General features: G+C 69.7%; 55 protein-coding genes and 2 tRNA genes (1 of these 57 cut by a window edge). 25 read left to right on the top strand and 32 right to left on the bottom strand.

The features are described 5' to 3' along the window. The 6 genes from CPZ01_RS13815 to CPZ01_RS13790 all read right to left on the bottom strand — a co-directional run. Positions 1 to 159, bottom strand: the beginning of a protein-coding gene (locus tag CPZ01_RS13815) for a hypothetical protein (protein ID WP_096396041.1). 225 nt of this gene lie to the left of the window's left edge; the window shows 159 of its 384 coding nt (coding positions 1-159); it begins with the start codon at positions 157 to 159; the stop codon falls past the left edge of the window. Between the two features lie 88 nt (positions 160 to 247). Then, positions 248 to 1,246 (bottom strand): phosphate signaling complex PhoU family protein, encoded by a 999-nt coding sequence (locus CPZ01_RS13810; RefSeq protein ID WP_096396039.1) that lies wholly within the window; start codon positions 1,244 to 1,246, stop codon positions 248 to 250. 191 nt (positions 1,247 to 1,437) lie between these two features. After that, positions 1,438 to 2,385 carry a D-2-hydroxyacid dehydrogenase gene (locus CPZ01_RS13805; protein ID WP_096396037.1) on the bottom strand — a complete coding sequence of 316 codons (948 nt, stop codon included), beginning with the start codon at positions 2,383 to 2,385 and terminating at the stop codon, positions 1,438 to 1,440. 76 nt (positions 2,386 to 2,461) lie between these two features. Then, positions 2,462 to 3,670, bottom strand: a complete 1,209-nt coding sequence (locus tag CPZ01_RS13800) for a cystathionine gamma-synthase (protein WP_096396035.1) — start codon at positions 3,668 to 3,670, stop codon at positions 2,462 to 2,464. 107 nt (positions 3,671 to 3,777) lie between these two features. After that, a tRNA-Glu gene (locus CPZ01_RS13795) sits at positions 3,778 to 3,886 on the bottom strand. A 127-nt stretch (positions 3,887 to 4,013) separates the two neighbouring features. Continuing rightward, positions 4,014 to 4,580 (bottom strand): peptidylprolyl isomerase, encoded by a 567-nt coding sequence (locus CPZ01_RS13790; RefSeq protein WP_096396033.1) that lies wholly within the window; start codon positions 4,578 to 4,580, stop codon positions 4,014 to 4,016. Positions 4,581 to 4,793: 213 nt separating this feature from the next. Here CPZ01_RS13790 and CPZ01_RS13785 point away from each other — a divergent pair, with 213 nt between their 5' ends. Further along, positions 4,794 to 5,309 (top strand): universal stress protein, encoded by a 516-nt coding sequence (locus tag CPZ01_RS13785; protein ID WP_096396031.1) that lies wholly within the window; start codon positions 4,794 to 4,796, stop codon positions 5,307 to 5,309. Next, positions 5,306 to 6,232, top strand: coding sequence for a tRNA pseudouridine(38-40) synthase TruA (gene truA / locus CPZ01_RS13780; protein WP_096396029.1), 927 nt, complete (start codon positions 5,306 to 5,308; stop codon positions 6,230 to 6,232). Before CPZ01_RS13785 ends, truA begins: the two co-directional genes overlap by 4 nt. 36 nt (positions 6,233 to 6,268) lie before the next feature. Here truA and CPZ01_RS13775 read toward each other — a convergent pair whose 3' ends face one another. Next, positions 6,269 to 6,802, bottom strand: a complete 534-nt coding sequence (locus tag CPZ01_RS13775) for an HTH domain-containing protein (RefSeq protein ID WP_096396027.1) — start codon at positions 6,800 to 6,802, stop codon at positions 6,269 to 6,271. A 421-nt stretch (positions 6,803 to 7,223) separates the two neighbouring features. On the opposite strand from CPZ01_RS13775, the gene nadE reads away from it, so the two are divergent. After that, entirely contained in the window at positions 7,224 to 8,147 is a 924-nt protein-coding gene (gene nadE, locus CPZ01_RS13770; RefSeq protein ID WP_096396025.1) for an NAD(+) synthase, read from the top strand. Between the two features lie 33 nt (positions 8,148 to 8,180). On the opposite strand, the gene CPZ01_RS13765 is transcribed toward nadE, so the two are convergent. After that, positions 8,181 to 9,662: a M28 family metallopeptidase gene (locus CPZ01_RS13765; protein ID WP_096396023.1), complete on the bottom strand. Its 1,482-nt coding sequence runs from the start codon at positions 9,660 to 9,662 to the stop codon at positions 8,181 to 8,183. 116 nt (positions 9,663 to 9,778) lie between these two features. On the opposite strand from CPZ01_RS13765, the gene CPZ01_RS13760 reads away from it, so the two are divergent. Next, positions 9,779 to 9,849, top strand: a tRNA-Gly gene (locus CPZ01_RS13760). Positions 9,850 to 10,084: 235 nt separating this feature from the next. Here CPZ01_RS13760 and CPZ01_RS15130 read toward each other — a convergent pair. Further along, the gene (locus tag CPZ01_RS15130; protein WP_157746005.1) at positions 10,085 to 10,255 is read right to left on the bottom strand and encodes a hypothetical protein; all 171 of its coding nucleotides are present in this window, start codon (positions 10,253 to 10,255) and stop codon (positions 10,085 to 10,087) included. Between the two features lie 113 nt (positions 10,256 to 10,368). Next, a complete protein-coding gene (locus tag CPZ01_RS13755; protein WP_096396021.1) occupies positions 10,369 to 11,817 on the bottom strand; it encodes a KaiC domain-containing protein in 1,449 nt (482 codons plus the stop codon). Between the two features lie 148 nt (positions 11,818 to 11,965). Between CPZ01_RS13755 and CPZ01_RS13750 the strand changes: the two genes are divergently transcribed. Both CPZ01_RS13750 and CPZ01_RS13745 read left to right on the top strand, forming a co-directional pair. After that, entirely contained in the window at positions 11,966 to 12,793 is an 828-nt protein-coding gene (locus CPZ01_RS13750; RefSeq protein ID WP_096396019.1) for an NAD(+)/NADH kinase, read from the top strand. A 121-nt stretch (positions 12,794 to 12,914) separates the two neighbouring features. Next, positions 12,915 to 13,607 carry a VTT domain-containing protein gene (locus CPZ01_RS13745; RefSeq protein WP_096396017.1) on the top strand — a complete coding sequence of 231 codons (693 nt, stop codon included), beginning with the start codon at positions 12,915 to 12,917 and terminating at the stop codon, positions 13,605 to 13,607. 302 nt (positions 13,608 to 13,909) lie between these two features. Here CPZ01_RS13745 and CPZ01_RS13740 read toward each other — a convergent pair whose 3' ends face one another. The 3 genes from CPZ01_RS13740 to aspS form a co-directional block, all read right to left on the bottom strand. Further along, positions 13,910 to 14,656, bottom strand: a complete 747-nt coding sequence (locus CPZ01_RS13740) for a DUF4382 domain-containing protein (RefSeq protein WP_096396015.1) — start codon at positions 14,654 to 14,656, stop codon at positions 13,910 to 13,912. Position 14,657: 1 nt separating this feature from the next. Beyond that, entirely contained in the window at positions 14,658 to 14,960 is a 303-nt protein-coding gene (locus CPZ01_RS13735) for a hypothetical protein (RefSeq protein WP_096396013.1), read from the bottom strand. Between the two features lie 215 nt (positions 14,961 to 15,175). Beyond that, complete coding sequence (gene aspS / locus CPZ01_RS13730) at positions 15,176 to 16,480, bottom strand: aspartate--tRNA(Asn) ligase (protein WP_096396011.1); 1,305 nt, start codon at positions 16,478 to 16,480, stop codon at positions 15,176 to 15,178. Between the two features lie 574 nt (positions 16,481 to 17,054). Here aspS and CPZ01_RS13725 point away from each other — a divergent pair. Further along, entirely contained in the window at positions 17,055 to 17,402 is a 348-nt protein-coding gene (locus tag CPZ01_RS13725) for a hypothetical protein (protein ID WP_096396009.1), read from the top strand. A gap of 27 nt (positions 17,403 to 17,429) precedes the next feature. Here the strand turns inward: CPZ01_RS13725 and larC are convergent, their stop codons facing one another. After that, entirely contained in the window at positions 17,430 to 18,872 is a 1,443-nt protein-coding gene (gene larC, locus CPZ01_RS13720) for a nickel pincer cofactor biosynthesis protein LarC (protein ID WP_096396007.1), read from the bottom strand. A gap of 293 nt (positions 18,873 to 19,165) precedes the next feature. Continuing rightward, a complete protein-coding gene (locus CPZ01_RS13715; protein WP_096396005.1) occupies positions 19,166 to 19,357 on the bottom strand; it encodes a hypothetical protein in 192 nt (63 codons plus the stop codon). 229 nt (positions 19,358 to 19,586) lie between these two features. Here CPZ01_RS13715 and CPZ01_RS13710 point away from each other — a divergent pair, with 229 nt between their 5' ends. The 5 genes from CPZ01_RS13710 (at position 19,587) to carB (ending at position 26,565) form a co-directional block, all read left to right on the top strand. Beyond that, positions 19,587 to 21,809 carry a CDC48 family AAA ATPase gene (locus CPZ01_RS13710; RefSeq protein WP_096396003.1) on the top strand — a complete coding sequence of 741 codons (2,223 nt, stop codon included), beginning with the start codon at positions 19,587 to 19,589 and terminating at the stop codon, positions 21,807 to 21,809. Between the two features lie 83 nt (positions 21,810 to 21,892). Next, on the top strand, positions 21,893 to 22,117 hold the full coding sequence (locus CPZ01_RS13705; RefSeq protein ID WP_096396001.1) for a hypothetical protein: 225 nt from the start codon (positions 21,893 to 21,895) through the stop codon (positions 22,115 to 22,117). 81 nt (positions 22,118 to 22,198) lie between these two features. Beyond that, entirely contained in the window at positions 22,199 to 22,732 is a 534-nt protein-coding gene (locus CPZ01_RS13700) for a DUF5815 family protein (RefSeq protein ID WP_096395999.1), read from the top strand. 142 nt (positions 22,733 to 22,874) lie between these two features. After that, positions 22,875 to 23,099 carry a hypothetical protein gene (locus CPZ01_RS13695; RefSeq protein ID WP_096395997.1) on the top strand — a complete coding sequence of 75 codons (225 nt, stop codon included), beginning with the start codon at positions 22,875 to 22,877 and terminating at the stop codon, positions 23,097 to 23,099. Between the two features lie 238 nt (positions 23,100 to 23,337). After that, a complete protein-coding gene (carB, locus tag CPZ01_RS13690) occupies positions 23,338 to 26,565 on the top strand; it encodes a carbamoyl-phosphate synthase large subunit (protein WP_096395995.1) in 3,228 nt (1,075 codons plus the stop codon). 103 nt (positions 26,566 to 26,668) lie between these two features. Here the strand turns inward: carB and CPZ01_RS13685 are convergent, their stop codons facing one another. Continuing rightward, entirely contained in the window at positions 26,669 to 27,262 is a 594-nt protein-coding gene (locus tag CPZ01_RS13685; protein WP_096395993.1) for a nitrous oxide reductase accessory protein NosL, read from the bottom strand. Positions 27,263 to 27,367: 105 nt separating this feature from the next. Between CPZ01_RS13685 and CPZ01_RS13680 the strand changes: the two genes are divergently transcribed. Genes CPZ01_RS13680 through CPZ01_RS13670 form a run of 3 tightly spaced genes read left to right on the top strand, consistent with a single transcriptional unit; the run spans position 27,368 to position 31,133 of the window. Beyond that, the gene (locus tag CPZ01_RS13680; protein WP_096395991.1) at positions 27,368 to 29,446 is read left to right on the top strand and encodes a NosD domain-containing protein; all 2,079 of its coding nucleotides are present in this window, start codon (positions 27,368 to 27,370) and stop codon (positions 29,444 to 29,446) included. After that, positions 29,443 to 30,273 (top strand): ABC transporter ATP-binding protein, encoded by an 831-nt coding sequence (locus CPZ01_RS13675; protein WP_096395989.1) that lies wholly within the window; start codon positions 29,443 to 29,445, stop codon positions 30,271 to 30,273. The genes CPZ01_RS13680 and CPZ01_RS13675 overlap by 4 nt, the downstream gene beginning before the upstream one ends. Continuing rightward, positions 30,270 to 31,133, top strand: coding sequence for an ABC transporter permease subunit (locus tag CPZ01_RS13670; protein ID WP_096395987.1), 864 nt, complete (start codon positions 30,270 to 30,272; stop codon positions 31,131 to 31,133). The genes CPZ01_RS13675 and CPZ01_RS13670 overlap by 4 nt, the downstream gene beginning before the upstream one ends. Positions 31,134 to 31,175: 42 nt before the next feature. Here CPZ01_RS13670 and CPZ01_RS13665 read toward each other — a convergent pair whose 3' ends face one another. Continuing rightward, the gene (locus tag CPZ01_RS13665) at positions 31,176 to 31,529 is read right to left on the bottom strand and encodes a DUF7471 family protein (protein WP_096395985.1); all 354 of its coding nucleotides are present in this window, start codon (positions 31,527 to 31,529) and stop codon (positions 31,176 to 31,178) included. Positions 31,530 to 31,640: 111 nt separating this feature from the next. Between CPZ01_RS13665 and CPZ01_RS13660 the strand changes: the two genes are divergently transcribed. After that, a complete protein-coding gene (locus tag CPZ01_RS13660) occupies positions 31,641 to 32,153 on the top strand; it encodes a winged helix-turn-helix transcriptional regulator (protein ID WP_096395983.1) in 513 nt (170 codons plus the stop codon). A 141-nt stretch (positions 32,154 to 32,294) separates the two neighbouring features. Beyond that, entirely contained in the window at positions 32,295 to 32,951 is a 657-nt protein-coding gene (locus CPZ01_RS13655) for a DJ-1/PfpI family protein (RefSeq protein ID WP_096395981.1), read from the top strand. Between the two features lie 24 nt (positions 32,952 to 32,975). On the opposite strand, the gene CPZ01_RS13650 is transcribed toward CPZ01_RS13655, so the two are convergent. Continuing rightward, a complete protein-coding gene (locus CPZ01_RS13650) occupies positions 32,976 to 33,440 on the bottom strand; it encodes a universal stress protein (RefSeq protein ID WP_096395979.1) in 465 nt (154 codons plus the stop codon). A gap of 86 nt (positions 33,441 to 33,526) precedes the next feature. Between CPZ01_RS13650 and CPZ01_RS13645 the strand changes: the two genes are divergently transcribed. Beyond that, on the top strand, positions 33,527 to 33,880 hold the full coding sequence (locus CPZ01_RS13645; RefSeq protein WP_157746003.1) for a hypothetical protein: 354 nt from the start codon (positions 33,527 to 33,529) through the stop codon (positions 33,878 to 33,880). Positions 33,881 to 34,108: 228 nt separating this feature from the next. On the opposite strand, the gene CPZ01_RS13640 is transcribed toward CPZ01_RS13645, so the two are convergent. From CPZ01_RS13640 to CPZ01_RS13630, 3 genes are all read right to left on the bottom strand, one after another. Further along, positions 34,109 to 34,462: a hypothetical protein gene (locus tag CPZ01_RS13640; RefSeq protein WP_096395976.1), complete on the bottom strand. Its 354-nt coding sequence runs from the start codon at positions 34,460 to 34,462 to the stop codon at positions 34,109 to 34,111. A 57-nt stretch (positions 34,463 to 34,519) separates the two neighbouring features. Beyond that, positions 34,520 to 35,572, bottom strand: a complete 1,053-nt coding sequence (gene trmB / locus CPZ01_RS13635; RefSeq protein WP_096395974.1) for an HTH-type sugar sensing transcriptional regulator TrmB — start codon at positions 35,570 to 35,572, stop codon at positions 34,520 to 34,522. A gap of 97 nt (positions 35,573 to 35,669) precedes the next feature. Continuing rightward, a complete protein-coding gene (locus CPZ01_RS13630; protein WP_096395972.1) occupies positions 35,670 to 36,428 on the bottom strand; it encodes a proteasome assembly chaperone family protein in 759 nt (252 codons plus the stop codon). Between the two features lie 141 nt (positions 36,429 to 36,569). Between CPZ01_RS13630 and CPZ01_RS13625 the strand changes: the two genes are divergently transcribed. From CPZ01_RS13625 to CPZ01_RS15125, 3 genes are all read left to right on the top strand, one after another. After that, positions 36,570 to 37,658 (top strand): mechanosensitive ion channel family protein, encoded by a 1,089-nt coding sequence (locus CPZ01_RS13625; protein ID WP_096395970.1) that lies wholly within the window; start codon positions 36,570 to 36,572, stop codon positions 37,656 to 37,658. 44 nt (positions 37,659 to 37,702) lie between these two features. Further along, a complete protein-coding gene (locus CPZ01_RS13620) occupies positions 37,703 to 39,337 on the top strand; it encodes an MATE family efflux transporter (RefSeq protein ID WP_092924209.1) in 1,635 nt (544 codons plus the stop codon). A 154-nt stretch (positions 39,338 to 39,491) separates the two neighbouring features. Further along, on the top strand, positions 39,492 to 39,953 hold the full coding sequence (locus tag CPZ01_RS15125) for a hypothetical protein (protein ID WP_157746001.1): 462 nt from the start codon (positions 39,492 to 39,494) through the stop codon (positions 39,951 to 39,953). A gap of 632 nt (positions 39,954 to 40,585) precedes the next feature. On the opposite strand, the gene CPZ01_RS13615 is transcribed toward CPZ01_RS15125, so the two are convergent. The 5 genes from CPZ01_RS13615 to CPZ01_RS13595 form a co-directional block, all read right to left on the bottom strand. Next, a complete protein-coding gene (locus CPZ01_RS13615) occupies positions 40,586 to 40,813 on the bottom strand; it encodes a DUF7385 family protein (RefSeq protein ID WP_096395968.1) in 228 nt (75 codons plus the stop codon). Between the two features lie 85 nt (positions 40,814 to 40,898). Next, the gene (locus CPZ01_RS13610) at positions 40,899 to 42,101 is read right to left on the bottom strand and encodes a DUF418 domain-containing protein (protein ID WP_096395966.1); all 1,203 of its coding nucleotides are present in this window, start codon (positions 42,099 to 42,101) and stop codon (positions 40,899 to 40,901) included. Between the two features lie 707 nt (positions 42,102 to 42,808). Continuing rightward, positions 42,809 to 43,873, bottom strand: coding sequence for a Gfo/Idh/MocA family protein (locus CPZ01_RS13605; protein WP_096395964.1), 1,065 nt, complete (start codon positions 43,871 to 43,873; stop codon positions 42,809 to 42,811). Between the two features lie 88 nt (positions 43,874 to 43,961). Continuing rightward, on the bottom strand, positions 43,962 to 44,453 hold the full coding sequence (locus CPZ01_RS13600; protein ID WP_096395962.1) for a hypothetical protein: 492 nt from the start codon (positions 44,451 to 44,453) through the stop codon (positions 43,962 to 43,964). A gap of 72 nt (positions 44,454 to 44,525) precedes the next feature. Continuing rightward, entirely contained in the window at positions 44,526 to 46,247 is a 1,722-nt protein-coding gene (locus tag CPZ01_RS13595; RefSeq protein WP_096395960.1) for a thiamine pyrophosphate-binding protein, read from the bottom strand. Between the two features lie 159 nt (positions 46,248 to 46,406). Here CPZ01_RS13595 and CPZ01_RS13590 point away from each other — a divergent pair, with 159 nt between their 5' ends. Beyond that, on the top strand, positions 46,407 to 46,691 hold the full coding sequence (locus tag CPZ01_RS13590) for a DUF5789 family protein (protein WP_096395958.1): 285 nt from the start codon (positions 46,407 to 46,409) through the stop codon (positions 46,689 to 46,691). Beyond that, positions 46,691 to 47,245, top strand: a complete 555-nt coding sequence (locus CPZ01_RS13585) for an adenylate kinase (protein WP_096395956.1) — start codon at positions 46,691 to 46,693, stop codon at positions 47,243 to 47,245. The genes CPZ01_RS13590 and CPZ01_RS13585 overlap by 1 nt, the downstream gene beginning before the upstream one ends. Before the next feature lie 66 nt (positions 47,246 to 47,311). On the opposite strand, the gene CPZ01_RS13580 is transcribed toward CPZ01_RS13585, so the two are convergent. Beyond that, positions 47,312 to 49,195 carry a DEAD/DEAH box helicase family protein gene (locus CPZ01_RS13580; protein ID WP_096396294.1) on the bottom strand — a complete coding sequence of 628 codons (1,884 nt, stop codon included), beginning with the start codon at positions 49,193 to 49,195 and terminating at the stop codon, positions 47,312 to 47,314. A 163-nt stretch (positions 49,196 to 49,358) separates the two neighbouring features. Between CPZ01_RS13580 and CPZ01_RS15510 the strand changes: the two genes are divergently transcribed. Further along, positions 49,359 to 49,502 (top strand): hypothetical protein, encoded by a 144-nt coding sequence (locus CPZ01_RS15510; RefSeq protein ID WP_004598452.1) that lies wholly within the window; start codon positions 49,359 to 49,361, stop codon positions 49,500 to 49,502. Between the two features lie 607 nt (positions 49,503 to 50,109). On the opposite strand, the gene CPZ01_RS13575 is transcribed toward CPZ01_RS15510, so the two are convergent. From CPZ01_RS13575 to CPZ01_RS13555, 5 genes are all read right to left on the bottom strand, one after another. Then, the gene (locus CPZ01_RS13575) at positions 50,110 to 50,868 is read right to left on the bottom strand and encodes a hypothetical protein (protein ID WP_096395954.1); all 759 of its coding nucleotides are present in this window, start codon (positions 50,866 to 50,868) and stop codon (positions 50,110 to 50,112) included. 86 nt (positions 50,869 to 50,954) lie between these two features. Next, entirely contained in the window at positions 50,955 to 51,923 is a 969-nt protein-coding gene (locus tag CPZ01_RS13570; protein ID WP_096395952.1) for an aldo/keto reductase, read from the bottom strand. Positions 51,924 to 51,963: 40 nt separating this feature from the next. Then, complete coding sequence (locus CPZ01_RS13565; RefSeq protein ID WP_096395950.1) at positions 51,964 to 52,758, bottom strand: thermonuclease family protein; 795 nt, start codon at positions 52,756 to 52,758, stop codon at positions 51,964 to 51,966. 141 nt (positions 52,759 to 52,899) lie between these two features. Further along, on the bottom strand, positions 52,900 to 53,481 hold the full coding sequence (locus CPZ01_RS13560; RefSeq protein WP_096395948.1) for a hypothetical protein: 582 nt from the start codon (positions 53,479 to 53,481) through the stop codon (positions 52,900 to 52,902). A 467-nt stretch (positions 53,482 to 53,948) separates the two neighbouring features. Further along, the gene (locus CPZ01_RS13555; protein ID WP_231899182.1) at positions 53,949 to 54,104 is read right to left on the bottom strand and encodes a hypothetical protein; all 156 of its coding nucleotides are present in this window, start codon (positions 54,102 to 54,104) and stop codon (positions 53,949 to 53,951) included. Positions 54,105 to 54,273: 169 nt separating this feature from the next. Between CPZ01_RS13555 and CPZ01_RS13550 the strand changes: the two genes are divergently transcribed. After that, positions 54,274 to 54,471 (top strand): hypothetical protein, encoded by a 198-nt coding sequence (locus CPZ01_RS13550; protein ID WP_231899181.1) that lies wholly within the window; start codon positions 54,274 to 54,276, stop codon positions 54,469 to 54,471. Positions 54,472 to 54,473 lie beyond the last annotated feature (2 nt).

The following is a 54,473-nucleotide window of genomic DNA, read 5'->3' as shown; positions in this document are numbered from 1 at the left end:
GACCTCGGCCGCCTCGTCCGGCTCCGCCTCGTCGAGCGCGTCGTTCAGCCGCGACTGGATCCCCGCGATTGCGCGTCGCATGTCGCGCTCGGCCGTCCCCTCTTCCTCCGGAAGCGACTCGACGACGCCCTTCGGCACGCCGAGTTCGATCTCTGGCATGCGATCCCCTCGGGGGAGCGCGGTCAAAAAACCCGTTCACGCGGCAACGAGATCGGGGACGAACGTCTCGATTCGAGCCGCGACCCGTTCACGGCGTCGGGGCGGCCTTCTGGAGGGCGGTCTCGGCGATGTTACCGCCGTAGTCGGCCGAGCGGAGCACGGAGTCGACGACGAGCCCCAACAGCTGCGCGCGCGTGGGGTCAAGGTCGCGGAGGAGCTCGTCGATGGAGCGGACGCGCTCGTCGATCGCCCTGACCCCGGCCCGCGCCTCGTTGGCTCGCCGGGTCGCGGCGTCGGTGTCGTCGTCGAACAGCGCGTCCATCGCCGCGTCGATCACGTCGACGGCGTCCCCGTGGAGGTCGCTCACCGCCTCGACGACCTCCTCGGGCAGCGGCTCGTCGATGTTCAGCGTCAGGTGCGCGATCTTCGTCGCGTGGTCGCCGATCCGCTCCAGCTGCCGGGCGCTGGAGTGGTAGTCGAAACACTCCTCGCGGGGGAGGCCGAGCTCCTCGGCGGCCTTCGGCGTCCGCAGCGTGGCACGGAAGATCCGCGAGACGACGAGCCACAGCCGGTCGAGATCGTCGTCGCGGCCGATCACGTCGCGCGCGAGGTCGTGGTCGTGTTCCGCGAGCGCGGTGATCGCGTCCTCGAGCATCGACAGCGAGATCAGCCGCATCCGCGTGACCGCGTTGTGGATCGAAAGCTCCGAGGAGTCGAGGAGGTCCTGAACGACGACCCTGTCGCGCGTCTCCTCTAACACCTCCAGGCCGACGAGGCTCTGAACCGCGTCGCGGATCGTCGACCGCTGCTCGGTGGTGATCTCCGCGGCCGCCAGTTCGATGACGTCGAACCCGCTGACGTACATCGTCGTCACCGCGCGCTGGAGCGCCTGCCCGGTCAGGTCGGCGATGTCCAGCGACCCCCGCGTCCGCTCCTCGTCGGACCGCGGGGTGAGGACCAACGAGTCGCCGTCCGGGTGGAACTCGATCTCCGTCCCGGCCTCGACGTCGTTGTCGGTCGCCCACGTCTTCGGAATCGAGACCGTGTACGTCGAACCGCCGGTGACCTGGACCTTCCGCGTTTCCATACCTCATCCTCGGGGACGGAACACCTTAATTTTGATCAAAAATATATACTCCGACATACATGTGAGGATTCGTCCGATGTCCGCCACCCCGGTCGCTACTTTTGAACCGTATCAGCTCCTCTATTAGGATAATATTAGCGCTATATACTTCTATATATTTTATACCGATTGCGGACCTCCCGGGTCTCGCCTCAGACGACCCGGTTCCGAAGCTCGTCGCCGGCGTCCAGCCGCGCGACGTTGTCTGCGAGGATGTCCGCGACGCGCTCGTAGTACTCGGGCGTGTGGCCGGCGTTGTGCGGCGTGATCGTCGCGTTCGACAGGCCCCACAGCGGGTGATCTTCGGGGAGCGGCTCCGGGTCCGTGACGTCGAGCGCGGCGCCGCGGATGCGGTTGTTCCGGAGCTCCGTCACCAGGGCGTCGGTGTCGACAATCGGCCCGCGCGCGATGTTGACGAGGACGGCGTCGGGCCGCATCGTCCGGAGCGCGTCGGCGTCGACGAGCCCCCGCGTCGTCTCCGTGAGCGGACACGCCAGCACGACGTACTCGGCGTCCGTGACGGCCTCGTGGAACTCGTCGAACCCGTACACCTCGTCGGTCGGCCCGCCCTTCTCGGGGGAGTAACGCACGCCGACCGTGTCGACGTCGAACGACTTCAGCCGGTCGACGACCGCCTGCCCGATGGCGCCGAGCCCCACCACGGCGACGGTCGAGCCGTACACTTCCGTCGTCTCGTAGGTGCGCCACTCGCGGCGGGACTGCTGGCGGTACGCCCGGTGGAACTGTCGCGCGTGCGCGATCATCGACCCGACGACGTGTTCGGCGATGTTCGGGCCGTGGACGCCGGAGGCGTTCGTCACGGCGACCCCGTGGTCGTCGAGCAGGTCGCGCGGCAGGTGACCCGTCCCCGCGAACACGCAGGCGAAAAGCTCCAGCTCCTCGGCGGCCGCGAGCAGCTCCTCGTCGATGGTGAGCCCGACGGCGACCCGAGCCGTCCGGATCAGGTCGCGCTCCTCGGCGGGCGTCCGCGCCCGCGCGACCTCCGCGTCGGGGAGCCGCTCGCGGATCGCCGCCGCCAGTTCGTCGGGGCCCAGTCCGTGGATCGTCTGCCGAAGCACCAGGACGTCTGGATCGCTCATGAGGGCAGTCTCGGCGGAACCGATAAAAATTGTGTCAGTCGTTCGCGGTGCGGGTACCTCTCGTCGGCCGAGCGGGTTACGACAGCGCCGCGTCGAACGCCGCTTGGAGATCGGCTTTCATGTCGTCGACGTGTTCGATCCCCACCGAGACCCGGATGAGGCCGTCGGTGAGCCCGGCCGCGAGCCGCTCCTCGCGCGGGATGGCCGCGTGGGTCATCGCCGCGGGCTGCTCGATGAGGCTCTCGACCCCGCCGAGCGACTCCGCGAGCGTGAACACCTCCGTCTCGCTCACGACCGTCGACGCCTCGTCGAGCGTGCCGTCGAGCTCGAAGGAGAGCATGCCGCCGAAGTCGTCCATCTGCTCGGCCGCAAGCTCGTGGTCCGGGTGCGACTCCAGCCCGGGGTAGTAGACGCGCTCGACCGCGTCGTGGCCCTCCAGCCACTCGGCGAGTTCCATCGCGTTCTCGCAGTGGCGGTCCATCCGTACCGGGAGCGTCTTCGTCCCGCGGAGGACGAGGAACGCGTCGAACGGGCCGGGCGTCGCGCCGACGGAGTTCTGGTAGAAGCCGAGCCGCTCGTCCAACTCCTCGTCGTCGACGACCAGGGCGCCGCCGATTGTGTCCGAGTGGCCGCCGAGGTACTTCGTCAGGGACTGGCAGACGACGTCCGCGCCGTGTTCGAGCGGGCGCTGGAGGTACGGCGTCGCGAACGTGTTGTCGACCGCGCAGAGCGCGTCGCCCTCGTGGGCGATCTCGGCGAGTGCGCCGATGTCGTTGACGTTCATCAGGGGGTTCGTCGGCGTCTCGACCCACACCAGCTCGGTCTCCTCGCGCATCGCCGCCCGGACCGCGTCGTGGTCGGTCGTGTCGACGAAGCTGGTCTCGACGTCGTACTCGTCGTACACCTGCGTTAAGATGCGGTGGGTGCCGCCGTACACGTCGTCGCCGGCGACGACGTGATCGCCCGCGGACAGGAGGTTGAGGACGGTGTTGATCGCGCCCATGCCGGAGGAGAAACAGCGGGCGTGGCTGCCCGACTCCAGCGAGGCGAGGTTCGCTTCGAGGTCGCTGCGCGTCGGGTTCCCGGTTCGGCTGTACTCGTAGCCGCGGTGGTCGCCCGGCGCGTCCTGCTCGTACGTCGAGTTCGCGTGGATCGGCGTCATCAGCGCGCCCGTCTCCGGGTCCGGCTCTTGGCCGGCGTGGATCGCACGGGTCTCGAAGCGGCGGTCGTCGCCGCTGGCGTCACCGGCGGCGTCGCCGTCGCGCTCATCGGGTCGGTCGCTCATACCCAACGCTCTGTTACCGACGGTCGTGATTCTTCCCCTTCGGACCGACCGGAGAACGGAACGGACGACCGGTGAACGAGACGCGTCGCTCGCGGTGTGAGAATGGATGCTCGGTCAGGGATTTGAACCCTGGTCGTCGGCTGACTTCCGAACCGGCGCCGAGGCGCCGCGTCCGCCGAAAGGCCAACATGATTGGCCGGACTACACCAACCGAGCGCGGACGGTGCTTACGTCGGGGACAATTTAACTCTTCTTAACTCCTCGCAGCGTGAGAGGGCGGGGCACGCGTCGAAACCGCTGGCGGAGCGCGGCCGAAATCTGACGCAGGTCGGAGTCGACGCCGTTACTCGTCGATATCGACTTTCTCGATCTCGACGGCCTCTCGGGGATCGTCGTTGCGCCCGGTCGGCACCCCGCCGATCTCCTCGACGACGTCCATCCCGTCGATGACCTGTCCGAAGACGGCGTGTTTGCCGTCGAGGTGCGGGGTCGCGTCGAGGGTGATGAAGAACTGCGAGCCGTTCGTGTTCGGGCCGGAGTTCGCCATCGAGAGGATTCCGGGCCCGTCGTGGGTGAGGTCGTCGTGGAACTCGTCGTCGAACTGGTAGCCGGGGCCGCCGCGACCGTTCTCCATCGGGTCGCCGCCCTGGATCATGAAGTCGTCGATGACGCGGTGGAAGACGATCCCCTCGTACAGCGAGTCGCCGCGCACTTCGCCGCTTTTCGGGTCCTCCCACGTGTTCGTCTCCGGCGCGGGCTCCGCGTCGGCCGCGGGGTCGTGGCGGGCTAAGCCGAGGAAGTTCTCGACCGTCTTCGGCGCGCGGTCGGCGAACAGCTCGACGACGATGTCGCCGTGGTTGGTCTGAAGCGTCACCTGCGGGTTGTCGGGGTCGGAAACCTCTCGTGCCATGTCCGCGAGGAGGGACGCGCGTCGGAAAACCCTGCCCATCCGTGCGGGAAGCTCGCGGACCGCGAACATCTCCCTTATAAACGAACGTCGCGGACGCGTCGACACAGGTCCGACCCCCGTTCTGTCCGTCGCCGCGTTCGGACCGCAACGGACCGAGGTCCGACCGCCTCGACGGCCGGTATCGTTTTCTGCCGGGCGAGAGCAGTATCACGTATGTACGACGACATTCTCCTGCCCGTCGCGCCCGGCGGCGAGGCGAACGACGCGATCCCGCACGCCGCCAGCCTCGCCGAGCGGTACGACGCGACGGTCCACGTCCTCTCGGCCGCCGACACCGCCGTCGACACGCTCGCGGGCCCGCGCACCGGCGTCTTCTCCGACCGGCTCGCGGAGGCGGCCGAGGAGCGCGTCGAGGCGGTGACCGCCGAACTGGAGGCGAGAGGCGTCGAGGCGGTCGGGAGCGTCGTCCGCGGCGAGCCCCTAGACGTCATCGAGAACGCGATCGACGACGGCGCCGACATCGTCGTCATGCCGAGCCACACCCGACGGGGGATCCGCCGGCTGCTCCTCGGTAGCGTCACGGAAAAGGTCGTCCGCGTCGCGTCGGTGCCGGTGGTGACCGTTCCGATGGCCGATCCCGACGAGGCCGGAGAAGAGGCGTATCCGGCCGATAGCGACGCGGACGCGGGCGACTCGACGGACGGCGGCGACGCGTCCGACGCGCAGTGACGGCCGCGCCGGGCGGGAGCGAGACGGTCACCCGCGCCTTCCGGGTCGCGTACGACGGCCGGGAGTACGCCGGCTTCCAGCGCCAGCCGCACGCCCGCACGGTCGCGGACGAGCTCCTCGAAGCGCTGGCGGAGCACGGCCTTGTCGAGCGCGGTGACGGCTCGACCCACGCCACGCCGCCCGGCTACGCCGCGGCGGGCCGGACCGACGCCGGCGTCTCCGCGGTCGCCCAGACCGTCGCCTTCGAGGCGCCGACGTGGCTCACGCCGCGCGCGTTCAACGGTCATCTGCCCGGGTCGGTCCGCGTGTGGGCCGCCGCCGACGTCGAGGACGGGTTCCACGCGACGCACGACGCGGTTCGCCGCACCTATCGGTACCACCTCTACGCGCCCGCGGCCGACGCGGCCGGCGCGGACGGGCCCGCCGCGTCCGCCCGACGAGATCCCGAACACGCGATCGACGACGACCGGTTCCGGGCGGCGCTCGCGCGGTTCGACGGCGAACGCGACTTCCACAACCTGACGACCGACGAGACGGGGACGGTCCGCGACCTCGACGCGCGGGCGACCCGCGAGGGCGACGCGCTCGTCGTCGAGCTCTCGGCGGACGGGTTCCCGCGCGCGCTCGTCCGGCGGGTCGTCGCCGCCGTTCGCGCGGTCGGCCGCGGAACGGCCGACCTCGCGTGGATCGACCGGCTGCTCGCCGCCGAGCCCGTCTCGGGACGGCGCGGCGTCGGTCCAGCTCCTCCGGAGCCGCTCGTGTTGTGGGACGTGGCCTACCCCGACGCGTCGTTCGCGGTCGACCGCGAGGCCGCGGAGAGCGCGCGCGTCGCCTTCGGCGAGCGACACCGGGACGCGCGCCACGCCGCGGCCGCCACCGGCGCGGTCCGCGACCGGCTGTGTTCCGCGATCGACGGGGAGTGAACCGGGCGTCCGGACGGCCGCGGCTCAGGCCCCCGCTCAGGCGGCCGACCCCCCCGTCGGCGTCTCCATGCCGTCGACGCGGACCAGGAGGCTGTTGCCGTCGACGTTGGTCGCGTCGACGACGCCCGAAAGCCGCAGTCCGGTGGCCGGCGTCGGCCCGACGGTCACGTGATCGCCCGCGTCGAAGGGGCCGACCGGGCCGCGGATCACGAGCTCGGCGCGGCACAGCTCAGGGTTCGCGACGCTCGAGAGATCGATCTCCGCGACGGTGACGTCCTCGACGGGGTCGCCCTCGCGCTCGACCGGCGTCGTCGCGGCGTCCTCCAGGCGCTCGATGCCGAGCGTGTCGTACGCCTCGTCGGTCGGAATGTAGCCGCCGTCCGGCCCGGCGACGCCCTCGACGAGACCGAGGGTGTTGAGGCTCCCCATGCGGTTCCGCACCGTCCCCGCGTTGCGATCGATCGCGTCGGCGATCTCGCGGCCCTGTACCGGCGCCTCCCGGCCCTCGGAGAGGTTCACGAGCGCGGTGAGCACGCGTTCCTGACTCGAACTCAGCTGAATCCGTGACATGGACGAAGCGAACCAAATCTAACTAATAAATGTTCGCGTATAACCACATTATATGCTTAGAACGATTGTTATTCGGCCAATTTCTTTCTAAACGTACTCAAATTAGGCGTTTTATTTCGGTACACAATGTATTTCCTCACACAGCAGTGTCGATATTCGTCTATCTCTAATTATTCCGATTACAATTATACGTCCGCTGTTCTTCACGAGTAACTACGCATCACTCGGGCATAACTATACCAATTCCTTATACGATCCACACCGCAAGTATTTACCAGCGCAAGCGGAAGCGGCGACCGACTGATGACGATCCAACGCGACGCTCGCGAACGACCGCAGAGACGCACCCGCGCCCCCTCACGAGCCGTCGACGGACGCCCGCACCGGGGAACGGGGCGGACGGCCCGCGCCGGAGGAGGAGATGGCTGACCGCGAGTCGGCGTTCGACTCGGACGGGGCCGCCGAGCGCTCGGCGGGAGCTGCCGCGTCGGACGGAGACCGTGGCGCTTCCCGGTCCGGACTCACCGCCTCGCTGCTCCCGGACCGGGACCTCGCGGTCGAACGCGACCGGGTCCGGTCGTTCGTCGCCGACCGTGTCGACGCCGCGGGCGCCGACGGCGTGGTGGTGAACATGAGCGGCGGGCTCGACTCGACGGTGACGGCCGCGCTCGCGGTCGAGGCGCTCGGCGCCGACCGCGTGTACGGGCTGATCCTCCCGTGTAACAAAATCGGCGCGCCGCACGCCCGCGACGCCGAGGCGCTCGCGGAGGCGTTGGGTATCGACCACGACACGGTCCACCTCCAGCCGCTGTTCGCGCAGTTCGGCGCCGTCGCCCCCGACCGCTTCGACCTCCACGACGAGCCGGTCCGCTCCGGCAACGCCGTCGCGCGCCTCCGGATGACGGTCGCCTACCTCGCCGCCAACGCGACGAACCGCCTCGTCTGCGGCACCGCGAACCGGAGCGAACTCCTCTTAGGCTACCTGACGAAACACGGCGACGGCGCGGCCGACCTGTTCCCGCTGGGTCACCTCTACAAGACCGACGTCCGGACGCTCGCGACCGAGCTCGACGTGCCGGAGTTCGTCGTCGAGAAGCCGCCGACCGCGGGGTTCCTGCCGGGCCAGCGAGACGCGGACGACCTCGGCGCGCCCTACGAGGTCGTCGATCCCGTCCTCCACCTCGGCGTCGACCGCGGGCTCGACCCGGCGGCGGTCGTCGAGCGGATCGGGGGGCCCGACGACTTCGACGTCGACCGCGAGCTCGTCACGGACCTGCTCGGACGCCACCGCGCGACGGCGCACAAGCGGCTCCCGCCGCCGACCCCGGACGCGGACGTGGAGTGACTCGGCGGTCCGCCCGGGTCGCGGCCGCCCCGCTCAGTCCCAGTCGGCCGGCCAGAGGTCGGCCGCGCGCATCCCCGTCTCGAAGTCGGCCTCGCGGAACGCGGCCGCGAGTTCGTCGCGGTCCAGTCGGGGCAGGTCCCGCTCGGGCGCCGCGAACTCGGCGACGAGCAGCGCGATCAGCATCGCGTGTTCGCGGACGTTCCGGTCGTCCACCTTGTCGCGGGTGTCCGCGTGGGTGTGGCCCCACCCCCGTCCGCGGTCACCCGAATCGCTGTGGAGTTGGAGCGCCGGCACGCCACGGCGAACGAACGGCCACTGGTCGGAGAACGGGTGCGGCTGCGCGTCGACCTCGATCGGCTGGCGCGTCGCGGTCGACACCGCCTCCGCGACCGACGCGGCCGCTGTGGAGGCGTGGGCCATCGCGACCAGATCGCGGAACCGCCCCGCGCCGTCGACGTTGATCACGCCCTTCACGCGGTCGAGGTCGAGGCGGTCCGCGAGGTGTTCCGCGCCGAGGAGTCCGACCTCCTCGGCGCCGACCGCGACGACGTCGACGCCGATCGGGAGGTCCGCCTCGGCGAGGATCCCGGCCGCGGTCGCGACCGTCGCGATCCCGCAGCCGTTGTCGAGCGCGCCCTCCGCGATGTCGTGGGCGTCGTAGTGGGCGAGCAGCAGGACCCGCTCGTCGGTGTCGGGGCCGGCGCGCCCGATCACGTTGCGGCTCTCGCCAGGCGTCGTCGACGCTTCGACGGAGAGCTCCGCCCGCGCGACGGACTCCGATTCGGCCGGCGTCCCCTGGCTCGCCGTGTCGACCGCGCCGCCGACGGAGCCGCGCTCGGCGCCGCCGACGGTCCCGCCGACCGCGTACTCGCGGAGCCACGCCCCGGTCTCCTTCGAGACGCCGACCGCGACCGCCTCGGCCTCCTCGCCGAACGTGAGCGACCCGGTGGGGGGCAGCTGGCCGTCGAGGTGGTTGACGAACACGAAGCCGACCGCGCCGGAGTCGACCGCGTAGCCGAACTTCTCCATGCGGTGGACGAACCGCCCGCCCTCGGGGGTTGTCGTCGAGGCGACCGCGATCCGCCCCTCGACGTCGCGCTCGTCGACCTCCGCCGGGGTGCCGTAGCCGACGTCGACGAGTTCGCCCGCGACGCTCCCAGACGGCGAGTACGGGAGCGCCAGCGCCTCGAACGAGCGCGTCGCCGGCTCCCCGTCCCGCCTCGAGACGGTCACGTCGAGCGACGCCGACCCGCGCTCCCAGGCCGGGAGCTCGAAGGGCTCCGTGTGAACGTCCGCGAGCCCGGCGCGCTCGAAGGCGTCGGCGACGAGGCCGGCGGCGCGGCGCTCGCCCTCGCCCCCGGCCATGCGGCTCCCGATCGCCGTGAGGTCGGTGAGAAAGCGCCACGGCTCGTCGTCGGTCCACGTCGCGCCGAGCGCGGGCGCGAGGTCGGCCGCGCGCTCTCGCACCCGGTCGACCGCGTCCGTTCGCGTCGCGTCTGCTGCGTCGTCGGTCATGAGCGTGCCTTCGTCGGCGGCCGCTTAATCGTGTGGCTCGCGGCACGCGTTCCGGCGTGAGGCTGAGCCCGGCGAAACGCTACGTTAAAGTGAGGCGGTCGGGTACGTCAGTTCGAGCACCGTTGGTCCAGTGGTAGGACATTAGCTTCCCAAGCTAATAGCCCGGGTTCAATTCCCGGACGGTGCATTTTCTACCTGACTCCGTCAGGTAGCGTTCGCTTCACGCTGTTCAGCGAACTCTCGAACGTAGTGAGAGAAATCATCGGACGGAATTGAACCCTGGAAGTCGCAGCCCGGAGCGGCCGAGCGGAGCGAGGCCGAATGCCCGGACCGTCTTCCTCCGGTTCAATTCCCGGACGGTGCATTCCTGCGGCGAACAATCCGCGAGCCGCAGGTGCGTGAATTCGCCTGACGGACAGCTGCTACCCCGGACCGGTGTAGCTGTCGAGCTCGTCTGTCCGGTCCGGGTGTTCCTCCTCGACGTGCTGGTGGACGCGGTGCGTGGCCTGCTCGGGGGCGTTCTTGACGTCGTCGTGCGGGACGTCCGGTTCGAAATCACAGAACGGACATTCGGAGAGCGTGTCCTGTGACATGCGTCAGGGTTGGACTCGACGCCTGAAAAGCGATCCGTCGACCCGAAGCGGATCGCCTCGGACCGGGGCTCGGGTCGCCGTCGCGAATCCGACCTCGATCCCGACGGACGCGCTCAGAAGATGTTCGCCTGATCGTACACCGAGATTCCGGTGTCGGTGATGTCGTACGGCTTCGTCTCACGGGAGTGGTTCGCGTCGCGGATCTTCTGGATCTCGACGGCGAGGCGCGTCTCGCGGAAGTCCGACCCGCGGACGTACTGGAGGACGAACACGGCGTCGGTGAGGTACTCGACGATGCCGTGCCGAGAGGCGTACGGGTTCTCCTCGCTCGCCTCGGAGGTGAGCAGCGTCGTGACGCCGGACTCCTTCAGCGAGCGCGTGAACCCGAACACCTCCGAGCGCCGCTTCGCGGGGTGGTCGTACATCATCTCAAGCAGGGAGACCGAGTCGAGCACCAGCCGGTCGGCGTCGAACTCGGCGATGAGCCGGACGAGATCGTTGCGGATCGACGACAGCGAGTTGGCCATCTCGATGGGGTCGATGGCGACGACGGCGAGGCGGTCCTCCGCCGCGTGCTCGCGGAACGACCACCCCTTCTCGGTCGCGGTGTCGAGGATCGACTCGCGGGTCTGTTCGAGCGTGATGTAGATCCCCTTCTCGCCCGATTCGAGCGCGTGGTTGAGAAACTGGAGCGCGAACGTCGTCTTCCCGGTGCCGGCCCCGCCGATGACCGACAAAAGCGACCGGCTGGGAACACCGCCGAGGATCATGTCGTCGAGCCCCTCGATCCCGACGTCGGTCCGCTCGATCCCCGACTCGAACTCGTCGGGGTCGACGTCGAAGTCGGTCGTCCCGCCGGCGTCCGCGTCGCCGCCGAACTCACCGAACCCGAAGTCCTCGTCGCCCCCGCCCGCGCTCCCGCGGTAGCCGCCGAACGGGTCGCCGTCACCGCCCGGCGCTCCGCCGCCACTCGACCGGCCGCCGGACCCGCCATCCCCCCGACTCCCGCCGAAGGGGTCGTCCGTGCCGAACGGGTCCGCCCCCCCGCCATCGCCGCCGGAGTCCGTGCCGGCGCCATCTCCGGGGGCGGCGTCGGCGTCCCCCCCGCCACCGCCGCCGAAGGGGTCGTCCGCGCCGAAGGAGTCGAACCCCGCGTCGCCGTCGGCGTCGACGTCACCGAACGCGTCCGCCGGAACGCCGCCGCTCCCCGCGTCGTCGCCGCTCCCGGCGTCGTCGCCGCCGAACTCACCGCCGTCGGGCTCGTCGCCCTCCCCGACGGCGCCGCCGAAGGGGTCTTCGTCGCCCACCTCGGCGTCCGTCTCGTCGCCGGCACCGCCGAACGGATCGGCGAACTCGGCGTCGCCGGTCACGGTCTCCGTTTCCCCCTCCGGGTCGTCCGCACCGGCTCCCGCGTCGTCCGCATCGTCCGCGTCGTCTCCCGCACTGCCGGAACCGTCATCCGCACCGTTTGAACCCTCCTCCGCACCGCCCACCGGCGGCTCGTCGGACTCCTTGTCGGTCTCGCGCAGCGCGCGTTCGAACCAGTCGTCCTCCTCGCTCATCGTTTCCGCCGCCCGTGGGGGGTCGACATGAGCCGAGCAACGCGGCCGAGCGGCTTGAAACTTTCCGGCGAGGTATCAGATTCCGAGAACTCGCGCGGCGCCGCCCGATGTCCGCACGCTTTTATCCGGGGATCGGGATGGATTCCGCATGGAAGTGGGCATCGTGGCGCGAAAGGGGAGCGAGCGGGCGGCGTCGCTCGCGGCGACCCTCCGAGACGTCGTCGTCGACGCGGGCGAGAGCGTCTGGCTGGACGAGGAGACCGCCGCCGCGCTCGACGCCGGCGACGAGGCCCGGCCGGTCGACGCGTTCGGCGACTGCGACCTCGTCGTCGCGGTCGGCGGCGACGGGACGTTCCTGTTCGTCGCGCGCAACGCGGGCGACACCCCGATCGTCGGGGTGAACCTCGGCGAGGTGGGCTTTCTCAACGCCGTCCCGCCGGCGGACGCCGAGACCGCGCTCCGCGCCGAGATCCGGGCGTTCCGCGGCGGCGGGCTGGACGTCCGCGAGGCCCCGCGGCTCACGGCTAGCGCCGGCGGCTGGATGTCGACGCCGGCCGCGAACGAGGTGGTGGTCCAAGGCGAGCGACGCGGGCCGGGCGGGGGGATCGACTACGAGGTCCGCGTCGACGGGTCGCGGTACGCCGGCGGCCACGCCGACGGGGTCCTCGTGGCCACGCCGACCGGGTCGACCGCGTACAACCTCTCCGAGCGCGGGCCCCTCGTCCACCCGGAGGTGGATGGCCTGATCGTCAACGAGATGGTCGCCGACGAGGGAATGCCCCCGCTCGTGGTGGACGCGGACGCGACGGTGACCGTCGCGGTCGCGGACGAAGCGGGCGCGACGGTCGTTAGCGACGGCCGCGACACCGCGACGCTCGACGGGCCGGTCGAGGTGACCGTCGAGCGCACGGCGCCGCCGATACGGGTCGCGGGCCCGCCCTCGGACTTCTTCGAGGCGCTCGGGAAGCTGTCGTGAGCCGGACGGGCACGGCTTCGGCTCCCGCCCGAACGAATCCGCCAAGGGCGCACACGCAAAGGGCGCCCCCACAAAGGGCGCACCCACAAAGCGTTTATCGGGCGCCCGCGGACTCGGCAGCGTGAATCGCCGGTCGACGCTCGGGCGGTACGCGGTCGCGGGCGCGGTCGTCGCCGCCTTGGCGGCGCTCGCGCTCGCGGTCTCTCCCGAGGCGGCGCTCTCGCGGCTCCGCTGGCTCGCGACCGATCCGCTCAGGTTCGGGGTCGCCGTCGTCGCGCTCGCCGCCGTGCGGCCCCTGCTCGCGTGGCCGACGACCCTCCTCGCCGTCGCCGTCGGGTTCGGGTACGGCTGGGTCGGGACGCCGCTCGCGCTCGCGCTCGTCGTCGGCACCGCCCTCCCGCCGTACGCGCTCGCTCGGGCGGGTCGGCTCCGGCTCGACGACGGGCCGGAGCCGGGTGCGGAACCGGGCGTCGCCGCCCGGTTCTGTCGGGCCGGCGAGCGCTTCGCGGCGGAGTCCGGGAGCGTGCGCGCCGTGGCCGGGACCCGACTGCTGCCGCTCCCCTCCGACGCGGTGACGGTCGGTGCCGCGGCCGCCGGCGTCGGGATGCGATCGTTCCTGGCCGGCACCGCGCTCGGCGAACTGCCGTGGGTCCTCTCCGGGGTCGCTGTCGGCGTCTCGCTCGACCGCCTCGCGGCGAGCGGCGGGTCGCTCGTCGACCCGACCGTGGTTCTCGGCACGGCCGCGGTCGGCGCCCTCGTGCTCGCCGGACCGCTGTACCGGACGTTCGTGCGGTCGGACGCGACGGCGCCGTAACTCGGTAGGGTACGAAAGGCGCGAAACGGCGAACGATCGGAGAAAGCGAAGACCGCCCGTGCGCGTCGTCGCGCGGGCGATCTGCGGGTCGTGTGCCTCTGACGGCGAACGTGTGCCTCTGACGGCGACCGTGTGCCTCGATTCGGGAACCGACCGCAGCGACGCGCGCATTCCCCCGGTCCCCGAATCCCGGGAACCGACCCAGCCCTGACCCCGAAGCCGCGGTGCGGGCCGCGCTCGCTCCGCGCGAGCGGCCGGACGCGACCGCGACTCCAACGGGGGACCGGGGGGATGCGGCGTCGCTACGAGCCGTCGGTCTCGTTGTCGCCGCTCGATCCGTCGGCTTCCGAGTCCGCCGACTCCTCGTACTCGACCTCGATGCCGCTCGGAACCGGTCGGAGGAGGTAGCGGCCGTTCCCGCGCAGCACCGGGGCGAAGTCCGCGGTGAACGTCGTCCGGGTGTTCTCGCGGATCTCGAACGCCTCGTTGAACTTCAGCGGCGCGTTACCCGGGAGGTCCACGGTCGCGTCGCTCCCGTCGGTGAGGGTCCCGTCCGCCGACGACACGTCGAGCTGGAGGTACGGGTACTCCCCCGTCCGGAGCTCGCGCTCGTCGATCAGCTGCGTCTCGCCGTTCTGGAGCTCGACGAGGTCGGCCTCCTGCGGCTCGTCGAACTCGAAGTACTCGCGACCCTCGGCGGCGTCCTCTTCGTCGTCGGTATCCTCGCCCGCGTCCGTCTCGTTGCCGTCCGCGGACCCGTCGTCGGTGTCGGCGTCGTCGCCCCCGCCGTCCGTGTCGGTCTCGTTGCCGTCGGCGTCCTCGGCGTCGGTCTCGGCGCCCTCCGGCCCGAGCCAGAACCCCTCGACGGTGACGACGAGCGACTCGAAGTCGCCGATGTCGGCGGGCTGGTCGGTCACCTGCGTCGCGAGCGTCCCCGTCGCGCGGCCGACGCAGCCGGCGAGTCCGGCCGCGCCGAGCGCGGCGGCGCCGGTCGCCCGAAGGTACGTCCGGCGGTCGAGCGCGACGCGGTCGGACGTGCGGTCCGTCACGTTAGGCCCCCTCCTCGTCGGCGTCGGTTCCGTCGTCCGCGTTGCCCTCGCTGCCGCCGTTCCCGGCGATATCGCTCACAGTCTCGCCGAGGTCCTCGACGCCGCCGTCGAGGAACTCGTTCACGCTATCGAGGACCCCGCTGACGAAGTCCGGCACCTGGTCCGGGAGGTCGCTCGGCGGGCCCGCGTCGCCCGAGGCGTTGTCCGGGCCGGGCGTCGCCGCGACGGCGCCGGCGGCCGCGCCGGTCCCGATCAGTACCACCGTGGCCAGCGCCACGAGCAGCGTCGTTCGGAGTGCGTTCATAGCAACTCCCCATCGGGGTCCTACACTCTTTAATGGCGCAAGCCGTTCAGCCGAATTACGCCCAATTTAACTCGCTTTAACCGCCGAGAGAGGGCTCAAAAGTCGGATTCCGTCGATCCGGCGGATAGTATATAAAAGGCGGCGCGGCAAGCCGACCGATCGTCGCTCGCGCGACGGGGTGGACCTCGCCCGCTCGGCGGGTCGGAGCGGTCCCGCTACGGCTCCAGCCGGTTCGGGTCGCGCGGGAACATGATCGCCTCCTTGATGTTGCTGAGGCCGGCGACCTTCTGGACGAGGCGGTCGATGCCGAGCCCGTAGCCGCCGTGCGGGGGCGTGCCGTAGCTCAGCGCCTCGATGTAGAACTCGAAGTTCGCGGTCTCGACGCCCTCCTCCTCCATCACTTCGACCATGCGCTCGACGTCGTGTTCGCGCTGGCCGCCCGAGGAGAGCTCCTGTCCTTTATAAATCAGGTCGAACTTCCGGGAGGCGATCTCGTCGCCTTCCACGTCCTGCATGTAGTAGAACTTCTCGTCGGGGTAGCCGACGACGAAGAACGCGGGGTGACCCTGCTCCTCGAAGTGCTCGCCGAGCAGCTTCTCCCCTTTCGTGTCGAGGTCGGTCGGGTCGTCCGGGAAGTGCCCGAACTCGGTCTCCAAGATGTCGAGCGCCTCGTCGAAGGTGATCCGCGGGAAGTCGTCCTCGGGCACGTCGAGGTCGACGTCGAGCAGGTCGAGCTCGCGCTCGGCGTTCTCCGCGACCTCGCTGAGCGCGTAGCGCAGCGACTCCTCTTGGACGTCCATCACGTCGTCGTGGTCGTCGATGTACGCCAGCTCCACGTCGAACATCGCGATCTCGGAGACGTGCCGGGAGGTCGCGAAGTCCTCGGCGCGGAACGCGGTGCCGGTCTCGTAGACGGCCTCGTAGCCCGAGGCCATCAGCATCTGCTTGTACAGCTGGGGGCTCTGCGAGAGGAACGCGTCCTGGTTGTAGTAGAGGATCGGGAACAGCTCGGCGCCGCCCTCGGCGCCGCCCTTCGAGATCAGCGGCGTCTTGATGTCGACGTACCCCTCGTCTTCGAACCACTCCTCCATCGCGGTGATCAGCTCGGAGCGGAGCGTGAACACCGCGAGCGTCTCCGGCTTCCGGAGGTCGAGCGCGCGGTTGTCGAGCCGGGTCGAGAGGTCGACCTCGATGTCCTTCGAGATTTCGAGGGGGAGCGGGGAGTCGGCCTCGTCGATGACCTCGTACTCGGTCGGGGCGATCTCGACGCCGCCGGGCGCCTGGTCGCTCTCCAGCGGCTCGCCGACGACGCGGACCACGTCCTCGGCGCCGACGTCCTGGACGGCCTCGAACAGCTCCGGCTCGCGCTCCTCCTTGAAGACGATCTGGATGAGTCCCTCGCGGTCGCGCACGATGAGGAAGACCAGTCCACCGAGGTCGCGGATCTCGTGGACGTGGCCGGCGATGGCGACCTCGTCCGCGTCCGGTTCGACGTCCGACGTGTGAATGCGCTCGATCATGGCGGTGACTGCTTACGCGCAACTGGTCGGGCGGCCGGCATAGGCCTGTCGTCTCGGCGTCGACGGAACGGCTCGCCCGCGGCCGCTCCGGCGGGTTCTCGGCGGCTTCCGGGCCGAATCTGCCATGGCATGCGGTCGCATAACTAACATAATTTTAATACGAAACCGATACAGGAGGCTGGTAACGGCGCGCCCCGCGCCGCGGAGACCGACCATGACCCGTTCCACCACCTCGACGCTCGCTCGGTCCGCGAGCGTCGCATTCCTCGGGTGGATCGGGATCGGGTATTCGGCTCCGAACCCACGGTCCGTCCGCCCGACCGCGTGACGCGCGTCGGCTGGGGAGGTTTCCCCGCGGGACGGACCATCTCCCGTTCTCTCCAGCCGCCGCTGTCCGTCGCGCGCGTCGAGCCGGGCGGCCGTATCCCTCGCGAGCGTTGCCGTCGGTGGCCCCGCTGGTGACCCCAGTCGGTGACTGCGCCGGCGGCGCGTTCGAGGACGCGGACCGCTCGCCCCCGGCCGTGATCCGGGGACCGCGACGGTCCGCGCCGCGTTCGACTCGCGGCGAGGGCGTATGGCGGCAGCCATCCACACGCCGTCGGTCGAGGCCACGGTGACCGTCCGCGTCTCGCAGGCGGCCGCCGGCGACCTCGCCGCCGGCGCCAGGGCACAGATCGAGCGAATCGACGGCCTCAGCGTCGAGGAGCTGGAGATAGCCGGCCTCCGGCCCGGCCTCAACGACACCACGGTCGAGGCGGTCGCGACCCTCGCGGTCGACGAGGAGGCGGTCTCGCGGGCCGAGTTCGACGCCGCCGGTGTCGACGCGGCCGAGGAGTTCGTCGTCGACCGCGTCCGGGAGCGGCTCGCCGACGGGTTCGGCGTCGACCCGGAGCGCGTCGAGCGGGTCGACCCGCCCGACTGACGGGGTCCGGGACCGCGGTGTTCCAACCTAGTCGCCGTCGAGCCGCTCCCGCACCTCGGCCTCGGCGCGCCGCAGCACCTCCCGGATCGGGAGGCCGGTCGCCTCGGCGACCGCGGCCGCGTCGTCGTACTCCCCGCTGACGTCGTAGGCCTCCCCGTCGGTCGTCGACGCGACCTTCACGGCCACCTCGTGGGCCGCCCCGTCGACCCGGAGCGTCGCCGTCTCGAACTCGCGCTCGGCGATCCACCGGTGGGTCGCGCCCGACTGCCGCACCCCGAGCGTCCCCGTCTCGCGGGCGAGCCGCTCCGCGACCGCCTCGGCGTCCTCGGGCTTACAGATGGCCTTCACGAGGTGGCCGGGGCGGGACTTCTTCATCGTCGTCGGGACGATCGTCACGTCTCGCGCACCGGCGCGTTTGAGCGTCTCCTGAAGCCCGCCGAGGACCTCGGGGGCGGCGTCGTCGAGGTTCGTCTCCAGGACGGCGATGTCGTCGTGAGCGAGCGCGCCGTCGGAGGCGTCCGCGTGAGGCGCGCCGTCGGAGGCGTCCGCGTGAGCGCGGTCCGCGTGCGCGTCGCGTCCCCCGTCGCCGACGAGCGCGCGGAGGACGTTCGGGTGGCGATCGAAGTCGGCGTCGCCGGCGCCGTAGCCCGCGCGATCGACGGCGAGGTCCGGGACCGCGTCGACGCCGTCGGAGATCGCCGCGAGGATCGCGGCGCCCGTGGGGGTGAGCAGTTCGCGGTCGATCGGGCCGCCAACGATCCGGAAGTCGGCGCGGGTCGCGATCTCGGTCGTCGCCGGGGCGGGGACCGGGTACGTCCCGTGGCTCATCTCGACCGTGCCGCCGCCGGCGGCGACCGGCGTGGTGAGAACGCGGTCGGGATCGAGGTCGGCGAGCAGCAGCGCGGCGCCGACCACGTCGGCGATCGCGTCGTCCGCGCCCACCTCGTGGAAGTGGGTGTCGTCGAGGTCGGTGCCGTGGACCGACGCCTCGGCGCGGCCGAGCAGTTCGAAGGCGTCGAGCGCGGTCGACTCGACTCCGTCGGGGAGGCCCATCGACGCGACGAGATCGACCACCTCGCGGTAGGAGCGGTGAACGCCCGCGCCCTCGGCCGGTTCGGCGGCATCGGAGGCATCCGATTCGTGGCCGTGGTCGTGATCGTGATCGTGGCCGTGGTCGTGATCGTGATCGTGGCCGTGGTCGTGGTCGTGATCGTGACCGTGGTCGTGGTCGTGATCGTGACCGTGGTCGTGGTCCGCATCAGTCTCGACCGCACCCTCGCCGTCGTCGACGAGGACGTCGACGGTCGTCGCGCGGATCCCGTTCTTCTCCGTCTCGTCGACCTCGTACCGGATCGGGAGCGCGTCGCTCACCGAGGAGAGGGAGTCGGGGTCGGCGCCGGCCGCGATCAGCGCGGCGCAGACCATGTCGCCGGCGGCGCCGGTCCGACCGTCGAAGACGAGCGTTCGCATGGTGCGTCCGAGGCGACTGCCGGACAAATACTCCCGGATCGGCGTCGTGGACTCGACTGAACCGTCGTTTATAAATGCCGTGTGGTTGCCGTCTTCTATTTATAAATGGGCGGTGACGCTGCGGAGAACACCGGCAAAGTCCCGGCCGCTCATTATAAACGGCTGTCGATGTATCGACCGCGAACACCTCCAAAGCCCCAGCCCTGAGTCCCGCCCCGCACTGCTCCGCACAGCACCTCACGCCTCCCCAGCCTCGCGGGCTGGCTCGCGCCACCGCAAGTCGTCGTTGCCATTTATAAATGCTCCCCGTCGGTCGCGAACAGGTACAGCTCGCCGACCACGATGAACGCGACGGCCGCGAGCGCGACGGCGAGGAAACCGCCGATGTCGAGGGCGTACAGCGCGGTGCCGACGAGGGCGCCGGCGACGAGAAAGGCGAGCCGAGAGAGGAGCGACCGCATCGGATCCGAGAGGGAATCGAACACGCCCGAACGTCGCCGCGAGCGGGCAAAAAACGTCCCTCGCGACCGCCCGCGACTCCACGGCGAAAACGCACGCTTACGACGGGGTTTTAAGAGCGGACTCCGTACCGTGCTATATGATGACACAGTCTGTCGCGGCCGTCGGCGGCTCGGACGGAATCGACGGCCCGGAGACGGGCAACAGGCTTATTCCCGGACCGGGTCCAGATACGACCATCCCCCGCGAGGAATCATGAACGAAGTCCAACTCGAAGTGGCGAAGGCGTACCCGAACGACTCGGGGCGCGGCATCGCCCGACTCGACCCCGACACCCTGCTGCATCTGAAGCTCTCGCCCGGCGACATCATCGAGATCGAGGGCGCGGAGACCACCGCGGCGAAGGTCTGGCGCGCGGACCGCCAGGACTGGAACACCGACACCGTCCGCGTCGACGGGTTCACCCGGCAGAACGCCGACGTCGGCATCGGCGAGCGCGTCACCATCCGGAAGGCGGAGGCCGAGAAGGCGGACAAGCTCGTCTTGGCCCCGCCCGAGGAGGCGTCGGTCCAGTTCGGCTCCGACGCCGCCGGCATGGTGAAACGCCAGATCCTCAAGCGGCCGGTCGTCGAGCGCGACATCGTCCCCGTGATGTCGTCGACGAACCACCCGTTCATGCGGTCGCCCGGGCAGGCGATCCCGCTGATCGCGGTCGAGACGGAGCCGGACGGCGTCTGTCTCATCACCGAGGACACCGAGGTCGAGCTGCGCGAGGAGCCGATCTCCGGGTTCGAGAAGACCGGTGGCGGAATCACCTACGAGGACATCGGCGGGCTCCAGTCGGAGATCCAGCGCGTCCGCGAGATGGTCGAGCTGCCGATGAAACACCCGCAGATCTTCTCGAAGCTCGGCATCGAGCCGCCGCAGGGCGTCCTCCTCCACGGTCCGCCGGGTACCGGGAAGACCCTCTTGGCGAAGGCCGTCGCCAACGAGACGTCGGCGTCGTTCTTCTCGATCGCCGGCCCGGAGATCATCTCGAAGTACTACGGCGAGTCCGAACAGCAGCTCCGCGAGATCTTCGAGGACGCGAAGGAGGAGTCGCCGTCGATCATCTTCATCGACGAGCTGGACTCGATCGCGCCCAAGCGCGAGGACGTCACCGGCGAGGTCGAGCGCCGCGTCGTCGCCCAGCTTTTGACGATGATGGACGGGTTAGAGACCCGGGGGCAGGTGATCGTCATCGGCGCGACGAACCGCGTCGACAGCGTCGACCCCGCGCTCCGCCGGCCCGGCCGGTTCGACCGCGAGATCGAGATCGGCGTCCCCGACGAGGTGGGCCGCAAGGAGATCCTCCAGATCCACACCCGCGGGATGCCGCTCTCGGACGACGTAAGCTTAGACCACCTCGCCGACGAGACGCACGGCTTCGTCGGCGCCGACATCGAGAGCCTCACCAAGGAGGCCGCGATGAAGGCGCTCCGGCGCTACCTCCCCGAGATCGATCTCGACGAGGAGGAGGTGCCCCCGAGCCTCATCGACCGGATGATAGTCAAGCGCGACGACTTCTCGGGCGCCCTCAACGAGGTGGAGCCGTCGGCGATGCGGGAGGTGCTCGTCGAGCTCCCGAAGATCTCGTGGGACAACGTCGGCGGACTTGAGGACGCCAAACAGCAGGTGCAAGAGTCCGTCGAGTGGCCGCTCACCTCGCCGGAGAAGTTCGACCGGATGGGCGTCGACGCGCCGAAGGGCGTGCTGCTGTACGGCCCGCCGGGCACCGGGAAGACGCTGATGGCGAAGGCGGTCGCCAACGAGACGAACGCGAACTTCATCTCGGTCAGGGGGCCGCAGCTGCTCTCGAAGTGGGTCGGGGAGTCGGAGAAGGCGATCCGGCAGACCTTCCGGAAGGCCCGGCAGGTGAGCCCGACGATCATCTTCTTCGACGAGCTCGACAGCCTCGCGCCCTCGCGCGGGCAGGAGATGGGGAACAACGTCTCCGAGCGCGTCGTCAACCAGCTCCTGACGGAGCTCGACGGCCTCGAGGACATGGGCGACGTGATGGTCATCGGCGCGACCAACCGCCCCGACATGATCGACCCGGCGCTGCTCCGCTCCGGCCGGTTCGACCGCCTCGTGATGATCGGTCAGCCCGACCAGGAGGGCCGCGAGCAGATCCTCGACATCCACACCCGGGACACCCCGCTCGCGCCCGACGTGAGCCTGCGCGAGGTCGCCGAGATCACCGACGGCTACGTCGGCTCCGACCTGGAGGGGATCGCCCGCGAGGCCGCCATCGAGGCGCTGCGCGACGACGACGACGCCGAGGAGGTCGAGATGCGGCACTTCCGGCGCGCGATGGAGTCGGTGCGGCCGACCATCAACGAGGACATCCTCGCGTACTACGAGGACGTGAGAGAGCAGTTCAAGGGCGGCGGCGGCGAGTCGCTCCGCGACACGGGCGGTCGGATCGGGTTCCAGTGAGCGGCTGAGTCTCCGGGCCGCGGACCGATCCGTCCTGGCTCGGCCGACCGTTTTTGCGTTCTCACCGCGAAGGAGCGACCGGTATGTCCGACGACGTGACCGTCGACGTGGAGGTCGAGGTGGAGGTCGACCGGGACGAACTGGAGATCGAACGCGACGACGCCGAACTGATCGAGGCGACCTACGAGGCGAACGGGATCGAGATCGAGGTCGAGGCCGAGGTGGAGACGCACGGGGGACCGGACGACGAGCACGGGGCCGGCGACGAATCCGAGGAGGACGAGTCCGGCTACGAGGACTTCGAGTAGCGGGCGGCGAGGCCCCCGGCCCGCCCGCCGCCGAGCGAGCCGTTCCGCTCCTTTTAACCTCGACAGCGACCAAGCGGGGCCATGTCTCAGCCCCGCGTCCCCGGCGGCGACGAGAACGCGCTGGAGCTACCCTGCGGGGAGACGATCGGCGTCGGCGAACTGGACCTCGGGATGCGGGAGTACGAGTGCGCCTGCGGCGAGACCCACGCGGTCGTGATGGACGTCCATCCCCCCGAGCGGTTCCTCCCAGACTTCCTCGTCGAGGTCCTCCGCGAGGCGATCGACACGACGAGCGAGGAGATGCCGGAGTTCGACACGCCGCACCTGCTCGGCGTCGTCTTAGAGGAGTTCCCGGAGGCGGTCGTTTCCCACGACGCCAGCGAGAACGCCGACGTGGGGTACGCGATGGTGTGGGTAGCACAGTTCGACTCCCGCCGCCTCCACGAGGTCGTCGTCGAGCTCGTCGTCGAGCTGATGGAACACGCCGTGAGCCACGCCGACGACGACGAGGCGCTGTCGGCGTTCGAAGAGGAGATGGTCGAGTTCGACGTGAGCGAGTTCGTCGAGCAGTACCGCGCGGAGCGCGACCTCGAAGCCGAAGACCCCTACGCGTGACGACGGGAGCGGGCCCCTATCCGATCGCTTTCTCTCGAACCTCTCAAACCCGGGAAAACACGCGTCTCACGGCTCGTGTCTGACAACCGTCCGACTCCTGTCTCACTGAACCCTATATGTTCGGAGACCCTACGTAAGACGTATGAGCGCCGGCGAATACGACCGGTACGACCGGATCCGCGGCGTGCTCGCCGAGGCCGACGAGCCGCTGACGGCGCGGGAGATCCTCGCCTTGGTCGAGGAGTGCGACGAGTGCGAGGAGATCGACAGCCCGCACCGGGTCGCCACCGTGCTGGGGCGCCGCGCCGAGCGCGGCGAGGTCGAGGTCATCGCGGGGCAACCGTACCGGTACCGGCTCGAAACCTGACGACGGTCGCCTCCCGAGAGACCTACGATCCCGGTCAAGGCGTCGTCGACGCATGCGCGAACCTCCCTTAGCCGGTCTCCGTGGTGTGTAACGCAGTCGACGAGCGATACCACACGGACTACCGTGGTGTCCTGTAACAACCACCGTGACACTCGATCACTTGCGAAAATCGCAAACTCGCTGCGAGATTCGTACTCTACCGCCGACCTTATTACGATGAGCGTATTCCGTCCGCGTAATGAGCGAGGACCGGACGATTCTCCTTATCGGCAGCGGACCGATCCAGATCGGACAGGCGGCCGAGTTCGACTACTCCGGCGCGCAGGCGTGTCGCGCCCTCCAAGAGGAGGGCGCCCGCGTCGTCTTGGTGAACTCGAACCCCGCGACGATCATGACCGACCCCGAGACGGCCGACCGGGTGTACATCGAGCCGATCACGCCGGAGGCCATCGCGGAGGTCATCCGCATCGAGGAGCCCGACGGCGTCATCGCGGGGCTCGGCGGCCAGACCGGCCTCAACGTCACCGCCGAGCTCGCCGAGGAGGGGATCTTAGAGGAGCACGACGTCGAGGTGATGGGGACGCCGCTCGACACCATCTACGCGACGGAGGACCGCGACCTCTTCCGCCGGCGCATGGAGGACCTCGGCCAGCCGGTGCCGAAGTCGACCACCATCTCGCTGGACGACGACGAGTCGGTCACCGACTTCGACGAGGAGTACTTCCGCGAGCGCGTTCAGGACGCGGTCGACGCGGTCGGCGGCCTCCCGGTCATCGCCCGGACGACGTACACCCTCGGCGGCTCCGGCTCCGGCGTCGTCGACGAGTTCGAGGAGCTCGTCGAGCGCGTCCGCAAGGGGCTCCGCCTCTCGCGGAACAGCGAGGTGCTGGTGACGGAGTCCATCTCCGGCTGGGTCGAGTTAGAGTACGAGGTGATGCGGGACGCGGACGACTCCTGTATCATCATCTGCAACATGGAGAACATCGACCCGATGGGGATCCACACCGGCGAGTCGACGGTCGTCACCCCCTCGCAGGTGATCCCCGACGACGGCCACCAGGAGATGCGCGACGCGGCGCTCGAAGTAATTCGGGACCTGGGCATTCAGGGCGGTTGCAACATCCAGTTCGCGTGGCACGACGACGGCACCCCCGGCGGCGAGTACCGCGTCGTCGAGGTGAACCCGCGCGTCTCCCGTTCCTCCGCGCTGGCGTCGAAGGCGACCGGCTACCCGATCGCCCGCGTCACGGCGAAGGTCGCCCTCGGCAAGCGCCTCCACGAGATCGACAACGAGATCACCGGCGAGACGACGGCGGCCTTCGAGCCCGCCATCGACTACGTGGTGACGAAGGTGCCGCGCTGGCCCATCGACAAGTTCGACGACGTGGACTTCGAGCTCGGCACGGCGATGAAGTCCACCGGCGAGGCGATGTCGATCGGCCGGACGTTCGAGGAGAGCATGGTGAAGGCGCTGCGCTCCTCGGAGTACGACCCCGCGGTCGACTTCGACGAGGTGGACGACGCCGAGCTGGAGTCGGAGTACCTCGAACGCCCGAGCCCGGACCGCCCGTACGCGATGTTCGAGGCGTTCGACCGCGGCTACGCCGTCGACGACGTGATCGACCTCACCGGCATCCACCGCTGGTACGTCGAGCGCTTCGAGAAGATCGCCGACGGCACCGCGGCGGCCGCCGAGGGCGACTTCACCGAGGCGGCGATGGTCGGCCGCACCGACGCCGAGATCGCGGCGACCGCGACGGCCGGCGGCGTCGACGCCGACGTGGGGCGGGTCGAGAGCGAGGTCCCGGACCGCACCTACAAGCAGGTCGACACCTGCGCGGGCGAGTTCGAGGCCTCGACGCCGTACTACTACTCCGCGCGCCTGCCGGAGTTCCTTCAGGGCGCCGACACCGCGGGCGCGGCGGACGAGGTCCGCGTCGACCCGGACGTGGAGAGCGTCGTGGTCGTCGGCGGCGGCCCGATCCGCATCGGGCAGGGCGTCGAGTTCGACTACTGCGCGGTCCACGCGGTGCGCGCGCTCCGCGAGCTCGGCATCGACGCGCACGTGATCAACAACAACCCCGAGACGGTGTCGACGGACTACGACACCTCCGACGGGCTGTTCTTCGAACCCATCTCCGCCGAGGAGGTCGCCGACGTGATCGAGACGACCGGCGCCGACGGCGTGATGGTCCAGTTCGGCGGGCAGACCTCCGTCAACGTGGGCGAGCCCCTCAAGGCGGAGATCGACCGCCGCGGGCTCGACTGCGAGATCCTGGGCACGAGCGTCGAGGCGATGGACCTCGCGGAGGACCGCGACCGGTTCAACGTCCTGATGGACGAGCTGGGCGTCGCCCAGCCCGAGGGCGGCACCGCGACGAGCGAGGCGGAGGCGCTGGAGCTCGCCCACGGGATCGGCTACCCCGTCCTCGTGCGCCCCTCCTACGTGCTCGGCGGCCGCGCGATGCGCGTGGTCGAGGACGACGCCGAGCTGGAGGAGTACATCGAGGAGGCGGTGCGCGTCTCTCCCGACAAGCCCATCCTCGTCGACCAGTTCCTCGACGACGCGGTCGAACTGGACGTCGACGCCGTCGCGGACGGGGAGGACGTCCTCCTCGGCGGCGTGATGGAACACGTCGAGAGCGCGGGCGTCCACTCGGGCGACTCCGCGTGCATGATCCCGCCGCGCTCGCTCGGCGAGGAGACGCTCGGTCGGGTCCGCGAGGTCACCGAGGACATCGCCCGCGCGCTCGACACGGTCGGCCTGCTCAACGTCCAGCTCGCGGTGACGGGCGTCGGCGACCCCGACGCCGAAAGCGAGGTGTACGTGTTGGAGGCGAACCCGCGCTCCTCGCGCACCGTCCCGTTCGTCTCGAAGGCGACCGGCGTCCCCATCGCCAAGCTCGCGGCGAAGGTGATGACCGACGACCTGACGCTCGCCGACCTCGACGTCGACGAGCAGATCCCCGAACACCGCTCCGTGAAGGAGGTCGTCCTCCCGTTCGACCGCCTGCCGGGCTCCGACCCGCGGCTCGGCCCTGAGATGAAGTCCACCGGCGAGGTGATGGGCACCGCGACCTCCTTCGGCAAGGCGTACGACAAGGCGCAGGACTCGACCGGCAAGCCGATCCCGGAGTCCGGCACCGCCGTCGTCGACCTCTCGGCCGAGGAGTTCCCGGACCCGGGCACCGAGGCGGGCGAGGCGCTCGTCGCGGGGTACGCGGAGCACTTCGAGCTGAGCGAGGCGACGGACCTGATCGAGGCCGCGAGGCGCGGCGAGCTCGACCTCATCGTCTCGCGCCAGCGCGACCTGCTGGAGGTCGCGGTCGAGGAGGAGATCACTTACTTCTCGACGCACGCCTCGGCGAAGGCGGCGCTCGAAGCCCTCGACCACGCGGGCGACGACCTCGACGTGATGGCGGTGTCCGACCGCCCGAAGCGCGTCGAGCAGTGGGGCGGCGAGTAGGCGGAACAGGCCCGAACACGGCCGCGTTCCGCGGTCTATTTATATACTCTTTTCGCCGTCCGCTCACGGGTTTATAAACAGTTTCCGTCGGTCTCCCGTCTATTTATAAAGCCTCCAGCGTCGCGCGGTCCACCTCGGTCGCGGGCAGCGCCTCCCCGCCGTACTCCGCGACGAAGTCGTCGACGTCGCCCTCCTCGCTGAACGGGATCAGGTCCGGTCCCATCGCGCCGATCACCTCGCTGCGCGCGACGACCGTGAGGGCCGGCTCGCGGGCGAACGCGTCGCTCTCGACGTGCGAGGAGAACATCGTGTCGCCGCCCTCCTCGAACACCTCCTGATCGACCGCCGAGTAGTCGGTGAGGAAGGTCGCGACCGGCGTCCGTCCGGCGTTCTCGGCGTCGAAGCGGTACGTGTACGTACAGGTGGCGCTACAGAACTGCGCCGGGCGGCCGCCCTCCGGTTCGGCGTCCTCGAAGTGGACCTGCCCGACCGTCCCGGGGTGATCCGCGACGATCATCCCGCACTGGTCGCAGGCCTGCTCGTCGTCGATCGAGACGGGCGATATCGAGTTCGATCCGCCCCCGGCGCAGCCGGCGACAGCGGCGGCACCGGCGGCAGCGACCCCGGCGAGCAGGCGTCGCCGGGGGACGCTCGCGCGTCGGTCGAGTGCCCTCGTCGGCGGGTGGTCGCTCGTCATGATCGAACGTTGGGAGACCGGCCTCTTAGCCCCTCTGGACGCGTTCAACGGCGCGTTCGAGGAACGAACCAGACGGGCTAAGTCGCGGCCGGACGAAGCGTACGCGTGGCAGTTTTCGACCCCGACTCGTCCCGGTCGCGTCGCCTCCGCGTCGCGCTCGTCGCGCTCGTCGCGCTCGCGGCCGTCGGGACCGCGGGCGCGTTCGCCGCCGACCCGAGCGAGTCGGTCCCCGAGCCGGTTCGGTTCGAGGACGCCGTCGAGCTCGGGCTCTCCTCGGAGACGGACGCGCTGATGGCGGGCGACGCGACCCTCCCGCGGGTCCAGGTGTTCTACTCGCAGCTCCAGTACGTCGTCGGCTACAACGGGGTCGCCTCGTTCGTCGACTCGCAGCGGGACGGTCGGACCGAGCGGCAGTTCGGCTACCCGCTCGTCGCGTACGTCGAGACGTTCGACCACAGGGACCCGGGCACGACCGAGTCGGGGCTGTTCTCGGCGAGCGGCGCCGGCGGGTGGACGCCGGTCGGGAAGGCCCGGTACGTCGTCGGCAGCGACGCCGAGGGCCCGTCGGGCGAGGTCGTCGTCCCGTTTCGGGACCGCGAGGCCGCGGCGGCGTTCGCGGACGACCACGGCGGGTCGGTCGTCGGCTGGGAGGCGGTCCGGAGCCGGTCGTTCGACGTCGACACCGCGGCGGTCGTGCGCTCGCTCGCTCCGGAGCGCTGGCTGACGGCGGACGAGCGGTTCGCGGCCGCGGAGCGGCGCGCGGACCGCCCGGTCTCCGTCGTCGTCGGCGAGGACGCCCCCACGATCGACGCCGCGGTCGCGGCGGCGCCGCCGAACACGACGGTCCGCGTCCCGCCCGGGACGTACGAGGAGACCGTGACGGTGAACCGGTCCGTGACGATTGCCGGCGCGGGCAGCGGACGGGACGGGGCGGGGGCGAACCGCGCTCCGGGGAACGAGACCGAGACGACGCGCGTCGTCGGGAACGGAACCGGGTCGGTAGTCACCGTCCGCGCGCCCGACGTCGCGCTCACCGGGCTGCGGATCGCGGGGACGGGGAACCGCACCCGCGACCCGGAGGCGGCCCGCGAGTCGAGCGATCCCGAGGGCGAGGCGTGGGACACGAACATCCAGCTCGGCTACGGCCACGGCGACGCCGGGATCAAGGCGGTCGGCGCGCCGGGGCTCGTCGTCGACGACGTCGCCGTCGACACGAACGCGAGCGGGCTCCTGCTCCGGGAGGGCTCGCACGCGACCGTCAGCGAGCTCGTCGTCAACGGGACCGAGGAGTGGCAGGCCGGGTTCATGGGCATCACCGGGATGGAGTCGCGCGTGACCGTCGACGACAGCCGGTTCGAGGGGGGCCGCGACGGGATCTATCTCCACCGCGCGGACGGCTCGATCGTCCGGAACTCGACGTTCGTCGACAACCGGTACGGGATCCACCTCATGTACACCGGCGACGCGCTGGTCGCGGACAACGCCTTCCGGAACGAGCTGTTCGCCGGAATCACCGTGATGACGCGGCCGGCCGGCAACGCGATCGTCGGGAACGACGTCCACAACTCCAGCGCTGGGATCCAGGCGTCGGGGACGCGGACGTACCTCGGCTACAACACGCTGGTCGGGAACGAGCTCGGCTTCTCCACCAGCGCCCGCGGGTCGCTGTACGAGCACAACGTCGTCGTCGGCAACGAGCTCGGCGCGCGCGCGACGACCGTGGTCCCCTCCAGCCGGGTCGTCGCGAACGACTTCGTCGGCAACGCGGACCACGCGGCGGCCGGGGCCGGGGCGCTTCGCGTGTGGGCCGACGGCGATCGCGGGAACTACTGGGAGGGGGCGAACGTCGGCCCGCTCGCCGCCGGCGACCGGGCGTACCGCCCGACCTCGCCCGTCGACGGCGCGCTCCACCGACACCCGAGCGCGGTCGCGGTCCGCGAGTCGCCCGCGGCGCGGCTGCTCGACCGGCTCCGCGGGACGGTCCCCGGCGCCCGCTCCGGGAGCATCATCGACCCGGTGCCCGCGGCGGCGCCGTACCACCCCGACCGGATCGACGCGGTCACGGGTGCGAACGCCGGAGCCGGACCCGTTCGGACGGACTGGCGGTCCGCGCTCGCGCCGGGCGGGAACGCCAGCGTGACGCCTTCGGTGCGCTCGACGGCGACCGCGGAGGGGGCGGAATGAGCGAGCGCGCGCTCGCCGCGGTCGACGGCGTCACGCGCACGTACGGCGGCGTCCCGGTCCTCGAAGGCGTCTCGCTGTCGCTCGAGGCTGGAGTCACGGCCGTCGTCGGTCCCAACGGCTCAGGCAAGTCCACGCTCCTCGGCGTGCTCGCGGGTGCGGTCGAGCCCACCGACGGGACCGTTCGGTACCCCGGCGGCGGCCCGCGTTCCGGGTCCGAGAAGCGCGTCGGTTACCTCCCGCAGCGGGTGCCGTTCAGGGACGGGTTCACCGCCCGGGAGACGCTCGGGTTCTACGCGGCCCTCTGCGGCGGCGACCCGGACGCGGCGCTCGCGGACGTCGGGCTCGCCGACGCGGCGGGAAAGCGCGTGGAGGATCTCTCGGGCGGGATGCGACGGCTACTCGGGATCGCGCAGGCGACGCTCGGCGACCCGGATATCGTCGTCCTCGACGAGCCGACGAGCGGGCTCGACCCCGAGATGCGGGAGCGGGCCTTCCGGGCGGCGGCCCGCGCGGGCGACGACGCCGCCGTCGTCGTCAGTTCGCACGACCTCGACCTCGTCGACGCCCACGCCGACGCCGTCGTCGTCCTCCGCCGCGGTCGCGTCGCCACGTCAGGGCCCCGCGACCGCCTCCTCGACGGACACGGAGTCGACGACGTCGGCGAGCTGTACCGCGCGGTCGCGGGCGGCGTCCCCGCACCGGCCGCCGCGGACGAGGCGGAGGGCGGGCGGTCCGGCGGCGGGGAGCGAGACCGGGAGCGCGGCGAGGCGACGAACGACCGGGACGGAGAGGGTTCCGTCCACGTTCCGGGGGTGTCAGACCGATGAGTACCCCGTTCGACGGCGTCTGGACCGTCTTTCGCCGGGAGCTCGTCACGGTGCGACGGACGCCCGGCTACGCCGTCCTCGCGGCCGGGCTGCTCGCCGTCCTCGGCGGGCTGGTCGCGGTCGGCGGCGGGGGCGCGACCGGGTTCGTGCCGGCCGTCGTCGACCTGCTGTTGCCGACGGAGGTCCTGGTGCCGCTGCTCGCTGTCGTACTCGGCTACCGCGCGCTGTTCGCCGACGTCGCGAGCGGCGAGCTCGACGTGATCCGGACGTACCCGGTGAGCGCGGCCGGGTACGTCCTCGGCGTGCTGCTCGCGCGGACGGCCGCGCTCGTCGCGCTCGTCGGCGGGCCGTTCGCGCTCGTCGGCGCGTACGTGTGGCTCACCGCCGCGCCGGACACGGGGATCTTCGCGACGCACTCCGGCGTCGACTCGCCGGTCCTCTTCGTCCGCTTCGTCGCGCTCGTCGTCCCGTTCGGCGCGGCGTATCTCTCGCTGTCGGCCGCGGTGTCGACGGTCGCGACGAGCCGGCGGAGCGCGGTCGCGCTCGCGCTCCTCGCGCTGCTCGGCGGCGTCCTCGGCGGCGACCTCGCGGTGCTCGGGTCGCTGTCCGCCGGGGCGTCGCCGAGCGGGATCGGGGGAGCGCTCGCGCTCTCTCCCAACGGGGCGTTCAGGGGGCTCGTCTTCGAACACGTGATCGGCGTCGCCTTCGCGCCGGAGGGCGGGTTCGTCGACACCGGCCGCGCGGTCGCCTCGCTCCTCGGCTGGACCGCGGCCGGAGCCGTCGCGGCCGTCGTGAGCGTCGCGTTCGGTCCGCGCGTCGACGTCGCGGTCGAGGGGCTCCGCGCGAGGTTCCGTCAGTAGGCGCTCGGGACCCCCGACGCTCGCTCCGCCCGTGGCGTCCGATCAGTCGGAGGCGGCGTCGTCACCGATCGCACCGGGGGCGTGGGCGTACACGGCGTAGAGGACGAGCGCGGCGATCAGGAAGTCGAGGCTGTGCGCGAGGAGGTGGTGGACCGGCATCGGCACGACGCCGAGGACGGTCCCGGCGCCCACGACCGACCGGGCCAGGAGCGCGCCCACCGCGATGGCGATCAGCCGGTACTGCGCCCGGCGGCGGCGGCGGTACGCCGCGAGGCTGACGGCGAAGAGGAGCGTCGTGCCGATCCCGGCGACGACCACGACCGCCAGGATCGGGAGCGACCCCTCTACCGACCACCCCGCGAGCGCCGGGAGCGACCCCCAAAGGGACTGCGTCACACTCTCCTTTAGGGAGCGACGGATAAGAAGACGTTCCCGTTCGCCGTTCCCAGACGGGGAGACCGCACGGGCGGCTTTTATCGCGCGGACGGGAAGGACGGACAGCCACGAATGTCGGACACCAGAGCCCGGATCCGACGCCACGTCCGCGACACCCCCGGCGTCCACTTCAACCGGATTGGCCGCGACCTCGATATCGCGACCGGGCAGGCACAGTACCACCTCCGCCGGCTGGTTCGGGACGGCGAACTCGCGGTCGAGCGGATCGGCGGCCGCGCGCACTACTTCGACCCGACGGTCGACGCGTGGGACCGGCGAACGCTCGCGTTCCTCCGACGGGAGACGGCCCGCGAGATCGTCGTCCGGCTCCACGCCGACGGCCCGACCCGGCCGGCGGCGCTCGCGGACGACCTCGACCTCGCGAAGAGCACGGTGTCGTGGCACGTCTCGACGCTCGCCGACCACGGGATCGTCGAGAAGTCGCCTGACCGGCCGATGACCGTCGCGCTGGCCCGCCCGGATCGGACGGCGACGCTGCTCGACGAGGTGTCCCCGTCCCTGCCCGACCGGCTCGTCGACCGCTTCGCTCGCACCGTCGACTCCCTCTTCGACGCCGAGGGGTGACGCCGTCGAGCGCCCCGTGTCGGCGTTCGCCGACGAGTGATCAGAGGAGCGCGGCGACCGGTTAGGCGGCACCGACCACACCGGCGTCGCGGCGGCGTCGGGAGGGGAACGCACAAGCCGTTTGCCCCCCTCCGGACCGGTGTGAACGTCGATATTTTGCTGTACGACGGGTTCGACGAGCTCGACGGGATCGGCCCCTACGAGGTGTTCGACTACGCGCTCGGCTACGCCGCAGAGGAGGGAGACGCGGGGGACGACGCCCCCGAGGGGTCCGGCCGCGCCGGGCGCGTCCGCTACGTCACGCTCGACGAACGCGAGGCGGTGACCGCGAGCCACGGGACCCGCGTCGGGGTGGACGGGAGGCTCCCCGAGCCGGAGGCCGACGACGCGCCCGACCTGCTGGTCGTGCCCGGGGGCGGGTGGAGCGCGCGCGACGAGGAGGCGAGCGCGTGGGCGGAGGCGCGGAAGGGCGACGTGCCGCGCGCGCTCGCGGCGCACCACGAGGCCGGCACGCGGATCGCCTCGGTGTGTACCGGGTCGATGCTGCTCGCGGAGGCGGGCGTCACCGACGGGCGGCGGGCCGTCACGCACGCCTCGGCGATCGACGAGCTCCGCGAGTCCGGGGCGGAAGTCGTGGACGCGCGCGTCGTCGACGACGGCGACCTGCTCTCCGCCGGCGGTGTCACCTCCGGGATCGACCTGGCGCTGTACGTCGTCGAGCGCGAGTTCGGCGAGGCGGTCGCCGAGCGCGTGGCGACCGTCATCGAGTACGAGCGACGGTACGCGGTCGCGGAGTAGACCGGACCGCGCCGCCGCGGGGACTCAGTCGTCGTCCTCCGGAGGGGGCGCGGCGTCGTCGTCGACCTCGTTCGTCGTGGTCTCGCCGTCGGCGTCGACGGTGATCACGGCGCAGTCGAGCTCGCCGCGGAGGAACGAGTCGATGTCGGGGTCGGAGAGCAGCTTCTGGACCATCCGCCGCCACCGCCCGGCCTGCTTCGAGCCGATGACGACGACGTCGGCGCCCTCGGCGACGATCTCTTCGAGGATCGTCTCCTCGACGAGGAAGCCGCGGCGGACGACGTAGCGCGCGCGGTCGATCCGGCCGATCCGCTCTTCGACGGCGCGCTTGAGGTCGCTGCGCGAGACGCCCCCCGAGCGCTGGTATAAGTCGACGTGGAGGATCGTGAGGTCGGCGTCGCGCTCCTCGGCGATGCGAGCCGCCTCTCGAAGCGTCGCCGCCGAGTGCGACGAGGGAGGGAATCGGACCGGAACCACGACGAGCGTCATGTCGGACCGGTGGGACCGCCGGCGTAAATACGCTGTCGGTGTGGCGGGCCCTCGCGATCCCCGTGCGGTGACGGCGGCCGGCGACGATGCTCGGGACCGGAGGACTCGTCTCTCTGGAACGCCACGGGTTCAGAACGATGAGGGACGACGACGAACGATACGAGACGCTCTGTCGGGTGTTCAACGAGGCGCTCGCGGACGGGAAGGACGGGCCCATCGAGATCGAACTCTCCGCGGACGAGCGGGAGGTACTGGCGTCCGCGCTCGCCTACCACAGGGAGCTCACCGCTCCGTACTCCGGCGACGCGGTGGGTCGGACCGAGTACGAGTGCCCGGGCTGCGGGGGGGGGAAGCCGAGTTCCGAGCCCGAGACGGACAGGTCGACGTGGAGGCAGAACACCCCGAAATCGGCGTCGAGGTGCGCAGATACCACGGGATAGCGCAGTGCCGAGCGTGTCGCGTACTGACTGAACTCACGCGGTTCGAAGCGGTCCGAACCGACGGGTTCGACGAGGCGGCGTGGGAGGAGCTGTACGAAGTCACCTACCGACACAGAGAGCGCGCAAAACGAGTGTAGTTCGAGGCGACAGGCCCTCGCCGTCAGCTGTCGACGGGAGCGAGGCGTCGACGGGAGCGAGGCGTCGCCCACGTCGACGAGGGTGACGCCCCTACGACCGGTCCGCGGTCCCCTCGGCGGAGACGGTTTCGGCCGCGCCCGTCGGCGGTTCGAGGCGCACGTCGTGGCGCGTGTGCCGCGCGTGCGTCTCCGCCCAGCGCCGCGCGGGCCGCTCGGCGAGGAATCGCTCGCCGTCGGGACAGCGGTCGCACCGAGCGATCCACGGGGTCACCCCGTCCGGGTAGTGGCCGGTGTGGCGCTCGTGGTCGAGCGCGAACTGCTCGATCGCGTGGCTCCCCGGATCGAGGTCGTCGACCTCGCGGTCGAGCTCCCACTCGCGGCCGCACCGCTCGCACGAGACGGTCGGTACCTCCCGGTCCTCGTCGGAAACGGTGTCGTCGGTCACGGGGTCGCTTCGGGCCGTGCGTACTTCAACGCCGATCTCCGGGGCCCGGAACCCGGCTCAAAGCGCGGGCGGCTCGTCGCGGCCGATGACGATCTCCTGGCCCTCGACGTCCTCCAAGGCGGCGACGCGGCCGCCGATCTCGACGCGGCCGTCCTCGGCCTCCACGACCAGCGACGCCACCTCCTCGGTGTCGACGAACGCGACGTCGACGACCTTGCCGCGGACCGTCACCTCCTCGCCGGTCTCGATGTCGCGCCCCTCGACGGTCGCGTAGAACTCCTCGCCGTCGAACTCGCGGACGTCCTTCACGGCGCGGCGGATCGAGGCGTAGCGGCGCGGGAAGGGCCGTTCCTCCCCGTCGGCGGCGAGCGTCTCCGCGGTCGTCCACAGGACGGTCCCGAAGAAGCCGGAGACGAGGAAGCCGAGCGCGGAGCGGTTGAAGATGACGCCGTAGCGCTCGCGGTCGTCGCGCAGCGCGTCCTGCGTGGCGTACACGGAGTACTCGCCGTCGCCGACCGCGAGGACCGGCGTGGTGATCCCGCGTCGCGCGCGGGCGATGGTCGCGACCTCCAAGTAGTCGAACTCCGCCGGGTCGGGCGCGTTCGACGCGGGCGTGACGAGCAGCTCGACGCTGACCCCCTCGGCGACCTTCGCGGCGAGCTCGTCGCGGAAGCGGCGGAGGAGCCCGGGCGTGAGCGACAGGGCGAGCTCGTACTCCGCGTTCGCGATCACCTCTTCGAGGTACCGGAGGATCGTCGAGCGCGACTTCACGAGCGACACCGCCTCGGTCTCGCGGGTCGGCGCGGTGTAGCGCGCCTCCAGCTCGTCGACCATCTCCGCGAACGACGAGCGGAGGTCGCCGAACGCCTCGTCCGGATCGACCGCGACGATCTTCATCGGCCGCGACTCGCGGAGTTCGACGAGCCCGCGGTCGGAGAGGCTCCGGACGGTGTCGTACACCCGCGGCTGCGGGATGTCGGTCCGGTCGGCGATGTCGCTCGCCGTCAGTTCCCCGTGTTCCAACACCGCGAGGTACGCGTCGATCTCGTACTCGCCGAGGTTGAATCGGTCCCCGACGCGGTCGAGGGTGTCCCGGAGATCGTCTGTCATGGGCATAGGAAGGGGGGCGGGGATTATAGCTTTTTACTATGAGTCGAGTTGTACGCGTTTTCGGAGTGTGGTCCTCGCCCCGGCGACCGCCGACCGGTCACATGTACATGCGATCGTAGCTCCCCTCCGGCTCCCGCTCTTCGATCCGCTCGGCGAGGTCCTCGTACCGGCGGCGGATCGCCTCGGCGAACGCCTCCAGCGGGGCCGCGTCGACGCCGAGGTCGTAGATCGCGTCCGCCGTGTCGACGAGCCGCACCGCGGCGTCGACGTCGGGCGCCTGCGCGTGGACCGGCGTGACGAACACCCCGACGCCGAGCGGCGAGTCGATGCCGCGTTCGAGCAGCCCGGCGTTCGCCCCGTCGAGGAACCCGGACTCCATCGCGGGGACGTCGACCCCGTCGCCCCCGCCGTCGAGGCGCGCGGTCCGGTAGTCCTCCGTGGCGACGTGGAACGTGCGGTGGGCGTCGGGGCCGTGCGGGACCGGAATGCCCGACAGCACCGCGATCTCCCCGACCCCGTTCGCCTCGGTCCAGTCGAGGAGCGCGTCCGCGAGCAGCTCCCCGAGCGCCGGCGGGAGGAACTGCTCGGCGACGAGGACGGTGACGTCGCGGTCCGGGGCGGTGTACAGTCGGATCGGGTGCCGCGGCGTCCCCTTCGTGAACGGCGTGATGGAGGGGGTGCCCTCGATCCGGACGTGGCCCGTCTCGTCGAGGCCGAGGTCGTCCACCAGGTAGTCGACGGCCGTCAGGCCGGCGAGCCCGAACGACGAGAACCCGACGATCAGCGTCTCTCCCGGCCTCGTCTCGTGCTCGACGTCGAATCTCGGTGCCGTGGGATCCGCGGGGGGTCGCGACATGCCTCCCGTTCGCTCAGCCGCGTCATAGTGGTTGTCCCCGGCGGGCGCGTCCGGAGCGCCGTCGGCCGCCGCGCCCGCGTCCCCGCGGCCCCGGCCGGCGCGGGGAGAAACCCTTTTTCGGATGGCCGACGGCGGGTTCCCATGGTCTTCCCGGAGGGGACGCCGATCGATGGGGTCGTCTCGCGGCTCGCCGGCCTCGGCTCTCAGCTCGCGGGCCTGCCGGGAGCGGGCCTGTTGACCGTCGTCGCGGCCGTCGCGGTGGGCGTCCTCGTCGCCAACTTCCTCGTCCGACTGATCGGTCGGCCCGTGGCGCGCCGCGTGTCGCGCCAGAGCGTCGCCCAGACGATCGTCCGGGGCGTCCGGGCGGGGACGATCGGCGCCGCGCTCCTCGTTGGTCTCAGCGCGGCCGGCTTCCAGTTCGAGGAGCTCCTCCTCGGGACCGCGGTGTTCTCGGCCGTCATCGGTATCGTCCTCGCGCCGCTTGTGGGCAACTTCATCAACGGCGTGTTCGTCCTCGCCGACCAGCCGTTCGAGATCGGCGACATGATCGAGTTGGAGGACGGGACGGCGGGGTTCGTCGAGGACATCACGATCCGGTACACGAAGATATTCACCCTCGATAACACCTTCCTCGTCGTCCCGAACGGGACGATGCGCGAGCGCGACGTGACGAACCTCTCGGCCGAGGACGAGCGGACCCGGCGCTCGATCGACGTCCTCGTCACTTACGAGAGCGATATCCCGGAGGCGCGCCGCCGTATCGAGCGCGCCGCGCGCGACTGCGAGGCCGTCATCGACGGCGGGCCCGACATCCGAATCGGCGTGGCGCGGTACATGGCGGGGCCCGACTGCCGGCTCCACGAGTTCGGCGACAACGGGATCCTCCTGCGGCTCCGCTACTGGGTGAAAAAGCCGTACAAGCTGGCGAAGGTCCAGTCGGACGTGAACACGAAGATACGCCAGCGGCTCGGGGATCCGGAGGCGAACGTCACGATGGCGTACCCGCACCGGCACCTCGTCTTCGACGACACCTCCGGCGTCGCCCGCGTCGAGGCCGGATCCGGGACGTCGAAGGGCGTCGATCCCGACGCGTCCGCGGCCGCCACCCCGGACCTCAGCGACGACGCCGCGGACTCGGACCGGCCCGGAACCGACGCTTCCGCCCCGTCGAACGACGGCGGCGCCCGGCACGACCGGGACGACCGAGGCGGCGGCGGGGCGGGGCGGTGATCGGATCGGAAGCCTGATAGAGCGCCCCCGGCGTTTGTACGGCAGTGAGCGACGAGCCCGCTGCCGACCCCTCCGATCCGTCGGACTCCTCCGACGGGCCAGACGACACGTCCGCTGACGCCGCCGACCGCCGCGAGGCCGACGAGCGCAGCGACGCGCCCGGCGACGACGACGGCCCGCTCGACGACGAGTCGATCACCGAGGGGAGCCTCCTCCGACCGCTGTTCCGCTTAGCGTGGCCGATCGTCGTCATCCAGCTGTTACAGGTGACGTACAACATCGTCGACACCCTCTACCTCGGCCGGCTCTCGGCGGAGGCCGTCGGCGCGATCAGCCTCGCGTTCCCCCTCATCTTCCTGCTGATCGCGGTCGCCGGCGGCTTCACGACCGCGGGCGCGATCCTCGTCGCGCAGTACACCGGCGCCGACGGCGACGGGTCCGCGGGGCTCGTTGCGGGACAGACGATCTTCACCGTCTCGGTGCTGTCCGTGTTCATCGGGATCGGCGGGTACTTCTACACTCGACCCGCCCTCGAGGTCCTGCCGAGCGACGCCGAGACCGCGGCGACGGTGATCCCGCTCGCGGCCGACTACATGGAGGTGATCTTCGCCGGGATCCCCCTGATGTTCGGCTTCTTCGTCTTCTCGGCGCTGATGCGCGGCTACGGCGACACGCGGACGCCGATGGCGGTCATGTTCGTCTCCGTCCTCCTGAACGTCCTGCTCGACCCGTTCTTCATCTTCGGGTTCGACGGCAACCCCCTGTTCGAGTGGCTCGCCGCGGTGCCCGGCCTCGCCGCGCTCGACCCGGTCGCGCTTGAGGCGACCCTGCTCTCGGCGACGGGGGTCACCGGGATCGGCATTCAGGGCGCCGCGCTCGCGACGATCCTCTCGCGCGGCGTCGCGACCGCCATCGGGCTCTGGATCCTGTTCGGGACGGGCTACGGCCCCGACGTGACGCTCGGCCACCTCGCGCCCGACCTCGACTTCATCCGGGACATCTTCCGGCTCGGGCTCCCCTCCAGCGTCGAGCAGACGACGAGCGCGCTCGCGATGATCACACTCACCGCGATGATCGTCACCTTCTCGCCGCCCGTCGTCGCCGCCTACGGGCTCGGCAACCGCCTCATCTCGCTCGTCTTCCTCCCCGCGATGGGGCTCGGCCGCGCCATCGACACGATGGTCGGGCAGAACCTCGGCGCCGACCGCGCCGACCGCGCCGCCAAGGCGGTGAAGTTCGCCGCCACGACCGGCGCTGGCGTGATGTTCCTCGTCGCGGTCGTCGCCGTCGCGTTCACCGAGCCGATCGTGGGCGCGTTCCTCGGCGACGTGCCGGACGCGCCCGAGACCATCTCCTACGCGGTCGAGTACGTCCGGATCCGGTCGGTGGAGTTCGCCTTCATCGGCGTCTCGCAGGTGATCTTGGGCGCGTTCCGCGGCGCCGGCAACACGAAGACCGCGATGGTCATCTCGATTCTCACCCTCTGGGTGGGCCGAGTCGCGAGCGTGGGGTACCTCGTGTTCGTCGCCGGCTGGGGCGAGACCGGCGTCTGGGTCGGCATGGCGCTCGGGAACGTCCTCGGTGCCGTCGTCGGCGTGGCGTGGTTCTCGCGCGGCACGTGGACCGAGCGCTACATCGAGGACCCCGACCCCGGCGTCGACCCGCTGGGCGACGACTGACGCCCCGGATCAGTTGCGATCCGTCACGAGTGAGATATTCCGACCCAATCGCGCTCAATACAGTCGATCTAGAGACTGGTACTAGAGATTCGCATAGTATCACAATAGATACCTAGGCCGTTAGTTCAATACGCAATAGCACCGACTCCCAAATATGTATCACCAGAAACCCGTCAAAATTGGTGCCGGCATCGGAGTATTCGGCGCGCTGTTTCTTCTGCTTACCACTATCTTGCTTTTTGTTGTTCCGCAAGAATTGATGTCTCCAACGGCAAGCACCGCCTACATAGAGACATGGTCACAACCGATAATGACCGTCGGAGGGTTCGTCTTTTCCGTCGGGATTCCCCTTGCTTGTGCAGTAATCGCGTATTATCTGACGACGAGAGAGTACACACCGGGAAGCGTCGTCATGGGGTTTTTCATCGGAGGGATCGTCTTTACCATCGGAAACGCAGTTCTTGGAGTAGTGGTGACTAATCTCTTTGTGTCTGGTAGTGGAGTAGAACGGTCGTTGTTTGGTCATATACAGAATAGTCTGCCTCACGCAATGCGACTATTCGTTGGGGGACTCATCGGCGTTGCTAGTGTGCTCGTCGTCAAAGAGTACTGCTAGATTTTCACAGTGAAATGATTAGACCGAGACAAGTGGTCCCGATTACTACGTTTTGAGACAACTTCCTCGGGTTCGCGGTCAATACAGAGGTAGCAGTGAGCGATCAGTTATCGCGGTGGCGCGCCGGTGAGCGGTCGCCTGTGGCGACCGCGAACCGCCCGCGAGGGAGTCGACCGGCCGGAGCGAAGCGGAGGGCGGTCGACGAGGCTGGGGAGGCGTGAGGTGCGGGGCGGTGCGGGGTGGGACTCAAAGGGGCAGTCGCGAGGGCGAAGCACGCCGCAGTAAGCACCGCAAGGAGCGAGTGAAACGAGCGACTGAGGAGCGTGGTTCGAGACGCCGGCGGCGTCTCGTCATCACGAAAGGCGCGACGCGCCTTTCGAACGACAGCAAGGCGCGCGAGCCGTCGCGACTGGGGCTTTGGAGATCCTCACCGCAGTAGCGACGGTCACTTATAAACAGCCGACAGCAACACCGCTCTTCTCTTTATAAACAACTACGCCATTACACTGAGCGACGTACTCCCGCAACCGATCAAGAAGCACTCTTCAGCGACCAGCCGTTTCAGGCGAACATACCTCTGAAGAAGGGATTTCAACGGAGCCGACGCTCGGTATACCCGATCGCCTGTGCGCTCAGTGTCTGAACAGGTACACCGCGTCGCCGTCGCACAGCAGGCAGAACCGCGCGCCGTCGTTCTCGGGGAACGTCGTCCCGCTCTGTCGGGTGACGAACAGCCTTGAGAAGGCGTCGTCGCACACCGGACACGCCATCTCCTCGCGGTTCGCCCAGAGGCTCGTCGCGCCCGAATCGCGGAGCTGTTTCAGCTCGTGGCGGTGGTCGTGGACGTCGAACCCGGTCATACGCGGGTGTTCGGCGGGAGGGTGTTGAACGTGTCCACGCGAGTCTCAGTTCGGAGAACGCGACGCGGGTCGGCGGCCCGCGAACTCAGCTCTTCAACCGCAGTGGCTGCTTCTCCCCGTAGGTGAGCGTCCGCCACACCCACTCGACGGGACCGAACCGGAAGTAGCGCAGCCAGAGCACCGAGAGGACTATCTGGACCGCCCAGATCGCGACGACGATCCCCATCGCTTCGACCCGGCTGACGTAGCCGAACAGCCCGAGCCCGTGCCCGTAGAAGATCGTCGTCGCGATCACCGTCTGGAGCAGGTAGTTCGTGAACGCGGTCCGGCCGACCGCGGCGAGCGCGCGGGTGATGACGCCCTCGCCGCGCCACCGGACGAACAGGGTGATCAGTCCGACGTAGCCGCCGGCGACGAGGAGGCTCCCGACGTAGTTGAACTGCCGCCAGTACAGCGCGGCGCCCGCGCTCCAGTCGTTCGCCTCGATGTACGCGACGCCGGCGACGACGATTCCGACGCCGACGGCGCCGCCCGCGACGAGCCGACGGTAGAACGCGGTCGACCGCTCCCCGGTCAGCACGCCCCGCTTGTACAGCGCCATGCCGAGGAGCATGACGCCGCCGACCCGCCAGAAGCTCGACCCGATGAAGCCGGACGTCTGCCGCTGGAACGAGGAGTCGACGCGGTGGCTCATCTGGTCGAGCCAGCCGCCGCGGTAGGTGGCCACCTCCTGTCGGATCGCGGCCTCCGCGGGCATCCACTGGCCGGCGAGCGCCTCGCCGCCGATCGAGATCGCCGCGAACAGCTCGACCGCGGGGATAAAGAGCAGGAAGACTCCGGCCAGCCCGGCGAGCCGACGCGCGTCGAGGTCGCGGACGAACAGCAGGAAGATCCCGGTGAGCCCGTACGTGACGAGGATATCCCCGTACCACAGCAGGTAGGCGTGGAGGAGGCCGATCGCGATCAGCACCGCGGTCCGCCGGAGGTGGAGGCGGACGGCGTCTTGCCCCTTCTCCTCCTTGCTCTCGATGAACATGAGAACGCCCGCGCCGAACAGCGCCGAGAAGATCGTGATGAACTTCGACTGCGCGAACACGTGGCCGACGAACCACGTCCAGTAGTCGAGCCCGGTGAAGTCGCCGTAGACGTTCGGGTTGAGCAGGGTCTGCTCCGGCATCGAGAAGACGCGGATGTTGATGACGAGGATGCCGAGCAGCGCGAACCCACGGAGCGCGTCGAGGCTGGTGATACGTTCGGAGGGCGGCGTGGGGCCGGGATCGCTGGTCACGAGTTGTCCGCGGAAACGGCCCCCAGCACCGAATAGGTTCCCATCGCGGCGGGCGTCACCGACGGTCGGGGCGTCGTCGCTGACAGATTCTCACCTGTAACAGTCGATCGATGACCGGTGCTTCCCGATCGATACCGGGAGTGAGTGTTGTACGTCGTGAGTGAGGCCGTTTATAAGGGGAGTTGGAGTGTTGTTGTCGGCTATTTATAAGTGACTGACGCTGCTGCGGTGAGTACCTCCAAAGCCCCAGTCGCGGGGCGGACGCACGCTCGCTGTGCTCCTCGCTCAGTCGCTGGCGCTCCTTCGCTGCGGTGCTTACGTCGTCATCAGAACGCTCCGCGTTCTGATTGGCTCACGAGAGCTCTGCTCTCGTGAACGCCTGCGTCCGCCTCGCGACTGCCCCTTTGAGTCCCGCCCCAGACAGCCCCGCACGGCACCTCACACCTCCCCAGCCTCGCCGCTCACGCCCTGCGGGCGTTCGCGGCGTCCCTCGCGGGCTGGCTCGCGGCCGCCAATGGCGGCCGCTCGCAGGCGCGCCGACCGCAGCCTGATTTATAAGCGGTTGTCGCCGTCGCTCTCGGTCATTTAAATACTACCTCGCGGCCGCCGATCTGCGATACCCACTCCCGCTATCGCTCATCCCTTCCTCTATATTGAACGGAACTGGGGCCGAATATGGTTCTTGTAGAGGGTTTCAACGGGGCCGCTCAGTCCAGCCGGACCGCCGCGCCGGTCTCCGAGGACCGGTAGATGGCGTCGATGACGCGCTGGACGCGTAACCCCTCCTCGACGGTGTTGATCGCGGGCGCCTCGCCCGCGGCGACCGCTTCGAGGAAGGTCGCCTGCTCGGCGGCGTGGGCGTCGCCCTCGCGCGTCTCGACCGTCGCGTCCGTGAGGTGGTGGCCCCCGCCGACGCCAGCCTCGTGGATGGTGAGGTCGTCGCTGCCGCGGTCGAACGTCGCGCCCGCCTCGGTGCCGCGAACGACGAACTCGTCCGTTGCCGGGCGGTTCGTCGCCCACGCGACCTCCAGCGACACCGTGGAGCCGTCGGCGCCGCGGATGAACGCCGACGCGGAGTCGTCGACGTCGAACCCCTCCGGACCGTTGTCGTCGCCCCACATGTGGACGTACGCGTAGTCGTCGCGGCCGCCGAACTCCGAGCGCGTCTCGCCGGAGACCTCGACGACCTCGGGATGGTCGAGGAAGTAGAGGGCTAGGTCGATCGCGTGGACGCCGATGTCGATGAGCGAGCCGCCGCCGGCGACGTCCGCCGACGTGAACCACGAGCCGCGGCCGGGAACCCCGCGCCGGCGCACGTAGTTCGCCTCGACGTGGGTCGTCTCGCCGAACCGCCCCTCGTCTTGGTAGTGTTTGATCACCCGAACGGGCTCCGCGAACCGGTTGTTGAACCCGACCATACAGAACCCCTCGGCGGCGCGGGCGGCCTCGGCGATGCGCTCGGCGCTCTCGAGCGTGTGCGCCAGCGGCTTCTCCAAGAGCACGTCGAGGCCCGCTTCCAGCGCCGTGGTCGCGTACTCCTCGTGGAAGCGGTTCGGCGTGGTAATAAGCACGGCATCGCACGCCTCGTAGAGGGCCGCTTCCTCCTCGTAGGCGGGGAGGTCGAACTCCTCGTGGAACCGCGCGCGGGCGTCCGCGTCGATGTCCATCCCGCCGACGAGGTTCGCGCCGCGTTCGACCAGCTTCGTCGCGTGGTGGGACCCGATACCGCCGAGGCCGACGATCCCGACGGCGACGTCGTTCGGATGCGTCATGGACGGGATTCACAACGAGAGTTGTTAAGGCTCACGTCCCGTCGCGCGCGCCGCGAAAGCGACAGTTCGACCCGCCGGCACGACCGGATCACGCGGCCGGGAAGGCGATGACGGCGGCGATCGCGCCGTCGACGACCGCCGTCGCGCCGTCGGTCATCGCAGGTGACAGCGAGTCGACGACGTCGAAGAGGTCACCGAGCGCGCCCGCGTTCTCGGCCAGCCCGTCGCGCGCGTCGAGGAGCGCCCGGAACCGCTCGGGCTCGCGGGCGATCACGAACCGACCGACGGACGCGCCCGTGACGAGGAACGCAAGGGCGGCGAGCGCGCGCGATATCGCGAGCAGCTTCAAGAGGACGGGGAGCGCCAACGCCACCGCGAGCGCGGCGACGACTCCGGTCACGACCTCGCCGAGGGATCCGCCGTCGGCGAGGTCGACGACGCCCGCTCCGGAGAGCAGGACGAACCCGCCGACGAGGAGCGCCAGCGAGCCCCACATGAACGCCGCCAGCAGGCGGACGGGACCGTCGTAGCCCCTTCCGGGATCGTCCGGGACATCGTCGTGAACCCACGGGTTTCTCATACGCCAACTCGGGAGCCGGCGCCCATATAGATCGCTTCAGATGTCGGAAACGCCCGGCGTGAAACCGAGTGGCTACTCGCCCGGTCGCGCCCCGGTCATCCACTCGCTCGCCTGCGGCTCGTTCGGGTCGGTGACGACCTCGACGAGCGCGGGCCCGTCCCGAGTCCGAGCGCGCTCGACGGCGTCGCCGACGGCGTCGCGCTCGCGGACGCGCTCGGCCGGCAGGCCCATGCCCGACGCGACCGCGACGAGGTCGAGCCCGGTCTCCGCCCAGCCGTAGGCGCCCTCGGAGAACTCGTACGATCGCGACGCCTCCTCGCTGATGATCGCGTAGTCGTCGTTGTTGAGCGCGACGACGGTGACGTCTATCCCCTCGCTCGCAAGCGTGTGAAGTTCGTGAACGCACATCATCAGCCCCCCGTCGCCGGTGAGCGCTACCACGTCGCGGTCCGGGTTCGCCAGCTTGGCGCCGATCGCGGACGGGACGCCGGTGCCCATCGTCGCCCACGAGCCCGGGTTGACGTACGAGCGCGGCCCGGACGCGGGGAACGAGACGAGCGTCCACAGCCGGAACCCGCCCGCGTCGGCGGTCACGACCGCCTCGTCGGGGACCGCGTCGCGCACCGCCGAGAGGACTTCGACCGAGCGGAGCGGGTCGTCGGGACCGCGGCCCTCGGAGAGCGCCGCGAACCGGCCGCGGTCGGCCGCGCGGACCGCCTCGGCGCGCTCGGCGCCGTCGCGGTCGCGAGGCGGCGTGCGCTCGTCGGCGAATTCCTCGTCGAGCGCGCGGAGGAAGCGGTCGGCGTCGGCGACGACGCCGAGGTCGGTCTCGTAGCCGAACCCCACGTCGTCGCCGTCGAGCGTGACGTGGACCAGCGTATCGGGCATCGAGACGGACCACGAGGCGGTCGCGACCGCGTCGAGATCGGAGCCGACGACGAGGCCGACGTCGGCGCCCGCGAGGAGGTCGCGGAGCTCCGCGCTCGCGCCGCCACAGAGGACGCCGGCCGACAGCGGGTGCGACTCCGGGAGCGTCCCCTTCCCCTTGTACGTCGTCGCGACGGGCACGTCGAACGACTCGGCGACCGCCCGGAGCGCGTCGCTCGCGCCCGACCGCCTGACGCCGCCGCCGGCGAGGACGACGGGCGCCGTCGCGTCGGTCAAGAGGTCGGCGGCCTCTGCGACCGCCTCCGCGGGCGGAGCCGGCGGTGGCGAGGGGCCGCGGTCGCCCACCGCCGGCTGGGGCGTGCGGCCCGCGAGGACGTCCTTCGGGATCCCGACGCGGACCGGGCCCTGCGGGTGTTCGCGGGCGGTCCGGATCGCCTCGGCGACCGCGGGGACCGCGCCCGCGGGCGAGTCCACGAGGACGTTCTCCTTGACGACCGTGTCGTACGTCTCCGGGGGCGTCTCGTGGATGCCGTCGCCGCCGCGCACTGAGCGCTCCGTCTCGACGGCGAGGTGGAGGAGAGGGACGCAGTCGTTCAGGGCGTTCTTCAGCCCGTTCATCGCGTTCGTGTCGCCCGGGCCGGGGACGACGCAGGTGGCGGCCATCGCGCCCGGCGCGCTCGTCTCGGCGTACCCCCACGCCTGATGGGGGACGGCGGTCTCGTGGCGGGCGACGACGAACCGCGCGTCGCGGTCGGCGAGCGCCCGGTTCAGCGGGAGGGTCTGCTTTCCGGGGATGCCGAAGACGGTGTCGACGCCGCGGTCGAGCATGGCGTCGACGACCGCCTCCGCGACGGTCGGGGGCTCGGCGTCCCTGTCGGCGGCGGGCGAAGGCTCGTCGGCGTCCATGTCGCGAAGTCGCCGGAGCGGGTGTTGAAAGCTTCGCCCGCCGACGGTCCGCGAGCGATCGCGCGGACCCGCCCCGGGCCGGGAGGGAACGCCTCGGAGAAACCGTGACGACCGAGTCACATGTGCACTTATCCTCGCGTGCGCTGTCGTATGGTATGTATGCGCTTACCAGAAACGCGCGACCTGTTCGCGAGGAAGCTGGAGTTTCCGGCGCCCCGGGACGAGGTGATTGAGACGGTCGGTGACACGGAGCTGTCGCCGCCGGACGGAGAGTCAACGACGATCCGGGCGGTCATCGACCGATCGGACGTCGAGACGTTCGACTCCGCGGACGCCCTCTACGACACGCTGATGATACTCGTCGGCGCACAGTTCATCGGCCGCCGGTACTACGACGACCGCGGCGGGACCCCGGGGGGCGAGGAGAACGAGGTGAGCTTCTGATGTCCGTCACGCTCGTGTCGGGAGTCAACGGCGTCGGCCTCTCCAGCGTCTGCCAGGCGGTCCGACGCGGACTCGGAGACGGGTACAAGCTGATCAACTTCGGTGACGTGATGCTCGAACAGGCGGCGGCGATGGGCATCACGACCGAGCGGGCCCGACTCGGCACGCTCTCGCAGACCGAAACGCGTCGCCTCCAGCGTCGCGCGGGCGAGTTCGTCGCCGAGGAGGCGGAGACGACGAACGTGATCCTCTCGACGCACCTCGCGGTCGAAACGCGGACCGGCTACGTCCAGGGGTTACCGGTCGAAGTGCTCCAAGACGTCTCGCCTGACGCGTTCGTCCTCGTGGAGGCGGAGCCGGCGACGATCCTCGAACGGCGACGAGAGAGCGACCGCGACCTCAACGGGGTCACCGAACGCCGGATCGACTTCGAGCAGGACCTCAACCGGTCCGCGGCGCTCCAGTACGCGAGGGACCAGAACGCACCCGTTCGGTTCGTCGAGAACGAGGGGGAGATCGAGGAGGCGGCCGAGCACCTCGCGGACTCGATCTGACCCGCCGATTCGGTTCGACTCGCTCCGGAGGCCGAGGGGGTCGGGTCGCGGGGAGCGAGTCGCGGGCTACTCCGCGATATTCGTCTCGCGGACGCGGACGCCCTTCCGGCCGAGGTGGCGCATCTGCCGCTGCGCGAACTCCTCCTCGCTGGAGCCCCGGGTCGCGAGGACGTAGACGAGCGCGGAGCCGGTCGGCCGCATCGTCCGGCCGGCGCGCTGCGACCCCTGTCGCCGGGAGCCGCCGAGGCCGCTCGCGACGACCGCGAGCTCGGCGTTCGGGAGGTCGATCCCCTCGTCGCCGACGCGGGAGACGACGAGGACGTCGAGGCCGTCGTCGGTGCCAGCAGTGTCGGCGGTGCCACCGTCCTCCGCGCGGAACCGCCGGAACAGCTCCGCGCGCTCGTGGTGCGGCGTCTCCCCGCTGATGAACGGGGCGCCGAGCGCGTCGGCGATCGCCTCGCCCTGATCGAGGTACTCGACGAAGACGAGCGCCTTCTTGTCGCGGTGGGCGGCCAGCAGGTATCGGATCTCCTCTATCTTCGCGGGGTTCTCGGCCGCGAGGCGTCTGCGCTCCCGGCCGTCCGCGGCGGCGTACTCGCTCTGCGCCAGCTCGTCGCGCCACGGCACGTAGCGGATCTCGACCTCGGGCTCCTGGACGAAGCCGGCCTCGAACAACGCGTCCCAGTCGGCGCCGATGGGCTGGCCGATCAGGGTGTATATCTCCTCCTCGCTGCCGGTCTCGCTGACGGGCGTCGCCGAGAGGCCGAGCCGGTGTTTGCTCTGGAGCTCGGCGGTCCGGGAGTAGACGGGGGCGCTGACGTGGTGGGCCTCGTCGAAGCAGATCAGCCCCCACTCGCGGGAGTCGAAGAGGCTCCGGTGGCGGTCCATCCCCGCGATCTGGTAGGTCGCGATCGTCACCGGGCGGATCTCCTTGGTCCCGCCGTGGTAGAGCCCGATGTCGGCGGGATCGACCGTGGAGTGGTCGAGCAACTCCTCGCGCCACTGGTCGGCGAGTTCGCGCGAGGGCACGAGGATGAGGGTCTCTCCGCCGACCGCGGCGATCGTCGCGATCGCGGCGACGGTCTTGCCGGAGCCGGGCGGGCCGACGTACACGCCCGACTTGCGGTCGAGGAACTCATCGACCCAGGTCGCCTGGTAGTCGCGGAGGTCGGTGGTGAGTTCGATCTCGACCGGATCGCCGGTCTCGAGGTCGCGGTCGTCCTCGACGGGATAGCCCGCGTCGTAGAGCGCGCGCTTCACCGCGGCGACGGCGTCCTCGTTGACCCACGCCTCGGTGTCCGAGATGGGCGCGCGGAGGTGGTCGTCGTCGAGGTGCTGGTCCGCGACGTTTCCCATCAGGTTCTCCGAGGCGGCCTCGAGGACCACGTAGCCGTCGGCGTGGGTGTACAGCCGGAAGCGGTGCGCGCGACGCCACTGGTCGCGCACCCAGTCTTCGAGGTGTTCGAAGCGGCGCGGGAGCACGGAGCGCAGCGCGTCGACGACCGCGTCGGCGTCGTCGAACGGCGCGGCCCACACGTCCTCCTGCCGGATCCGGTAGAGGTAGCCGCGCGTGCCGGGCTCCGTGCCGGTGGTGTCGACGAGGTTCGCGAACTGCGAGAGCCGCGCGCGGGTGTACTGAGTGGGGCGGTCGACGACGATCTCGCGGCGCTTCGGGAAGACCACGACGCGCTCGCGGCTCGCTAACGCGCCCCAGTCGCGCGGGTAGAAGACGACGGGGTCGGCCTCGACGTCGAGCCGGTCCACGTCGCCGCGGTCGACGAGCGCGCCGAGGGCGTCGCGGGCCGCGGCCTGCGTCGTTCCGAGTCGGCGGGCCACCTCGCTCGCGGTCGCGACCGGGCGCTCCTCGGCTTCGAGCGCCTCGTGGAAGCGGTCTAAGGAGAGGTTGTCGTCATGATCATTTCCGGCGTCGTCGCCGGTGTCGTCGGTCATCGTCGCCGCTTCGGCCGCGAGGCGGAAAGGGGTAGCGTCACCGGGCCGACCGTCGACCGCGTCCGACACGGTCGGCCCCGCCCGGCACGGCCGGTCCCGTCCGGCGCGGTCGGCCGTCTCCGACACAAAACATATACGGCGGATTCCGAAAACGTCCGGCCCCATGCTTGACGCTGAATTCGAAGTGTGTACCGAGTGCGGCAACCTTCACATGGAAGGCGGGGCCGGTCCCCGTGACGTCGCGGAGTGCGCGGTGTGCGGCGGCCGCGTGAGCGACGTCGAACTCGACGACATCATCGGGTTGTAGGCGGATCCGACTCCGACCGAGTCGACGACGCCGCCGAGACGGCGATGAGTTGAACGATTTATAAATAACTGGGACAGCGCGGGTTCGCTCGTCCGACAGGGGGCCGAGTAGCCGTATCGTCACCGAACTCGCGGGCCCGGCTCCGGTAGTTCAGCCACTATTTATAAGTAACCGCTCTCGCCGCGGAGAGCACTCCAAAGCCCCAGCCGCTCAGTGATAAATATCTACTATTAGATCGACGGACGACACTTCCAAAGCCCCAGCCGCGAGGGCTCGGTGCGCTCGCTGCGGTCCTCGTCGTTCGCTTCGCTCACTCCTGCGGTCCTTGCGTCGCGCGCCTTCGCCCTCGCGGCAGCGTGGCGCTACGCGCCACGGGCAGCCGGCGGCTTCGCCGCCGGCGACTGCCCCTTTGAGTCCCACCCGACCACCCCGCACCGCAGCCTCACACCTCCCCAGCCTCGTCGCTGGCGGCTGGCGCCGCCAGCGACTCCCTCGCGCGTGCTGGCTCGCGGCCTAGCGGCCGCTCGCAGGCACGCGCCACCGCACTAAGGTGGCTCCTGAGAATCAACTTCGCCGTTCGGCTATCGTTAATAAATAACGTCGCCGGCTACCGACCCGGGGACCGCTGTCGACACCGCCGCGAGGTGATCCCCTCCTTCGAGCGGAACCGACAGCCGCAGTCGGTACAGCGCACGAACGGTTCGCCCGGCTCGGTCTCGAGGCGGTGCTCGCCGACCTCGAACGGGCGGGTGACGGTCCGGGGCCGGATCCGGTCGGGGATCGGCGTCGACGCCGACTCGCTCAGGGCGGCGCGCACGGCGATGGTGTCGACGTCGACGCCGTCCCACCGCGAGGCTTCGAGGGCGGCCTCGCGGTCCGCGACCTCGGTCCAGCCGGTGACGACGACCGGGGAGTTCGTCTCCGTGTCGCCCACGACCACGACGAAGCGGACGCCGCCCTCGACGAGGGCGAACCGCCAGCCGTCGGTGCTGTTCCAGCGGAGCTGTCCCTCACGGATCGCGTCGCTCACGCTGCGCGTCGAGACGTACCGACCGGGCTGTTCGAGCCGCTCGCGGAAGTGGTCGGTGAGCGCGTAAAGCGAAGGGTCGCGCACGGGCGGGTCCTCCGGCGTCCGGGCGGCGGCCTCCCCGCCGCGCGGCGAATCGACCGACCGATACTCCCGGCTTCGGCCGGTCCGGTCGGATCGGCCGGCGCGAGCGCGGCGGCGCGCCGGCGACTCCGGCGGCGACCGAGACCGTACGTCGTCCTCTCGGCTCGCGGCGGCGGTCGTGGAAGCGGTCCGACGCTCCGTCGATCCGGGCCCGAGGGGCTCCGCGTCCCCCGACCCGCCCTGTCGGGATGCCACTACGACACCGTATCGAGCGCGCTCTTAAGTGTGTTACGGCGGCACAGGGCCGTCGGCCGTCGGTCTGCGCCCGGCGGCCCGAGTCCCTACTCGTGACCGGAGACGCGGACCGGCTCGTACGGCTCTTCGAGCCACTCGACGTCGGAGTCGGAGAGGTCGACGTCGAGCGCCTCGACGGCGTCTTCGAGGTGTTCGACGCTGGAGGTGCCGACGATGGGCGCGTCGACGACGTCCTTGCCGGCCACCCACCGGAGCGCGATCTGCGCCATCTTCACGCCCTTCTCGTCGGCGAGCTCCTCGACGCGGCGGTTGATCTCCTCGCCGCCGCCCTCGCGGTAGGGCCGGCCGAGTTCGGTCTCGTGTTCCCCGCGCGTGGTCGCGTCGTCCTGTTCGTACGGTCGCGCGAGGTACCCCGCGCCGACGGGGCTCCACGGGATCATTCCCACATCTTTCTTTTGACAGAGCGGGACCATCTCCCGCTCCTCCTCGCGGTACGCGAGGTTGTAGAGGTTCTGCATCGTGACGAACCGTTCGTACCCCTCGCGCTCGCTCGTGTGAAGCGCCTCCGCGAACTGGTGGGCCCACATCGAGGAGGCGCCGATATAGCGCACGTCGCCGCGCCGCACCGCGTCGTCGAGCGTCGCGAGCGTCTCCTCGATCGGCGTGTCGTAATCCCAGCGGTGGATCTGGTACAGGTCGATCGTGTCCATCCCGAGCCGGTCGAGCGAGTTCGACAGCTCCTGTTCGATCGCCTTCCGGGAGAGCCCGCCAGAGTTGGGGTTCGACTCGTCCATCTCGCCGTACACCTTCGTGGCGACGACGAACTCGTCGCGGTCGTACTCGCCGAGGACGTCGCCGAGGATCTCCTCGCTCTCCCCGTTCGAGTAGACGTTCGCGGTGTCGAAGAACGTGATCCCGAGTTCGATCGCGCGCTCGATCAGCTCGCGGCCCTCCTCCTCGTCGAGCATCCAGTCGTGGCCGCTCCCGAAGCTCATACAGCCCAGCGCGAGTCCGCTCACGGTCGTCCCGGTCCCGCCCAGCGTCGTGTACTCCATGACCGATTGGGCGCCCGCCCGTCGCATAAAACGTCGTGTCTCACGGGAGCGACTCGCACGCCTCGCCGTCGCCGTCGGCGTCGAGGTCGTGCGGGTCGCCCGGCGACCGGTCGAGGACCGCGTTCGCCTCCGCCCGCGTGTCGAAGTCGCCGCAGTCGTAGTCGCCGTCCTCGGGGAGCGGCGGGAGGTCCTCGTCGTCGACCTCGCTCGGCTCGGTGGGGTAGTCGGACTCGTCGAACGCCCAGAGCCCCGCCCCGCGCTCCATCGCGTCCGCCTCGGCCGCTGCGTACGCGTCGCGCAGCGCGAACTCGGTGTCGTACAGCCGCGCGTACCCCTCGGTCAGCAGGCGCTCGTTGAAGTCCTCGCCGTCGACGTACAGCACCGCGAGGAGGCGCCCGTAGCCCCCGCGACGGTCGCCGCCGGTGACGACCGTGACTTCCTCGCCGGCGAGCTCCGACTCCGCGAACGCCGACGCCTCAAGGCCCCACGCCCGGAGGTGCGCCCGGCCGGCGTCCGTCTCCGGGATCCCCTCGAACTCGCCGGGCGAGGTCGACTCCGCGCTCGTCTCGGGCGTGTCGACGCCGAGCAGCCGGACGGTGTCGACCTCGCCGTTCGGGAACTCGACCTCCATCGTGTCGCCGTCGACGACGCGCACGACGGTGCCGGTCCAGGCGGTGTCGTCCGGGTCGTTGGGGTCGATGCCGTCGGGATTGTCGGGCGGGGAATTGAGGTCGGCGGGCGGCGATTCGGAGCCGACGTCCGGGACCGGCGCGCCGGCGCAACCGGCGAGCACGACGAGGAGGACGACGGCGATCGGCCGCCAGCGAACGCTCATACCCACCCGTCGCCGGGAGCCGTGAAAAGTCGGGTGGTGGCGGCCTTACCCTCACGCTCGGCCGCGATCGAGCGGTTTCGCTGTTACTTTTCAGCGCCTAATATTCTCGGTTCTGTTGTGACCCACTTCTAGAGTTACAGTTCATTCAATCCCTAATGATGTCTCGTCGGGTTCTGATTGAGTAAATATCCACATAGCTCCTGAAGCAAACAGTCCCACATAACTCATCAGCGCAGCGCTTAGCCCGTATGTGATGAGTTCACCACCAGAAATTGGGAGTTGATAGTAGCCACCAGTCTGAAAAACACCGACGAGCGTCACAGCGGTCCCTAATATTGCGGCAAGTATGGATACAGCTGCTGTTTGGACATGTGTCTGACTTCGCCATTTGGAAAGCGTCATCTCAGACGACTTCGGTTCAACCTCAACATCTGGTGGAATAGGCCAGCTTGACTCAGGACGATCGAGCCAGTAAATCTTCCCGTTGTTGACCTCTTGAAGCTGTAGTACGTCCCTCTCATTCAGTTCTTTTAGTCGAGCCCGTACAGTGTCATCACTAACCGATCCTCCGAGGGCAGCGTGCATCTGAGAAACATTATAGAACGGTCGGTCACCAAATTCAAACTCCTCAGCAACTCGTTTCTGTGTCAGGTCTTTATTGTAATTTGGTTCCTCAATTCTGGAGGAGATCCAATCTGGTAATTCATCCTGTTCACTCTCCATAGAGCAAAAACAGCACGGGAGGTCAAAACTTTCCTCCCATTCTACATTCGTCGAAGTAGGTTCCCGAATTGTAGAACCGGATTCTTCGTTTGTCGAACTAAGGAGTTTCAGCCTGTTATAACGGCTCTTACGCCGTTGTAGGTGTTGATGCATTCCAACAGCATCAACATGAGCAGACGAAAGGTGATTAGTGATGACAATTAGTGCCGAAGCACTACTGGGGTGTCTGGTATTCGTCCTCTTCAGCGTGCTATGGATTTACTTCCGTGGTCTGTCTCCGACAGGATTTTCGGCACAAGCGAACCTCGTAGCATTCCTGTCGGCTTCAATCGCTGGTGTCGCGGTTTACGTCAACGCAAAATAATACTGGACAGCATACACCACATTCAAACTCTATTTATTCACTCACTTGAGATCAGATAGTTCTTTAATTGCTCAATTTCTTGCTATAATTCTTCAATTTCTCTTTAGAGCGCCTGTTGCTCCAGTTCGGCCTCGATGTACAGCGAGAGGTCCATCCCTCGCCGCGGTGACGCCGGCTCCAGGTACTCAGCGGCGCCAGCATTGGCGCCCATCATCCCCATTACTTCGCCGAACGCCTGTTCCGCCTCCGGTCGGAGCATCCGCCGGAATCCTCCAGTTCCTTCGCGCGCTGCTCAACAATCATCTGCTGCGTCCTACTTGGCGGCACACGTGGACGAAGCGGGTGTTTAAATAAAGACATAAGCCATGGGCGCTGAGTAAAAGTGAAACAGGTCTCTCCAATCCGCCTATCGCGAGGATCTGCGAGAATTGGTCGCCGCGCTCGACGATCGTGGGATCTTCCGTCCCGGTGAACGTGAAGCGTGGGAGGAGGGGATCGAGGAGGCCGACGACATGAGCGAGCTGATGACGACCGGTGAGGCGCTACACGCGGCGATGGTCGATCGGGAGGGCGTCGACGAGGTCGTTAGCGAGCATACCGAGGAGCGGACGCAGGCGTTTGTTTAGAG

Origin of the sequence: Halorubrum trapanicum, from assembly GCF_002355655.1 — an archaeon.
In the GTDB taxonomy this organism is placed as follows: Archaea; Halobacteriota; Halobacteria; order Halobacteriales; family Haloferacaceae; genus Halorubrum; species Halorubrum trapanicum_A.
Note: the sequence above shows the minus strand (reverse complement) of the source record. Positions and strands in the feature narration are given on the sequence as shown.

What these genes read in the sequence shown, in the direction of transcription:
- CPZ01_RS13810 (WP_096396039.1), bottom strand. Translation starts at nt 1,246, where the DNA reads ATGGAAACGCGGAAGGTCCAGGTCACCGGCGGTTCGACGTACACGGTC.
- CPZ01_RS13805 (WP_096396037.1), bottom strand. Translation starts at nt 2,385, where the DNA reads ATGAGCGATCCAGACGTCCTGGTGCTTCGGCAGACGATCCACGGACTG.
- CPZ01_RS13800 (WP_096396035.1), bottom strand. Translation starts at nt 3,670, where the DNA reads ATGAGCGACCGACCCGATGAGCGCGACGGCGACGCCGCCGGTGACGCC.
- CPZ01_RS13790 (WP_096396033.1), bottom strand. Translation starts at nt 4,580, where the DNA reads ATGGCACGAGAGGTTTCCGACCCCGACAACCCGCAGGTGACGCTTCAG.
- CPZ01_RS13785 (WP_096396031.1), top strand. Translation starts at nt 4,794, where the DNA reads ATGTACGACGACATTCTCCTGCCCGTCGCGCCCGGCGGCGAGGCGAAC.
- CPZ01_RS13775 (WP_096396027.1), bottom strand. Translation starts at nt 6,802, where the DNA reads ATGTCACGGATTCAGCTGAGTTCGAGTCAGGAACGCGTGCTCACCGCG.
- nadE (WP_096396025.1), top strand. Translation starts at nt 7,224, where the DNA reads ATGGCTGACCGCGAGTCGGCGTTCGACTCGGACGGGGCCGCCGAGCGC.
- CPZ01_RS13765 (WP_096396023.1), bottom strand. Translation starts at nt 9,662, where the DNA reads ATGACCGACGACGCAGCAGACGCGACGCGAACGGACGCGGTCGACCGG.
- CPZ01_RS15130 (WP_157746005.1), bottom strand. Translation starts at nt 10,255, where the DNA reads ATGTCACAGGACACGCTCTCCGAATGTCCGTTCTGTGATTTCGAACCG.
- CPZ01_RS13755 (WP_096396021.1), bottom strand. Translation starts at nt 11,817, where the DNA reads ATGAGCGAGGAGGACGACTGGTTCGAACGCGCGCTGCGCGAGACCGAC.
- CPZ01_RS13750 (WP_096396019.1), top strand. Translation starts at nt 11,966, where the DNA reads ATGGAAGTGGGCATCGTGGCGCGAAAGGGGAGCGAGCGGGCGGCGTCG.
- CPZ01_RS13735 (WP_096396013.1), bottom strand. Translation starts at nt 14,960, where the DNA reads ATGAACGCACTCCGAACGACGCTGCTCGTGGCGCTGGCCACGGTGGTA.
- aspS (WP_096396011.1), bottom strand. Translation starts at nt 16,480, where the DNA reads ATGATCGAGCGCATTCACACGTCGGACGTCGAACCGGACGCGGACGAG.
- CPZ01_RS13725 (WP_096396009.1), top strand. Translation starts at nt 17,055, where the DNA reads ATGGCGGCAGCCATCCACACGCCGTCGGTCGAGGCCACGGTGACCGTC.
- larC (WP_096396007.1), bottom strand. Translation starts at nt 18,872, where the DNA reads ATGCGAACGCTCGTCTTCGACGGTCGGACCGGCGCCGCCGGCGACATG.
- CPZ01_RS13710 (WP_096396003.1), top strand. Translation starts at nt 19,587, where the DNA reads ATGAACGAAGTCCAACTCGAAGTGGCGAAGGCGTACCCGAACGACTCG.
- CPZ01_RS13705 (WP_096396001.1), top strand. Translation starts at nt 21,893, where the DNA reads ATGTCCGACGACGTGACCGTCGACGTGGAGGTCGAGGTGGAGGTCGAC.
- CPZ01_RS13700 (WP_096395999.1), top strand. Translation starts at nt 22,199, where the DNA reads ATGTCTCAGCCCCGCGTCCCCGGCGGCGACGAGAACGCGCTGGAGCTA.
- CPZ01_RS13695 (WP_096395997.1), top strand. Translation starts at nt 22,875, where the DNA reads ATGAGCGCCGGCGAATACGACCGGTACGACCGGATCCGCGGCGTGCTC.
- carB (WP_096395995.1), top strand. Translation starts at nt 23,338, where the DNA reads ATGAGCGAGGACCGGACGATTCTCCTTATCGGCAGCGGACCGATCCAG.
- CPZ01_RS13685 (WP_096395993.1), bottom strand. Translation starts at nt 27,262, where the DNA reads ATGACGAGCGACCACCCGCCGACGAGGGCACTCGACCGACGCGCGAGC.
- CPZ01_RS13675 (WP_096395989.1), top strand. Translation starts at nt 29,443, where the DNA reads ATGAGCGAGCGCGCGCTCGCCGCGGTCGACGGCGTCACGCGCACGTAC.
- CPZ01_RS13670 (WP_096395987.1), top strand. Translation starts at nt 30,270, where the DNA reads ATGAGTACCCCGTTCGACGGCGTCTGGACCGTCTTTCGCCGGGAGCTC.
- CPZ01_RS13660 (WP_096395983.1), top strand. Translation starts at nt 31,641, where the DNA reads ATGTCGGACACCAGAGCCCGGATCCGACGCCACGTCCGCGACACCCCC.
- CPZ01_RS13650 (WP_096395979.1), bottom strand. Translation starts at nt 33,440, where the DNA reads ATGACGCTCGTCGTGGTTCCGGTCCGATTCCCTCCCTCGTCGCACTCG.
- CPZ01_RS13645 (WP_157746003.1), top strand. Translation starts at nt 33,527, where the DNA reads ATGCTCGGGACCGGAGGACTCGTCTCTCTGGAACGCCACGGGTTCAGA.
- trmB (WP_096395974.1), bottom strand. Translation starts at nt 35,572, where the DNA reads ATGACAGACGATCTCCGGGACACCCTCGACCGCGTCGGGGACCGATTC.
- CPZ01_RS13630 (WP_096395972.1), bottom strand. Translation starts at nt 36,428, where the DNA reads ATGTCGCGACCCCCCGCGGATCCCACGGCACCGAGATTCGACGTCGAG.
- CPZ01_RS13625 (WP_096395970.1), top strand. Translation starts at nt 36,570, where the DNA reads ATGGTCTTCCCGGAGGGGACGCCGATCGATGGGGTCGTCTCGCGGCTC.
- CPZ01_RS15125 (WP_157746001.1), top strand. Translation starts at nt 39,492, where the DNA reads ATGTATCACCAGAAACCCGTCAAAATTGGTGCCGGCATCGGAGTATTC.
- CPZ01_RS13615 (WP_096395968.1), bottom strand. Translation starts at nt 40,813, where the DNA reads ATGACCGGGTTCGACGTCCACGACCACCGCCACGAGCTGAAACAGCTC.
- CPZ01_RS13605 (WP_096395964.1), bottom strand. Translation starts at nt 43,873, where the DNA reads ATGACGCATCCGAACGACGTCGCCGTCGGGATCGTCGGCCTCGGCGGT.
- CPZ01_RS13600 (WP_096395962.1), bottom strand. Translation starts at nt 44,453, where the DNA reads ATGAGAAACCCGTGGGTTCACGACGATGTCCCGGACGATCCCGGAAGG.
- CPZ01_RS13595 (WP_096395960.1), bottom strand. Translation starts at nt 46,247, where the DNA reads ATGGACGCCGACGAGCCTTCGCCCGCCGCCGACAGGGACGCCGAGCCC.
- CPZ01_RS13590 (WP_096395958.1), top strand. Translation starts at nt 46,407, where the DNA reads ATGCGCTTACCAGAAACGCGCGACCTGTTCGCGAGGAAGCTGGAGTTT.
- CPZ01_RS13585 (WP_096395956.1), top strand. Translation starts at nt 46,691, where the DNA reads ATGTCCGTCACGCTCGTGTCGGGAGTCAACGGCGTCGGCCTCTCCAGC.
- CPZ01_RS13580 (WP_096396294.1), bottom strand. Translation starts at nt 49,195, where the DNA reads ATGACCGACGACACCGGCGACGACGCCGGAAATGATCATGACGACAAC.
- CPZ01_RS15510 (WP_004598452.1), top strand. Translation starts at nt 49,359, where the DNA reads ATGCTTGACGCTGAATTCGAAGTGTGTACCGAGTGCGGCAACCTTCAC.
- CPZ01_RS13570 (WP_096395952.1), bottom strand. Translation starts at nt 51,923, where the DNA reads ATGGAGTACACGACGCTGGGCGGGACCGGGACGACCGTGAGCGGACTC.
- CPZ01_RS13565 (WP_096395950.1), bottom strand. Translation starts at nt 52,758, where the DNA reads ATGAGCGTTCGCTGGCGGCCGATCGCCGTCGTCCTCCTCGTCGTGCTC.
- CPZ01_RS13560 (WP_096395948.1), bottom strand. Translation starts at nt 53,481, where the DNA reads ATGGAGAGTGAACAGGATGAATTACCAGATTGGATCTCCTCCAGAATT.
- CPZ01_RS13555 (WP_231899182.1), bottom strand. Translation starts at nt 54,104, where the DNA reads ATGCTCCGACCGGAGGCGGAACAGGCGTTCGGCGAAGTAATGGGGATG.